At 65.7% G+C, this 57,416-nt stretch carries 48 protein-coding genes and 4 tRNA genes (2 of these 52 only partly in view); 28 read left to right on the forward strand and 24 right to left on the reverse strand.

Features of this window, described 5'->3' with window-relative positions:
• The 4 genes from rpsA to aroA form a co-directional block, all read right to left on the reverse strand.
• Positions 1-409, reverse strand: partial view of a 30S ribosomal protein S1 gene (gene rpsA / locus H5V43_RS05345; protein ID WP_044662092.1) — the start only. It extends 1,304 nt beyond the left edge of the window; the window shows 409 of its 1,713 coding nt (coding positions 1-409); the start codon lies at positions 407-409; its stop codon lies off the left edge, out of view.
• 172 nt (positions 410-581) lie between these two features.
• A complete protein-coding gene (gene cmk, locus H5V43_RS05350; RefSeq protein ID WP_025550487.1) occupies positions 582-1,217 on the reverse strand; it encodes a (d)CMP kinase in 636 nt (211 codons plus the stop codon).
• Positions 1,214-1,465, reverse strand: coding sequence for a CBU_0592 family membrane protein (locus tag H5V43_RS05355; RefSeq protein ID WP_007688823.1), 252 nt, complete (start codon positions 1,463-1,465; stop codon positions 1,214-1,216). The genes cmk and H5V43_RS05355 overlap by 4 nt, the downstream gene beginning before the upstream one ends.
• Positions 1,462-2,802: a 3-phosphoshikimate 1-carboxyvinyltransferase gene (gene aroA / locus H5V43_RS05360; RefSeq protein ID WP_025550490.1), complete on the reverse strand. Its 1,341-nt coding sequence runs from the start codon at positions 2,800-2,802 to the stop codon at positions 1,462-1,464. The genes H5V43_RS05355 and aroA overlap by 4 nt, the downstream gene beginning before the upstream one ends.
• A gap of 149 nt (positions 2,803-2,951) precedes the next feature.
• Here aroA and H5V43_RS05365 point away from each other — a divergent pair, with 149 nt between their 5' ends.
• The 3 genes from H5V43_RS05365 to H5V43_RS05375 all read left to right on the forward strand — a co-directional run bounded on the left by H5V43_RS05365 (position 2,952) and on the right by H5V43_RS05375 (position 3,721).
• The gene (locus H5V43_RS05365) at positions 2,952-3,287 is read left to right on the forward strand and encodes a TIGR02300 family protein (RefSeq protein ID WP_007688826.1); all 336 of its coding nucleotides are present in this window, start codon (positions 2,952-2,954) and stop codon (positions 3,285-3,287) included.
• An 87-nt stretch (positions 3,288-3,374) separates the two neighbouring features.
• A tRNA-Ala gene (locus H5V43_RS05370) sits at positions 3,375-3,450 on the forward strand.
• A 195-nt stretch (positions 3,451-3,645) separates the two neighbouring features.
• Positions 3,646-3,721, forward strand: a tRNA-Ala gene (locus H5V43_RS05375).
• Positions 3,722-4,593: 872 nt separating this feature from the next.
• On the opposite strand, the gene H5V43_RS05380 is transcribed toward H5V43_RS05375, so the two are convergent.
• A complete protein-coding gene (locus tag H5V43_RS05380; RefSeq protein WP_025550494.1) occupies positions 4,594-6,870 on the reverse strand; it encodes an ATP-dependent helicase in 2,277 nt (758 codons plus the stop codon).
• A gap of 106 nt (positions 6,871-6,976) precedes the next feature.
• Between H5V43_RS05380 and H5V43_RS05385 the strand changes: the two genes are divergently transcribed.
• Both H5V43_RS05385 and H5V43_RS05390 read left to right on the forward strand, forming a co-directional pair.
• Positions 6,977-7,372 (forward strand): GFA family protein, encoded by a 396-nt coding sequence (locus H5V43_RS05385; protein WP_025550496.1) that lies wholly within the window; start codon positions 6,977-6,979, stop codon positions 7,370-7,372.
• A gap of 136 nt (positions 7,373-7,508) precedes the next feature.
• On the forward strand, positions 7,509-7,982 hold the full coding sequence (locus H5V43_RS05390; RefSeq protein WP_061940062.1) for a hypothetical protein: 474 nt from the start codon (positions 7,509-7,511) through the stop codon (positions 7,980-7,982).
• Between the two features lie 206 nt (positions 7,983-8,188).
• On the opposite strand, the gene rsmD is transcribed toward H5V43_RS05390, so the two are convergent.
• A complete protein-coding gene (rsmD, locus tag H5V43_RS05395; protein WP_025550498.1) occupies positions 8,189-8,737 on the reverse strand; it encodes a 16S rRNA (guanine(966)-N(2))-methyltransferase RsmD in 549 nt (182 codons plus the stop codon).
• A 59-nt stretch (positions 8,738-8,796) separates the two neighbouring features.
• Entirely contained in the window at positions 8,797-9,708 is a 912-nt protein-coding gene (locus H5V43_RS05400) for a pseudouridine synthase (protein ID WP_025550500.1), read from the reverse strand.
• A gap of 161 nt (positions 9,709-9,869) precedes the next feature.
• On the opposite strand from H5V43_RS05400, the gene H5V43_RS05405 reads away from it, so the two are divergent.
• Both H5V43_RS05405 and H5V43_RS05410 read left to right on the forward strand, forming a co-directional pair.
• Positions 9,870-10,328: a response regulator gene (locus H5V43_RS05405; protein WP_025550502.1), complete on the forward strand. Its 459-nt coding sequence runs from the start codon at positions 9,870-9,872 to the stop codon at positions 10,326-10,328.
• Positions 10,329-10,421: 93 nt separating this feature from the next.
• The gene (locus H5V43_RS05410; protein WP_025550504.1) at positions 10,422-11,738 is read left to right on the forward strand and encodes an AmpG family muropeptide MFS transporter; all 1,317 of its coding nucleotides are present in this window, start codon (positions 10,422-10,424) and stop codon (positions 11,736-11,738) included.
• On the opposite strand, the gene H5V43_RS05415 is transcribed toward H5V43_RS05410, so the two are convergent.
• From H5V43_RS05415 to H5V43_RS05445, 7 genes are all read right to left on the reverse strand, one after another.
• Complete coding sequence (locus H5V43_RS05415; RefSeq protein WP_025550506.1) at positions 11,723-12,163, reverse strand: DUF6628 family protein; 441 nt, start codon at positions 12,161-12,163, stop codon at positions 11,723-11,725. The genes H5V43_RS05410 and H5V43_RS05415 overlap by 16 nt on opposite strands.
• A gap of 68 nt (positions 12,164-12,231) precedes the next feature.
• Complete coding sequence (locus H5V43_RS05420; protein ID WP_099185788.1) at positions 12,232-13,554, reverse strand: bifunctional folylpolyglutamate synthase/dihydrofolate synthase; 1,323 nt, start codon at positions 13,552-13,554, stop codon at positions 12,232-12,234.
• A gap of 23 nt (positions 13,555-13,577) precedes the next feature.
• A complete protein-coding gene (gene accD / locus H5V43_RS05425) occupies positions 13,578-14,429 on the reverse strand; it encodes an acetyl-CoA carboxylase, carboxyltransferase subunit beta (protein WP_025550508.1) in 852 nt (283 codons plus the stop codon).
• Positions 14,426-15,256 (reverse strand): tryptophan synthase subunit alpha, encoded by an 831-nt coding sequence (gene trpA, locus H5V43_RS05430; RefSeq protein WP_025550511.1) that lies wholly within the window; start codon positions 15,254-15,256, stop codon positions 14,426-14,428. The genes accD and trpA overlap by 4 nt, the downstream gene beginning before the upstream one ends.
• Before the next feature lie 129 nt (positions 15,257-15,385).
• Positions 15,386-16,627: a tryptophan synthase subunit beta gene (gene trpB / locus H5V43_RS05435; protein ID WP_025550512.1), complete on the reverse strand. Its 1,242-nt coding sequence runs from the start codon at positions 16,625-16,627 to the stop codon at positions 15,386-15,388.
• 90 nt (positions 16,628-16,717) lie between these two features.
• Complete coding sequence (locus H5V43_RS05440; protein WP_025550513.1) at positions 16,718-17,362, reverse strand: phosphoribosylanthranilate isomerase; 645 nt, start codon at positions 17,360-17,362, stop codon at positions 16,718-16,720.
• A gap of 41 nt (positions 17,363-17,403) precedes the next feature.
• A complete protein-coding gene (locus H5V43_RS05445) occupies positions 17,404-18,297 on the reverse strand; it encodes a lysophospholipid acyltransferase family protein (protein WP_025550515.1) in 894 nt (297 codons plus the stop codon).
• A 53-nt stretch (positions 18,298-18,350) separates the two neighbouring features.
• Between H5V43_RS05445 and H5V43_RS05450 the strand changes: the two genes are divergently transcribed.
• From H5V43_RS05450 to H5V43_RS05460, 3 genes are all read left to right on the forward strand, one after another.
• Positions 18,351-19,469: a glycosyltransferase gene (locus tag H5V43_RS05450; protein ID WP_025550517.1), complete on the forward strand. Its 1,119-nt coding sequence runs from the start codon at positions 18,351-18,353 to the stop codon at positions 19,467-19,469.
• A gap of 5 nt (positions 19,470-19,474) precedes the next feature.
• Complete coding sequence (locus H5V43_RS05455; protein ID WP_025550519.1) at positions 19,475-19,978, forward strand: TPM domain-containing protein; 504 nt, start codon at positions 19,475-19,477, stop codon at positions 19,976-19,978.
• Between the two features lie 302 nt (positions 19,979-20,280).
• Complete coding sequence (locus tag H5V43_RS05460) at positions 20,281-21,423, forward strand: acyltransferase family protein (RefSeq protein ID WP_025552076.1); 1,143 nt, start codon at positions 20,281-20,283, stop codon at positions 21,421-21,423.
• On the opposite strand, the gene H5V43_RS05465 is transcribed toward H5V43_RS05460, so the two are convergent.
• Complete coding sequence (locus H5V43_RS05465; RefSeq protein WP_025552078.1) at positions 21,424-21,771, reverse strand: DUF952 domain-containing protein; 348 nt, start codon at positions 21,769-21,771, stop codon at positions 21,424-21,426.
• A complete protein-coding gene (gyrA, locus tag H5V43_RS05470) occupies positions 21,768-24,503 on the reverse strand; it encodes a DNA gyrase subunit A (RefSeq protein ID WP_025552080.1) in 2,736 nt (911 codons plus the stop codon). The genes H5V43_RS05465 and gyrA overlap by 4 nt, the downstream gene beginning before the upstream one ends.
• Positions 24,504-24,777: 274 nt before the next feature.
• On the opposite strand from gyrA, the gene H5V43_RS05475 reads away from it, so the two are divergent.
• Both H5V43_RS05475 and H5V43_RS05480 read left to right on the forward strand, forming a co-directional pair.
• Positions 24,778-26,058: a hypothetical protein gene (locus H5V43_RS05475; RefSeq protein WP_025552082.1), complete on the forward strand. Its 1,281-nt coding sequence runs from the start codon at positions 24,778-24,780 to the stop codon at positions 26,056-26,058.
• Between the two features lie 106 nt (positions 26,059-26,164).
• Positions 26,165-27,433, forward strand: a complete 1,269-nt coding sequence (locus tag H5V43_RS05480) for a hypothetical protein (protein ID WP_025552084.1) — start codon at positions 26,165-26,167, stop codon at positions 27,431-27,433.
• A gap of 207 nt (positions 27,434-27,640) precedes the next feature.
• On the opposite strand, the gene H5V43_RS05485 is transcribed toward H5V43_RS05480, so the two are convergent.
• A complete protein-coding gene (locus H5V43_RS05485) occupies positions 27,641-28,114 on the reverse strand; it encodes an Lrp/AsnC family transcriptional regulator (RefSeq protein ID WP_025551551.1) in 474 nt (157 codons plus the stop codon).
• Between the two features lie 204 nt (positions 28,115-28,318).
• Here H5V43_RS05485 and H5V43_RS05490 point away from each other — a divergent pair, with 204 nt between their 5' ends.
• The 7 genes from H5V43_RS05490 (at position 28,319) to H5V43_RS05520 (ending at position 36,078) form a co-directional block, all read left to right on the forward strand.
• Positions 28,319-30,028: a sensor histidine kinase gene (locus tag H5V43_RS05490; protein WP_025551549.1), complete on the forward strand. Its 1,710-nt coding sequence runs from the start codon at positions 28,319-28,321 to the stop codon at positions 30,026-30,028.
• Positions 30,029-30,079: 51 nt separating this feature from the next.
• A complete protein-coding gene (locus tag H5V43_RS05495) occupies positions 30,080-31,117 on the forward strand; it encodes a polysaccharide deacetylase family protein (protein WP_025551547.1) in 1,038 nt (345 codons plus the stop codon).
• Positions 31,118-31,142: 25 nt separating this feature from the next.
• Positions 31,143-31,218: transfer RNA gene (locus H5V43_RS05500), tRNA-Ile, on the forward strand.
• Between the two features lie 435 nt (positions 31,219-31,653).
• Positions 31,654-32,934 (forward strand): CmpA/NrtA family ABC transporter substrate-binding protein, encoded by a 1,281-nt coding sequence (locus H5V43_RS05505; protein ID WP_193666789.1) that lies wholly within the window; start codon positions 31,654-31,656, stop codon positions 32,932-32,934.
• 14 nt (positions 32,935-32,948) lie between these two features.
• On the forward strand, positions 32,949-33,905 hold the full coding sequence (gene ntrB / locus H5V43_RS05510; protein ID WP_244968669.1) for a nitrate ABC transporter permease: 957 nt from the start codon (positions 32,949-32,951) through the stop codon (positions 33,903-33,905).
• A gap of 17 nt (positions 33,906-33,922) precedes the next feature.
• Complete coding sequence (locus tag H5V43_RS05515; RefSeq protein WP_025551545.1) at positions 33,923-34,726, forward strand: ABC transporter ATP-binding protein; 804 nt, start codon at positions 33,923-33,925, stop codon at positions 34,724-34,726.
• A gap of 68 nt (positions 34,727-34,794) precedes the next feature.
• Complete coding sequence (locus tag H5V43_RS05520; RefSeq protein ID WP_099185784.1) at positions 34,795-36,078, forward strand: alginate export family protein; 1,284 nt, start codon at positions 34,795-34,797, stop codon at positions 36,076-36,078.
• Positions 36,079-36,419: 341 nt separating this feature from the next.
• Here the strand turns inward: H5V43_RS05520 and H5V43_RS05525 are convergent.
• The 3 genes from H5V43_RS05525 to H5V43_RS05535 all read right to left on the reverse strand — a co-directional run bounded on the left by H5V43_RS05525 (position 36,420) and on the right by H5V43_RS05535 (position 38,372).
• Positions 36,420-36,496: transfer RNA gene (locus H5V43_RS05525), tRNA-Pro, on the reverse strand.
• A gap of 131 nt (positions 36,497-36,627) precedes the next feature.
• Positions 36,628-36,840 (reverse strand): hypothetical protein, encoded by a 213-nt coding sequence (locus H5V43_RS05530; RefSeq protein ID WP_007689093.1) that lies wholly within the window; start codon positions 36,838-36,840, stop codon positions 36,628-36,630.
• 155 nt (positions 36,841-36,995) lie between these two features.
• Positions 36,996-38,372 (reverse strand): M28 family peptidase, encoded by a 1,377-nt coding sequence (locus tag H5V43_RS05535; protein WP_099185783.1) that lies wholly within the window; start codon positions 38,370-38,372, stop codon positions 36,996-36,998.
• 102 nt (positions 38,373-38,474) lie between these two features.
• Between H5V43_RS05535 and ettA the strand changes: the two genes are divergently transcribed.
• The 8 genes from ettA (at position 38,475) to trxA (ending at position 51,763) form a co-directional block, all read left to right on the forward strand.
• Positions 38,475-40,160 (forward strand): energy-dependent translational throttle protein EttA, encoded by a 1,686-nt coding sequence (gene ettA / locus H5V43_RS05540; protein WP_025551543.1) that lies wholly within the window; start codon positions 38,475-38,477, stop codon positions 40,158-40,160.
• A gap of 374 nt (positions 40,161-40,534) precedes the next feature.
• Positions 40,535-42,880 (forward strand): sensor histidine kinase, encoded by a 2,346-nt coding sequence (locus H5V43_RS05545; protein WP_048578217.1) that lies wholly within the window; start codon positions 40,535-40,537, stop codon positions 42,878-42,880.
• Positions 42,873-43,331 carry a tRNA (adenosine(37)-N6)-threonylcarbamoyltransferase complex ATPase subunit type 1 TsaE gene (gene tsaE, locus H5V43_RS05550; protein ID WP_025548954.1) on the forward strand — a complete coding sequence of 153 codons (459 nt, stop codon included), beginning with the start codon at positions 42,873-42,875 and terminating at the stop codon, positions 43,329-43,331. Before H5V43_RS05545 ends, tsaE begins: the two co-directional genes overlap by 8 nt.
• Positions 43,328-44,314: an aminoglycoside phosphotransferase family protein gene (locus H5V43_RS05555; protein WP_025548953.1), complete on the forward strand. Its 987-nt coding sequence runs from the start codon at positions 43,328-43,330 to the stop codon at positions 44,312-44,314. The genes tsaE and H5V43_RS05555 overlap by 4 nt, the downstream gene beginning before the upstream one ends.
• Complete coding sequence (locus tag H5V43_RS05560) at positions 44,311-45,021, forward strand: nucleotidyltransferase family protein (RefSeq protein WP_025548951.1); 711 nt, start codon at positions 44,311-44,313, stop codon at positions 45,019-45,021. Before H5V43_RS05555 ends, H5V43_RS05560 begins: the two co-directional genes overlap by 4 nt.
• Entirely contained in the window at positions 45,014-47,989 is a 2,976-nt protein-coding gene (gene addB, locus H5V43_RS05565; RefSeq protein ID WP_099185782.1) for a double-strand break repair protein AddB, read from the forward strand. The genes H5V43_RS05560 and addB overlap by 8 nt, the downstream gene beginning before the upstream one ends.
• Entirely contained in the window at positions 47,970-51,413 is a 3,444-nt protein-coding gene (gene addA / locus H5V43_RS05570) for a double-strand break repair helicase AddA (protein WP_025548950.1), read from the forward strand. The genes addB and addA overlap by 20 nt, the downstream gene beginning before the upstream one ends.
• Before the next feature lie 29 nt (positions 51,414-51,442).
• A complete protein-coding gene (gene trxA / locus H5V43_RS05575; RefSeq protein ID WP_044662313.1) occupies positions 51,443-51,763 on the forward strand; it encodes a thioredoxin TrxA in 321 nt (106 codons plus the stop codon).
• Positions 51,764-51,808: 45 nt separating this feature from the next.
• On the opposite strand, the gene H5V43_RS05580 is transcribed toward trxA, so the two are convergent.
• Genes H5V43_RS05580 through H5V43_RS05595 form a run of 4 tightly spaced genes read right to left on the reverse strand, consistent with a single transcriptional unit; the run spans position 51,809 to position 56,020 of the window.
• Complete coding sequence (locus tag H5V43_RS05580) at positions 51,809-52,420, reverse strand: glutathione S-transferase family protein (protein ID WP_025548948.1); 612 nt, start codon at positions 52,418-52,420, stop codon at positions 51,809-51,811.
• A gap of 17 nt (positions 52,421-52,437) precedes the next feature.
• Positions 52,438-53,235, reverse strand: a complete 798-nt coding sequence (locus tag H5V43_RS05585; protein WP_025548947.1) for an inositol monophosphatase family protein — start codon at positions 53,233-53,235, stop codon at positions 52,438-52,440.
• 16 nt (positions 53,236-53,251) lie between these two features.
• Positions 53,252-54,478, reverse strand: coding sequence for a bifunctional glutamate N-acetyltransferase/amino-acid acetyltransferase ArgJ (argJ, locus tag H5V43_RS05590; protein WP_025548945.1), 1,227 nt, complete (start codon positions 54,476-54,478; stop codon positions 53,252-53,254).
• Positions 54,479-54,508: 30 nt separating this feature from the next.
• Positions 54,509-56,020, reverse strand: a complete 1,512-nt coding sequence (locus tag H5V43_RS05595) for an ArnT family glycosyltransferase (protein ID WP_025548944.1) — start codon at positions 56,018-56,020, stop codon at positions 54,509-54,511.
• 238 nt (positions 56,021-56,258) lie between these two features.
• Between H5V43_RS05595 and secA the strand changes: the two genes are divergently transcribed.
• Positions 56,259-57,416, forward strand: the start of a protein-coding gene (secA, locus tag H5V43_RS05600) for a preprotein translocase subunit SecA (RefSeq protein ID WP_193666790.1). 1,572 nt of this gene lie beyond the right edge of the window; 1,158 of the gene's 2,730 nt are visible here — the first part of the coding sequence; the start codon lies at positions 56,259-56,261; the stop codon falls past the right edge of the window.

Raw genomic sequence — 57,416 nt, forward strand, 5'->3', positions numbered from 1 at the left:
CAACGGCGCCGTCCAGGTCGACGGTGAAGCCGCCCTTGACGCGGCCGAAGATGACGCCTTCGACGCGGGCGTTCTCGGTGAACTCGGCTTCCAGCTTGTCCCAGGCGGCTTCGCGGCGGGCGCGGTCGCGCGACAGCATGGCTTCGCCATGGGCGTTTTCGACGCGGTCGACATAGACTTCGACTTCGTCACCGACCTTCAGGTCAGCCTTCTGGCCCGGCGCGGCGAATTCGCGCAGCGGCACGCGGCCTTCCGACTTCAGGCCGACGTCGATCAGCGCCATGTCGTTTTCGATGCCGGTAACGGTGCCCTTGACGACGCGGCCTTCAAAGCCGCCATCCTCGCCACCGAGAGAATCATTGAGAAGCGCGGCGAAATCGTCGCGCGAGGGGAATGCCGTAGAGGCCATAGGTAAGTCCTTCACTCGTCATTGCTGGCCTACCGGTTGTGTCCGGTGGTCTTTCAGGCCAAAGCGCCCGCAGGGCCGGATACCCATGCGAACATCCGTTCGGCCATGTCGAGTCGACGCCCTGTGGACAAGCGAAAAGGGCGCCTGGGAATCCCCGGCACCCGGCATCGCGTCAGGCCTGTTGCCGACGTTCCAACTGGGCGTCCACCAGTGCAATGGCCTGCTGGACGGCGGCGTCTATAGTCAAATTGCTGGTGTCGAGCAAGTCCGCTCCATCGGCCATGCGCAACGGGGCATGATCGCGGCTCATGTCGCGGGTGTCGCGGGCCTGGATGTCCGCGATCAGGCTGTCCATGTCGGGATGGCCGCCATGGTCGAGCGCGTCCTGATAGCGGCGCTGGGCGCGGACATGGACGCTGGCGGTGACGAAGATCTTGGCGTCGGCATCGGGGGCGATGACGGTGGCGATGTCGCGCCCGTCCAGGATCGCGCCGCCGGGTTGGGTCGCGAAGTCGCGCTGGCGCCTGACGAGGGCCTGCCGGACGCTTTGGTGGATCGATACGCGGGAGGCGAGCGAGCCCACGGCCTCGCTGCGCAGCGCGGGATCTTTCAGCATGGCGTCGTCGAAGTCGCAGGCGGCGAGCGCATCGGCTTCATGGTCCGGGTCGCCGCTGGCCTTGAGCACGGCAAGGCCCACGGCGCGATAGAGCAGGCCGGTATCGAGCACGGGCAGGCCGTAATGCCGGCCCAGCGCCCTGGCGATGGTGCCCTTGCCCGATGCGGCGGGGCCGTCGACAGCGATGATCATGATGCTTTGCCTTTCCGCAGCGCCTTGGCGAGGCCGATCAAGGCGATGAAGGCCCATATGACTTCCAGCGCCATCGACGCGACGTTGAAATGAACCGTCAGCGAGTAGATCAGCAGCACCGCGCCGACCAGGTTCAGCAGGTTGAAGAGGGTGAAGCTCAGCACCTTCGCCATGTTGCTATAGGCATAGGCAATGACCATCAGGCCGCTGCCGATCAGTCCAAGGATATTGGCAAGGTCGAACGTCATGCGAGTGCGCCGAGCGAATGCAGCAAAGCGGTGAAACCCGGGAAGCTGGTCGCGACGGGGCGCATGTCGTCGATGGTGACGCCATTGCTGGACACGAGGCCTGCGACCGCGAAGCTCATGGCGATGCGGTGGTCCAGCTTCGTCGCGACGGGGCCGCCGCCGGGGAGGGGCGCGCCACCGCTGCCCTCTATGACGATGCCGTCCTCCAGTTCCTCGACCTGCACGCCGATGGCGCGCAAGCCTGCCGCCATGGTGGCGATGCGGTCCGATTCCTTGACGCGCAATTCTTCCAGGCCGCGGAAGATGCTGCGCCCTTGCGCCAAGGCGGCGGCGATGAAGGCGACGGGATATTCGTCGATCATCGACGGGGCGCGGGCCGGATCGGGCTCGACGCCCCTCAGCGTCGAGGCCGCGATGACGAGATCGCCCACCGGCTCGCCGCCGACCTCGCGCGGGTTTTCGATGACGATGTCGCCGCCCATCTCGCGCAGCAGATCGACCAGCCCGGCGCGCGTCGCGTTGAGGCCGACATTGGCGATGGTCACGTTCGATCCCGGAACCAGCAGGGCTGCAACCATCGGGAAAGCGGCGGAGGAGGGGTCGCCGGGAACGATGATCGATTGCGGGTGGAGTTCGGCTTCGCCCCTGAGCGTGATGATGCGGGTGCCGTCGGCTTCGACCTCCACGTCGAGGTCCGCGCCGAAGCCCTTGAGCATGCGTTCGCTGTGGTCGCGGGTGGGGATCGGTTCGACCACGCGGGTGATGCCGGGAGTGTTGAGGCCGGCGAGCAGGATGGCCGACTTGACCTGCGCCGATGCCACGGGAAGGCGATAGTCCAGCGGCACGGCCGGGCAGGCGCCGCGCATGGTAAGAGGCAGGCGGCCTCCGGGACTGGTGGTGAAGCTGGCGCCCATCCGCGACAGCGGATCGGTGACGCGGGCCATGGGGCGCTTGCTGAGGGAGGCGTCGCCCACGAAGGTGGCGGTGATGGCGTGGCTTGCGACCAGCCCCATCAGCAGGCGGGTGGAGGTGCCGCTATTGCCCATGTCGAGCGCGCTTTCCGGCTGGAGTAGGCCGCCGACGCCCACCCCATGGATGTGCCAGATGCCGTCCGCATCCCTGCGGATGTCCGCGCCCATCGCCCGCATGGCGGCGGCGGTGGCGAGGACGTCCTCACCCTCCAGCAGCCCTTCGACCCGACTCTCGCCCACGGCCAGCGCGGAGAGCATCAGCGAGCGGTGCGAAATGCTCTTGTCGCCCGGCACGGCGATCGAGCCGGAAAGGGCCGGGGCGGCGGTGAAAGTCATGGACATGGGCTGGTCGGAAGAAGCGGTCACGGGTCAATCCGTCTGCAAAACTTGAAAAAATGCGCCCGGCTTTTGACAGCGCGGTTTCGCTATGGCAAGGCGCCGTCTCTTCGCGGGCGACCCTGTCGTGCCGCGTAATTTCTGTTTTGAGCACTCGCAAGAGAAGGACAAGGCCGGACATGGTCAAGGCTGAATGGGGCACGAAGCGTACCTGCCCGAAATGCGCCACGCGCTTCTACGACCTGGGCAAGGATGACCCGGTCACCTGCATCAACTGCGGCACGGCCTGGGAACCGGAACCGGTGCTGAAGTCGAAGCAGCCGCTGCCCTATGAGGAAGCGCCCAAGAAGGTCATCGAAACCGCCGATGGCGAGATCGAGACGGCGGACGACGATCTGGACCTGGATCTGGACGTGGATGATGACGGCGATTCGCCGGACAATGACGTCGATCTGGGCGGTGACGACGATCTGGGCGTCGACGCCGGCGGGGACGATGGCGACGACGACAATTAATTGAATTTTGTGCTTGCCAAGGAGATCGCCGCCACCTAATGGCAGCGGCCTCCGAGGCGCCGCCCCAACGGCGCCGACACTGGAAACGGGGCCTTAGCTCAGCTGGGAGAGCGCCTGCATGGCATGCAGGAGGTCAGCGGTTCGATCCCGCTAGGCTCCACCAGTTTTTCGGAAAAAGAAAATGTCCGGGGGACATTTTCCCGAAAAACTCCCGAGCGCAAGCGAGGAGTGTGGCGAGGTTGCAAGTGACCTCGATTAACACTCCAAAGCCACGCAAGGAGTGTTCTATATTTGGCCGATGGCTTAATGCCGGACATGGCCTGATCCATTGGGATGCGGTATGATGCCGCGCAACGATGGGGCCTTAGCTCAGCTGGGAGAGCGCCTGCATGGCATGCAGGAGGTCAGCGGTTCGATCCCGCTAGGCTCCACCAACTTTCCCCTATCATCTGAAGTAGCTCGCCATGGGCCAGCTTCTCGATCCAATAAGGATTGTAGGCGGCTGTTTTGCGGCTGATTTCTGCCGTTTTCCGCCGAAGTTCACAGTGTATGCGCGCGTGCGCCCGCGCGCGCATGCGTGGGACCCCGATGTATCGGACGTTTCAAAGACAGAGCCTGGTAGGCTGGCCGGGGCGGGATAGGACAGGTGGAAATGGTCGCCTGTTGGGAAATAGGATGCTTTTTGCGGATGTTGTTGCCGTTGGGCTACTATGGCTGATCCTCAGTTGCTCGGTTAAGTCCGAAAGCTGACCGGTGAAAGGAGCGTCTGGAATCGACCAGTTGTGGACGACAGGAGGGGAAGGCAGGGACACCGAATGTGGACGTAACGGCACCACTGTCAATCCAACGGCTGACCCTTTTCGTTGCGCTCGCAAGGATTATAGTCGCAAACTATTCGTACCGAATAATTGACCAAGACAAAGAACGCCAAGCACAGGTAAATTATAGTGATGACACCCTTGGTAAGGCTTGGCAGTCGCGTGATAATAATTCCAATTACGCCTACTGCAATGGCAAAGGGTAAGCCGATTATGCCTTGGTGATTGATTATAAAGACGAACGCGATCAGCCAAGGAGCGATGACGCAAAGCAAGAATGTGCGGACTATCACAAGCATGGCTGCCCATTATTATCAGAGCCTTGCCATCAGGTCACTGCGTCTGAAACTGCGAGCATTGACCTGAAAGCAGACCGTCCAAAAGCCACCCATCTTTATCATTCCCATACAAAACGGTACCTGCCACCGCTATTTCATCCGGTATCTACGATATTGGACGGCGGTCTTGAGGAAAGGCTCGATTGACGGCTAGGCAGGCTGGACGAAGCTGTCCATCACCCGCTTCCGACCCGCCGTTTCGAAATCGATCTCCAGCTTGTTGCCTTCGATCTCCGCCACCGTGCCGTAGCCGAATTTCTGGTGGAAGACGCGCAGGCCGACGCTCATGTCATCCCGCCCCTTGTTGCCGAGCGAGACCGCTGATGCGCGCGCCTCCACGATCCTTGCGGGTTCGCGGGTGAACTGTCCGCTCTGTTGGGCGCGCTGCCACCCGGGGCCGCGACCGGTGCCGCGCTGGACATTGGCGAAGGGATCGGCCCGCTCCGACCAGTTGGCGCGCCAGAGCGAGGCGCCGCCGGACATGCTGCTTTCCTCCTCCACATGTTCGGGAGGCAATTCCCCGACGAAGCGCGAAGGGATGGAGCTGGTCCACTGGCCATAGATGCGGCGGTTGGCGGCGTGCAGGATGACGCAGGACTTCCTCGCCCGCGTGATCGCGACATAGGCGAGGCGGCGTTCCTCCTCCAGGCTGTTGAGGCCGCCTTCGTCGAGCGCGCGCTGGGAGGGGAAGATGCCTTCTTCCCACCCCGCGAGGAAGACCGTGTCGAACTCCAGCCCCTTGGCGGCGTGGATGGTCATGATCGTGACCTTGCGCTCGTCCTGTTGCGCCTCATTGTCCATGACGAGGCTTACATGCTCCAGGAATGCGCCCAGCGTCTCATATTCCTCCATGGCGCGGGTCAGTTCGTTGAGGTTCTCCAGCCTTCCCGCGCTTTCGGCGGTGCGTTCGGCCTGGAGCATGGCGGTGTAGCCGCTTTCGTCCAATATCTGTCGGGCCAGTTCGGCATGGGGAAGTTGCACCGCGCGGTCCCGCCAGCGGGCGAGATCGCCGATGAAGGCGCCGAGGCTGCGGCGGGCCTGCGGCGTCATCTCGTCCGTGTCGAGGATTCGCGCGGCGGCGAGGGCAAGCGGAACGCCCTCCGCCCGGGCAAGCCGATGCAGCTTTTCCACGGCCTTGTCGCCCAGGCCGCGCTTGGGGACGTTGACGATCCGTTCGAACGCCAGGTCATCGGCGGGCTGATTGACCAGGCGAAGATAGGCGAGAGCGTCCCGAATCTCGGCGCGTTCATAGAAGCGGAAGCCGCCCACGATGCGATAAGGCAGGCCGATCTGGATGAAGCGGTCTTCGAACTCGCGCGTCTGGTGCTGGGCCCGGACGAGGATGGCGACCCCCTCCAGCGATTGGCCGCTGCGTTCGATCGATTCGATCTCGTCGCCCACGCGCCGCGCTTCCTCCGGCCCGTCCCAGACGCCGATGATGCGGACCTTCTCGCCCACGTCGATGTCGGTCCAGAGCGTCTTGCCCAGGCGATTGCCATTTTCCGCGATCACTCCTGACGCAGCGCCCAATATATGGGGTGTCGAGCGATAATTCTGTTCCAGCCGGACGATCTTCGCGCCGGGAAAATCCTTTTCGAACCGCAGGATATTGGCGACTTCCGCCCCCCGCCATGAATAGATAGACTGGTCGTCGTCTCCCACGCAGCAGATGTTCTTGCGCTGCTGGGCGAGCAGGCGCAGCCACAGATACTGGCTGCTGTTGGTGTCCTGATATTCGTCCACCATGATATAGCGGAAGCGCTGCTGATAGCTTTCCAGCACGTCCCGATGGCGTTTCAGGATCGTCAGAACATGCAGCAGCAAGTCCCCGAAATCGCAGGCATTCACGTCCCGAAGACGCGCCTGATAAGCGGCGTAGAGCTTCTGCCCCTTTCCGTTGGCATAGCCCTCGCTCTCGCCGGCGCCGATTTCCTCCGGCGTCAGCCCCTTGTTCTTCCACTGGTCGATGAGGCCGGCGAGCTGGCGTGCGGGCCAGCGCTTCTCGTCGATTCCCTCCGCCTGGATGAGCTGCTTCATCAGGCGAAGCTGATCGTCCGTGTCGAGGATGGTGAAATTGGATTGCAGCCCCACCAGTTCGGCGTGGCGGCGCAGCATCTTCGCGGCGATGGCGTGGAAGGTGCCCAGCCAGGGCATGCCTTCGACGGCGGGGCCGATCATCCGGCCGACGCGCTCCCGCATTTCGCGCGCCGCCTTGTTGGTGAAGGTGACTGCGAGGATTTCCGAAGGATAGGCCCGACGGGTGGCGATCAGATGGGCGAGGCGAGCGGTGAGCGCCGCCGTCTTGCCCGTGCCGGCGCCTGCAAGCACCAGCACCGGCCCCTCGGTCGTGAGCACGGCCTCCCGCTGGGGTTCGTTCAGCCCCTGGAGATAGGCGGGATCGTCGGGGGAGGGGGCGGGCAGAGTCATGCGCTATCAACTAGGGTGCCGGGCGGGAAGCGGCAAGGGCGGGCGGCCCTTGCACCGTTGCTCCTTCTATGAGAACAAAAGGCGAATCATGCAAGGAGTAAAGGCCATGTTCTCGGGGCGGTGCCAATGCGGGGCGATCCATTACGAAGCGCAGGGCGAGCCGGCCTATAGCGCGCTGTGCCATTGTTCGGATTGCCGGAAAAGCGCGGGCGCGCCGATGGTGGGCTGGGCCCTGTTCCCTGAAGAACAGGTGACGGTGACGGGTCGGCCGGTGGCATACCGGTCCTCCGACAATGTGACGCGGGAATTTTGCGGAACCTGCGGTACGGGCCTTTTCTACCGCAATGCCGCCGTGTTCCCCGGCATGATCGACATCCAGACCGGAACGCTGGACGACCAGTCGAACCTGCCGCCAGCCATCCACGTCCAATTTGCCGAGGCCGCGCCATGGATGGAGGGCGCGCATCAACTGCCCAAGTTCCAGCGCTACCCCGAGGCCTGAGGCCGACAGGCAGGATCGTCTGGCGGCGCATCCGCAACGGCTCGTCGCCCGGGCCGGAACGCAGGCATCGCGCATCCGGTTCTTTGTTCAGCCCAAACGGCAGAACGGGGCGAGAACAAAGGAAAGGATGATCCCGATGAAATCGATCCTGTTGGCAGGTGCGGCCATATTGGCCTTCGGCACCGGCGTTACCGGCATTGCGATCGCGCAGGACATGCCGGCTTCGGCGCAGCCGCCCGTCGCCGATACGCCGCCTCCGCCCGAGCAGGGCGCGACTCCTGCGACGCCGGCGACCCCCGCCGAACCGGGAGCGACGCCAGCCAGCCCGGCCACTCCGGCGACGCCCGCGACGCCGCCCCCAGCCGCCGATCCCAATGCTGGGCAGCCGACCGGAGCCGTGCCGCCGGACACGGGCATGCAACCGGCTCCTGCCGGCGTTCCGCGTGATCCGTCCGCTCCCGTCGGAACCTCAGCCAATCCCGCGACCGTGGGTGGCAATATGACGCCGCCGCCGACCGAGCAGAAGGATTATCCGCTGTGCAGCAGGACCGTGCAGGATAGCTGCATCAACCGGAGCGAAGCGCCCAAATCCATGCGCAAGCGGCGTTGATGCTTGCAAGACCGGGCATGGCGGCGATCATGGCTGCCAGCCCGGTCCAGCTACGCCGCCGGTCAGGCTGTGCCGATCGAGCACCGTCAGCAAGGTCGCCGGGGCTGCTCCCGATATGCCGGGTCGCAGGCTGGGTGCAATGCGCAGCCGCGGCGATGGTCCATGGTCATGTCCGTCGCGCCATCACTTCACCCAATCCGCCTGGACTATTCGGCGCGCTCCGTTGCGCGCAGCAGCGTCAGTCGAGCCTTTCCCACGTCACGGGTCGTCTCCACGGTAAAGCCCTTTACCGCCACATCCTCGCGCCGGTCGGTTTCGATGCTGATCCAGCTTGCGGGCCCGGTCCAGCCCAGGCGGCTCAGCTTGTCCAGCGCCACCATGCCAGCGCCGCTCTGATAGGGCGGATCCATGAAGATGAGGTCCAGGGGCTCGCTTGCCGGACCCAGCGACAGGACGCTGCTCTGGCGGATGTCGGGGCGGATGCCCAGCCTGTCGCCATTGGCTCGGATCGCGTCCAGCGCCGCGCGGTCCTGTTCCACGAAGATGCAGCTTGCCGCGCCGCGCGAGAGCGCTTCGAACCCCAGAGCGCCCGAGCCCGCGAAGAAATCGCCAACGCTCAGCCCCTCGAAGGAGCCGATCCGGCTCAGCAGCATGGAAAACAGGGTTTCCCGGGTGCGGTCCGCCGTAGGGCGTGTTGCGTCGCTCTTGGGGGCGGTAAGGGGGCGACCCCGCCATTGGCCTGCAATTATTCTCATGGGCTGGCTCGTTCCAGAAAAGAAGGGCCCCTCGACAGGCTCAGGGCGAACGGAGGGGGTCAGGGTTTCCCAAGGCTCTTGCGGAAGACGACCAGATCGTGCTGCCGCACTTCCTCGACCGCGCCGGATGCCAGCTCGCCCAGATGGAAGGGGCCGTAGCTGGTGCGGATCAACCGGTTCACCTGAAGCCCCAGATGTTCGAGCACGCGGCGGACTTCGCGGTTCTTGCCTTCGGTCAGCGTCATTTCGATCCACTGGTTGCGGCCGGTGCGGCGTTCCAGATTGGCCTCGATCCGGCCATAGCGTATGCCGTCTATCTCCAGCCCGTCGAACAGGTCCTCCAGCTGGTTCTGACTGACTTCACCGAAGGCGCGGGCGCGGTAGGTGCGCGGGACGCCGGTGGAGGGCAGCTCCATCTGCCGCTTGAACTCCCCATCGGTGGTGAGCAGCAGCAGGCCTTCGGTCGTCATGTCGAGCCGTCCGATCGGCATGACGCGCGGCAGGTCGGCGGGCAGCTTGTCATAAATGGTCGGACGGCCGCGGGGGTCGCGTTCGGTCGTCAGGAAACCCGCCGGCTTGTGGAAGAGGAACAGGCGCGCAGGTGCCGGTGCGGCGACCGGATTCCCGTCGACCGCGACGCCGTGCAGCGAAGTGAGGAGGGTGGCGGGGGTCGACACCGCTTCGCCGTCGAGCGTGATCCGCCCCTCCTCGATCATCCGCTCGATCTCCCGCCGGGAGGCGACGCCTGCGCGGGCGAGCAATTTGGCGATGCGCTGCGGTTCGTTCTTGCCGCTGGCGGCGGCGGCAGCGCGGGCAGGATGGGGATTGGCGGGATTGGCGGGCGCCGTCCTGGTCTTCTTGACGGGCGGGCGGGCCGGGCGTGATGCCGGCGCCGGTTTGGCGCCCGTCGGACGCCTGGGACCACCGGAGCCCGGCCGACGGGGCGGCCCAGATTTTTTCGGCGGTTTCACGGAAGAGTTCCTTTTCAAAACAGGGTGGCCTTCCCATATCCGGAAGGCCGGGAAATTGACGAATGGTGCTGTCCTTGCGCCCATGCGCCGGGACGATGGGAAACCCCTTCGGGGCCTTGCACGTTGGTCGGGTGAATGGCGCAAATGGGGCGGATCGGCAAATGTTTTTCGGGCTGGTAAAAGGGGAAGCCGAAGCGCGGGGGCGGCGCAAGGCCATACGCAGCGTGCTGGTGGTCGAGGACGAACCGCTGGTCGCCTTCGACAATGAGCATGTGCTGGAAATGGCCGGCTATCGCGTGGCCGCGACCGTCGACGAATATGCCCATGCAGTCACCATCATGCAGGAGGAAAGCGTCGATCTGGTGATCGCGGACGTGACCCTGCATGGGGAGAAGACCGGCATCGATCTTGCGCGCTTTGCGGCGGGCAGAGGCGTGGCGGTGTTGTTCGTGACGGGGGCCTGCCCTGTCGACGCGCGGGAAATGGCCCTGGGATGCCTGGCCAAGCCCTATGCGCCGCGCGATCTGCTGGCGGCGATCGATGTCGTGGATGCCCTGCTTCGGGGAAAGGCATTGCCCCGTTTTCCCGACGGTCTTCACCTGTTCGAGGACGCCGCCTGATCCGGGCCCGATATAAGATTGCCGGACGGCTTGCCTCCACCGCATTTGCCCATATGGTGGCCCGGATAATCATTCCCGGGGGCGCACCAATTTATGACCGACATCGCGAAGGGCTCGGCCAACTGGCTGGATGCGGTGAAGCCCTATGTGCAGAAGGCGCCTTTGGGGGCATTTTTTCTCGGCATATCGTCGGGCTTTCCCTATGCGATGATCGGTGCGACGCTGACCACCCGGCTGGCGCAGGACGGCATCGACAAGAAGGCCGTGACAGCCTTCACCCTTGCCTTCCTGGTCTATAATCTCAAATGGCTGTGGGCCTGGGTCGTCGACGGCGTTCGGTTGCCGGTCATCGGCCGGCTGGGGCAGCGGGTGAGCTGGCTGCTGGTCGCGGGGGTGTTCGTGATGGCGGCGGTCGCCAATCTGGCGCTGGTCGATCCCACCACCGGCCTTTTGCAGACGGCCTATGCGGCGATCCTGGTCGGCGTCGCCGGCGCCACTTTCGACATCGTGATCGACGCCTACCGGATCGAGACATTGCGGCCCGAGCAATTGGGCGTCGGGTCGGGCATGTCGCAATATGGCTGGCGCATCGGATCGGTCGCGGCGGGTGCGCTGGCGCTGGTGCTGGCGGCCCGGATCGGCTGGCATGGCGCCTATCTGGCCTGCGCCGTATTCGCGCTTCCCGCGATGCTGACCGGGCTGGTGCTGGGCGAGCCGGAGCGGCACCGCGAACCCACCGCGCGGCGGGGTCTGGGCGAAGTCTGGGAGTCGATCGCGGGGCCGCTGGTGGAATTCTTCCGCCGGCGGGGCGCCTGGCTGGTGCTGCTGTTCATCCTGCTGCACAAGATCGGGGATACGCTGGCCAACCTCACCTTCCGCCTGCTGTTCGACGACATGGGCTACACCAATGACGAAATCGCCATCTACGACGTCGGGATCGGCTTCTGGGCCTATCTGATCGGAATTTTCGTCGGCGGCGTGCTGTATGCGCGCATGGGAATGAAGCGCTCGGTGCTGGTCAGCCTCTTGCTGATGGGCGTCTCCAACTTCAGCTTCGCGCTGCTGGCGGCGCTGGGCAAGAGCAACTGGGGCATGGCCGGCGCGATCGGCTTCGAAAATTTCGCGAGCGGCATCGGCGGGGTGACGGTGGTCGCCTATTTCTCCGCGCTCTGCGACCTGCGCTTCACCGCCGCGCAATATGCGCTGATTTCGGCGGCGGCGAGCATCGTCGGACGGTTCCTGACGGGGACGACGGCGGGCGCGATGATCGAACGGTTCGGCTATGTCGATTTCTACCTGCTGACCACGGCGCTGGCGGTGCCGGGCATCGTCCTGTTCTGGCTGATGATGCGCGCAGGGTTGATCGACGCCAGTGTCGGGAGCGCGGCAGCCCCTCAGCCCGCGGCGTAAAGGTCAAGTGGCCGACCGAGGTCGCGATGCGCCTGGGCGACCGCTTGCAAGCAGGTGAGCGCACCCAAGGCATGGTCATTGCCCAGTAGCGCGGCGACATCGTCATAAGCCGAGCGGGGGCTGCGCAGCGCGCTGCCGATCGCCTGAATCATCAGCGCCTCGTCGCTCGTCATGCGCGAACAACAGCAGGGTGCGATCAATATCCTGCGGCTGGATGTCCGCGCCAGTTCCAGCATCATCGCCCGCATCAGCACGAGCGGGCGGCGATAGCCGCGGCCGAAGGCGCCCAGCATCGCATTGGCGGCATGGGCATCGTTGACCCCCGCCGTCGCCATGCGGCGCATCACATAGAGGAACAGCCGGTTGCCGTAGCCGCCGGGAAGCGGACGGGGCTGATCGAGGGAGGGGGACTCTCCATGGGCCATGCGTTCGTACCTTCTGCCTTGTCGTCGGAAGGCAAGAGTACGCTATTGCGAGTCAATCGCAAGTAAATTCAGTCGGGATATTGACCGTTCAGTCGCAAAATTTCTCCGGCCAAATAGAGCGAGCCGGAAATCAGCAGCTTGGGTTCACGGCCCGGCTGAGCGGCGACGGCGGCAATGGCGTCTTCGGGTCCCGCATGCGCGGTGCAGGCAATGCCCCACCGATCGGCAACGGCGGCGAAGCGTTCCGGCGGATGATGATCGTGACCTGGCACCGGCAGGGCGTGGATATGCGCGATCCGGCCGGCAAAGGGATGGAGATAGGCGTCCAGTTCCTTGTTCGACAGCATGCCGATCATCAGTTCGAGCTTATGCCCCTCAAGCCGCTCGCTGCTGAAAAAGGCGCTGATCGCCTCGCCCGCACCGGCATTGTGGCCGCCGTCCAGCCAGGCCTCGGTCCCTTTGGGAAGAGGCGCGAGCAAGGGACCATGGTCCAGCCTTTGCAGGCGGGCCGGCCAATGTGCCCAGAGCGGAGCGGCCTTCAACGCGGCTTCGCTGACGGGCACGACATTCTGGTGCCGCAGCATGGCGAAGGCGAGGGCGGCATTATGGATCTGGTGTGCGCCGGGCAGGCGCGGCAAGGGCGTGTCGAGCCGCCCCTGATCGTCGCGATAATGGAGGCGATCCCGGTAGGCCGCCGCGTCCCAGCTCTCGCCCATGGCGAACCAGTGGGTCCGGTTGCGGGCGGCGGCCTCCAGCATCACGGGGAAAAGCGCGTCGGCATAGCGCTGCGTCACCAGCGGCGCCCCGGGCTTGGCGATGCCGGCCTTTTCGGCGGCGATTTCCCTGATCGTGGTGCCGAGGAAGCTTTGATGGTCGAGGCCAAGCTGCGCGATACCGCAGATCACGGGTTTTTCGATGATGTTGGTGGCGTCAAGGCGGCCGCCAAGGCCCACTTCCACGATGCAGGCGTCGGCTGGATGTTCGGAAAAGGCAAGGAAAGCGGCGGCTGTGGTGACTTCGAAGAAGCTGGCGCCGATCCCTTCCGCAACGTCGAGGACGCGCGAGAGGTAATGAGCCAGCGCCTCGTCGGAGATCAGCTTGCCGCTGATGCGGATGCGCTCGTTGAAGCGGACCAGATGGGGAGAGGTGAAGACATGAACCGTCTTCCCGTCCGCCTCCAGCGCGGCGCGCAGGAAGGCGCAGGTCGAGCCCTTGCCATTGGTGCCCGCAACGTGGAAGACGGGCGGCAGGGCGCGATGGGGGTTGCCGATGCGGTCAAGCAGGCGGGCGATGCGGTCCAAACCCAATATGTCGGCGCCCGGCGACAGCGTTGCGAGGCGGTCGAGCTGGGCCTGGACGGCGGGATCGTCGGAGACGGCGTGGTCGGCCATCGGCGCTGGTCTCCCCGATGACCTCAGGCCGCGGCGCGAGGGGCGAGGTAGCCGATCACCCGGGCCAGCGTGTCGCGCAGCTCGCTGCGATGGATGACCATGTCCAGCATGCCGTGCTCCAGCAGATATTCCGCGCGTTGGAAGCCGTCGGGCAGCTTTTCGCGGATCGTGCTTTCGATGACGCGCTGGCCCGCAAATCCGATGAGCGCATTGGGCTCCGCGATCTGGATGTCGCCCAGCATGGCGTAGCTGGCCGTGACGCCGCCGGTCGTCGGATCGGTCAGCACCACGATATAGGGCAGGCCCGCCGCGTGAAGCTTCTGGATGGCCACGGTGGAGCGCGGCATCTGCATGAGGGAAAGTATGCCCTCCTGCATGCGCGCGCCGCCCGCTGCGGTGAAGATCACATAGGGGCATTTGTGGGCAATGGCTTCGTTGACGCCCTGGATGAAGGCGGCGCCGACGCCCATGCCCATGGAACCGCCCATATAGGCGAAATTCTGCACGCCCATGACAAGCGGCACGTCATCGATGGCGCCCCGCGCGTTGATCAGCGCGTCCTGGTCGCCCGTCGCGGCGCGTGCGGCCCTGATGCGGTCCGGATAGCGCTTGGAATCACGGAATTTCAGCGGGTCTTCCTGCACCTGCGGGGTCGGCAGCAGGATGAAACCGGCATCGAGTATCTGTTCGAACCGCTCCGCAGGTCCGATGCGGCCATGATGGTCGCAGCGCGGGCAGACGGAAAGATTGTCCTCCCACTCCTTGATGAAGATCATCTCGGCGCAGGAGGGGCATTTGTGCCACAGCGTTTCGGCGGTGGTTTCCTTCTTCGCCATGAAGGGCAGGGCGTTGCGGACGCGGTTGATCCAGCTCATGCGGCGGTCTCCCGGAAATGAGGGCTGTTGGCGTTCAGCGCGCCGCGAAGGGCAGCGACGAACTCCTTGACGAAGGGGGCGGCGGCGTCGCCGTGCGAGCCGATGATGTCGACGATGGCGGACCCCACCACCACGCCGTCGGCCACGCGGCCAATGGCGGCAGCCTGTTCGGCGGAACGCACGCCGAATCCCACCGCGATGGGAAGGTCGGTGGCGGTCTTCAGCCGGGCTACCGCCTGTTCGACGGCAGCCTGGGCGGCCTGCTGCTTGCCGGTGATGCCTGCGACGGCGACATGATAGAGGAAGCCGCTGGCGCCGTTCAGCACGGCTGGCAGGCGGGCCGCGTCGGTCGTCGGCGTGGCGAGGCGGATCAGGTGGATGCCGGCCGCGCGCAGGGCGGGACCGATTTCGGCGTCTTCCTCCGGCGGCACGTCGACGCAGACCACGCCGTCGACGCCTGCGGCGCTGCAGTGGTCGGCGAACCATTGGGGGCCGCGCACGAGCATCGGATTGGCATAGCCCATCAGGACCAGCGGGGTTTCAGGGTGCCTGGCGCGGAAGGCGCTGGCGAGGGCGAAAATATCCTTCGTCTTCGTTCCGGAGCCGAGGCTGCGCAGGTTCGCCAGTTCGATGGCGGGGCCGTCGGCCATCGGATCGGTGAAGGGCATGCCGAGTTCGATGATGTCGGCGCCGCCCTCTACCAGTGCATCGAGGATCGCGGGGGTGTCGGCCACGCTGGGGTCGCCCGCCGTCACGAAGGTGACGAGCGCGGCGCGGCCCTGCGATTTGCAGGCGGCAAAGCGGGCGGAGAGGCGGTCAACGGTCATATCGAATTCCCAAACCCGACACGCAACGCGCTCCCGCGAAGGTGGCAGCCCGGTCCACGGGTCGCGTGAACAGGTGACGGTTGAACGGGGTTGCTGCCTTCGCAGGAGCAAGACATATGGCGGGCGAGGTCATATCTCCACCCCCAGGGCGCTCGCCACGGTGAAGATGTCCTTGTCGCCGCGGCCGGACAGGTTGACGACGATGATCCGGTCGGCGTCGAGCGTAGGCGCGACCTTTTCCGCGCTGGCGATCGCATGGGCGGATTCGAGCGCGGGGATGATGCCTTCCAGCGCGGAGAGCTTCTGGAAGCTGGCGAGCGCTTCGTCGTCTGTGATGGGCATATATTCGACACGGCCGATTTCATGCAGCCAGCTATGTTCAGGCCCGATGCCGGGATAGTCGAGACCGGCGGAGATGCTGTGCGCTTCGGTGATCTGCCCGTCTTCGTCCTGGAGCAGATAGGTGCGGTTGCCGTGCAATATGCCCGACTTGCCGCCGGCCAGGCTCGCCGCATGCTTGCCGGCCAGGCCTTCGCCCGCCGCTTCGACGCCGATCATCCTGACCTCCGCATCGTCGAGGAAGGGATGGAACAGGCCGATGGCGTTGGAACCGCCGCCGACCGGCGCGATCAGCATGTCGGGCAGGCGGCCTTCCAGTTCCAGTATCTGTTCGCGCGCTTCCCGGCCGATGACGGACTGGAAGTCGCGCACCAGCTCCGGATAGGGGTGCGGCCCGGCCGCCGTGCCGATGATGTAGAAAGTGTCGTGCACGTTCGACACCCAATGGCGCAGCGCATCGTTCATCGCGTCCTTCAGCGTCTGCGATCCCGAAACCACGGGGATCACCTCCGCGCCCAGCAGCTTCATGCGGAAGACGTTGGGCTTCTGCCGCTCCACATCCTTCGCGCCCATGAAGATCTTGCATTCCATGCCGAACAGGGCGGCGACGGTCGCCGTGGCGACACCGTGCTGGCCCGCGCCGGTTTCGGCAATGACCTTCTTCTTGCCCATGCGCCGGGCGAGCAGCGCCTGGCCGATGCAATTGTTGATCTTGTGCGCGCCGGTGTGGTTCAGTTCCTCGCGCTTCAGATAGATTTTCGCGCCCTTGCCCGGTGCGGCTTCGGCGCGCAGCGCTTCGGTCAGGCGCCCGGCATAGTAAAGCGGGTTCGGGCGGCCGACATAGCTGCGCAGCAATTCGGTGAATTCGGCGTCGAACGCCGGGTCCTGCCTGGCGTCCCTGTAGACCTTCTCCAGCTCCAGAATGAGCGGCATGAGGGTTTCGGCCACATAACGGCCGCCAAAGGAACCGAAATGGCCGGAGGCGTCGGGCTGTGAACGCAGGCTGTTGGGCAGGATAATGCTGTCGGTCATCGCTTCTATCTCTTCAGTCATGGGGTTGGATCACCTGGGCAAGTGATCAACGCCATCGAAGGCCGATGCGTTCTAAAAGGATGCTCTGCGTCAACATGCCGACGCCGCATTGCAGAAGGCCATGATCTTGTCCACACTCTTGATGCCGGGCGCGCTTTCGACGCCGGACGAAACATCGACCAGCGGCGCGCCTGTGATGCGGACTGCTTCGGCCACATTGTCGATACCGAGCCCGCCGGAAAGACCCCAGGGCAACGGCAGGGAAGCGCCGCGCAGCAGCGTCCAGTCGAAGCGCAGGCCCATTCCGCCGGGGAGAGCCGCGCCCTCGGGCGTCTTGGCGTCGAACAGGATGAAATCGGCAGCGCCCGCATAGGCGCCCGCGGCGTCGATGTCGGCGCGGGTCTTCACTGGAATGGCTTTCCAGACGGGAATGCCGAAGCGCTGACGAATGGCCGCCACGCGTTCGGGATTTTCCTTCCCATGTAGCTGAAGGGCGGTGAGGGCGCCCGTGGCGCTGAGATCGGCCAGTGTCTCGTCGGTTGGATCGACCAGCACGGCGACGCGCCCGACATGGGACGGGACGGGCGCTGCCAGGGCGCGCAATCGGTCCGCTTCTACATGACGGGGGCTTTTGGGGAAATGTACGAATCCCAGATGGGTGGCGCCCGCGCGCATGGCGGCGCCGACCGTGTCAGGCGTCGAAAGGCCGCAGATCTTGATGGCGAGTCGGGACATGGGGGCGCTTTAGCGGGTGCGGCAGGGCGTGAGAACCGCTTTCATCCCGCCACCTGTTCGCTCCGGGAAGCCACAAGGGCGGGGGAAGCAGCCGCCAGGTCCATATCGTGCAACGCCAGCCATTGGTCCGCATGGTCGATGCATGCCTTGCCCAGATAGGCGTCGATGGCGTCGAGCAGTTCCGCTTCCTCCATGGCCTTGGGGTCGAGCGGCGGGTGCCAGTCGAGATGGAAGTGTGCGCCCTTCGTCCGGGCGAGGGTGAAGGGCAGGAAGCGGGCATTGCTGCGCCGGGCGAGACGCAGGGCGATGGAAAGATTGCCCGACGGTTCGAGGTCGCGGCCGAAACGGGGAAACCAGACCTGCCGGTCGCGCCTTTCGTCCACGAGGATATAGAGCATCGGGCGCTCCTTTTCAGAAAGGTGCCGCAGGATGGCGCGGGCCGCGCCGCTGCTGCCTGTGATCGCTTCCCCCATATAGCTTTCCCGCGCCCGCTTCAGCATCGCGGCCTGCGCCGCATTGTCCGGCGGATCGTAGACGCCCAGGCCGGGGCGGTCGGTCGACGCCTTGAGATGAGCGGCGAGCAGGTCCCAATTGCCGATATGGGTCGTCAGGAAAATCATCGGCCGTGGCGAAGCCAGCGCTTCTCGATAGGCTGCCTCGTCAGCAATGGTCACGTGCCGGTCGTTCACCAGCCGGTCGACATTGGCGAGTTCGGCCATGGTGCGGCCCAGATTGAACCAGCGGCGGGTGAGCATCCTCTCCTGGGTTGCCTGGTCCAGTTCGGGGCGCAGGACGGCAAGGTTCCTGCGGGCTCGTTCATCCCGCAATTTCATGGACCTGCGCGCGACATTGGCCGACAGCCAGCCTCCCAGCCAGGAGGCGAGGGATGCCGGAAGGATACGGAGGAGGGTGAAGAGAAAGGGGTTGGAGAGCATCGCGCCTGCCGTCATACAGCAGCGGTCGGGGCGGTAAAGGGCTTGGATTTGCGATGAGTTGGGCCTTGGGGCTTTGGGTGATCCTGCAGGGGCTGAGCGTGATCGGCGTGCTCAACTATTGGCGGCATCTGCCGACGGACCGGCAGGAGGAGGCGCCGGAGGGCGTCGCCATGCTGCTGTCGGTGCGGGACGATTGGGATGGGAGCCCCGGTCTCATCGCGCGGCTTAAGGCGCAGACGGCCCGGTTCCGGCTGGTGGTCGCCACCTCCGGCGCATGCGCGGCGGCGGAGGCGATGGCTGCGCGCGAGGGGGATTGGGTGCAGCTCGTTCGTGCCGGCATCGCCGGGGACGAGGGGCAGAAGGTTCACAAGCTGCGCGCGGCCCTGCGCTCCCTGCGGGAGGCCGATCGCTATCTGGTTTTCGTGGATGCGGACATCATGCCGCCGCCGCGGCTGGTGGGCCGGCTGCTCTTTCCCCTGGTGCGGGGAAAGGCCGACATCGTGACGGGATACCGGCTGTTGTTGCCGGAAGCGGGCGTGGCGGCTGCGCTGGTGGGCGCGGTTGAAATGCAACTGGCGACGCTGCCCAGAGCCGCGAGCGCGACCATGCCCTGGGGCGGGGCCATGGCGCTGACGCGGGAGACGGCGGAGCGGCTGGAACTGGATGCCGCGCTGGCGGGGCGGCTGTCCGACGACATGGCGATCGGGCTGGCCGGATGGCGGGCGAAGCTGCGGTTGCGGCCGGTGCGCGATCTGCTGGTCGCCAGTCCGCTGGCGCGGCAAGGGGCGCTGGCTTTCGCCGTGCGGCAGTATCGCCATGTCCTGACCAACAGTCCGGGCATGTGGCGGATCGCCTGCGCCGTGGCGGGCGTGCAGGCGCTGGGCTGGGTCTGGGCGGTGGGATGGGGCGGCTGGAGCGCCGTGGCGGTGGGCTATGCAGCGGCTCTCGGCCGGGCGCTGGCGCGGCGGCGGATCGTCGCGGGCGTGCTGGAACCCGGCCAGGCGCGGACGGCGCGGCGGTCGCTCCGGTGGGACGTGCTGGCGCCATTTGCCGTGTGCTGGGCGCATTGGGGAATTCAGTTGGCGGCCGCCTGCTCCAGCCGGATAAGATGGGGCGGCTATGATTATTGGATGAGGAATGGAAAGGTCGCGCGGATGGAGAAGGTGGGATGAGGGCCATGCCGGTCCGCCTTCTGCTGCTCTGCGCCGCTGCGCTGGCGATCCCCGGCCTTAAAGCGCAAACGGCGTCTCAGGGAACGGCTTGGCCGGTCAAACCGGCCGTGGCGCTGGCCGGGCGGGTGACCGATGCAGCCGGTATTTTCAGTGACGGGCAGGAGGAAGCGCTGTCCCGGAAGCTCGAAAAACTGGAGCGATCGACCAGGCACCAGATGGTTGTCGCCACCGTGGCGTCCCTTGACGGGGCGGAGATCGGATCGTTCACAACCGATCTGGCGAACCAGTGGGGCATCGGGCGCAAGGGCCATGACGATGGCGTGGTCCTGCTGGTCGCCCCGAACGAGCAACTGGTCCGCATAGCCGTGGGCTTCGGGCTGGAAAGCGTGTTGACGGACGCCTATTGCCAGGGCGTCATCGACAAAAAGATGATCCCCCATTTCCGGAAGGGCGATCTTTACGGCGGCGTGAACGCCGGTGTCGACGCACTAATCGAGCGGCTGGATTGAGCCGTCCATTCAGCCAGGGACAGCCGCTCTGTTCCCGTATTTCTCCGCTCTTTCCCGGCCAGCGGCTATTCCGTCGCTTGCGAATTGTCCTAGAGCCAATCGACATTCAGCCCTGACGGCCTGCAAATGACGCTTTTCCGTGCTTCCGGTGCTCACCTACTTTGAGTAGGCTGCGCTCCGGGTCACGGAAAACCACCATTTTCGGCTCGTCATCTTCTGAATGTCGATTGGCTCTAGGCGATCGCCCTTAATGGCTTTCGACGCCGGAAACGCCTATCCAACAAAGAAAAATCGGGCGCACGATGAGCGAGCGAAAGGCGTCATCGATGCAATGCGCGACACAACGTTGGGAGTGGCTGGACTGTGCCAAGGGAATTGGCATCGTCACTGTCGTGGTGGGCCATGCGGTCACGGGGCGGCTGCATGACTGGATCTACCTGTTCCACATGCCGCTGTTCTTCATCCTGTCGGGCATAGCCTATCATTCCGAACCATCCGCGCAGTTGATCTACAAGCGCGTCTTTTCCCTGCTGCTGCCTTATGGCTGCTTCCTCACATTGCTGACGGGCATGCAGGACGCCGGCATGATGCTGGATGGGAAAAGCTGGTCCGCGATCTTCCATTCCGACCTGCTGCTGGCCCGGCGCATGCTGTTCGGCGGGCGGCAGCTTACCGGCTGGTTCGGAACGGCCTGGTTCATCACCGTCCTTTTCGGGGCGCAGGTCGCCTTCAATGCCATGGCCCGGCGCATGGGGGAGGGGTGCGGGGTGCGGTTGATCCCGCTGCTCCTGCTGATGCTGGTCATCGCCTATCCGCTGGGCGGTTATTCGCTGGCATGGAATATGGCGGTGCTGCCCATGGCGATATTCTTCCTCGGCATCGGCAGCCTTTGGGCATCGACCTTCCTGCTGGGAGGCGAGCCGGTGTTCGAGGGCCCGGTGCACCTGCTGATCGCCATCGTGACGCTGTTGCTGACGCCCTTCATCCTGCCGATGGACATGAAGTTCGGCCATTATGGCTCGGCCCTGACCAGCGTCGCAGGGGCGATCGGATGGTCGCACATGATCGTGTGGCTGAGCCGGTGGCTGGCATCGGGGCCGCTGACGCCGCTTGGCATCGGCCGCAAATTCGCCCTGCTGGGACGGGCGTCCCTCGTGATCCTCTTCATGCACAGGATGGTGCTGATCGAGACGCAGCCATGGTGGCCCGCCTCCGTGCGCATCGTGGCGGCGCTGGCGGTCCCGGTCCTGTTCCATCTGCTGCTCGAAAGAAGCTCGCCAATCATTCGGCTGGGCCTGCTGGGACTGCGCAGGCCGGTCCCGCCACCGGCATGGGTGCGCAGGATCGACGGACTATTGCATCATCCTGCCATGGCTGTCAGGGCGCAGGGGGTCATGACGGCGCCGCCGCCTGCCGCGCGGGCGCGCCGCGCCAGAGGCCGGTGATCAGAAACCCGCCGGAAAGAGATGCCTGCCCTGCTCGTCCAGCCGCAGGACCACCTTGCCTGCAACGGCGCTGAGCGGCAGGTCGCCATAGAGGTGCGGGAAGAGGGCGCCGCCGCGCGACTCTTCCCATTTCAGCGCGTCCCCGAAAGGCGCCAGGTCGACCATCAGCATCACCAGATGGTCCTGCCCCGCAAAATGCCTGGCGGCGGTTTCGGCGGCCTGTTCGCGGGTCGACATGTGGATATAGCCATCCGCAAGATCGACCGGCGCGCCCTTGAACACGCCGTCCGCCTTCAACTGGTCATACTGATCCCCGGTCAGGATCTTGTAGGCGAAGAGGTCTGTCACTCTTCGGCCAGGTCCGGATCGGCTTCGGGGCTGACGTCCGGGCTGACTTCCAGGCCGGCGGGGGTGCTCACCTCCGTCTCCTCGTCGCTTTCCTCGATCTTCGCCGCGCTGACGACATGCTCGTCGTCGGACACGTTGAAGAGGCGCACGCCCGCCGAGCTGCGGCCGATGACGCGGAGGGATTCAAGGCCCATGCGGATCAGCTTGGCCTGGTCGGTGACGAGCATCAGATGGTCGCCGTGCCGCGCCGGGAAGCTGGCGACGACAGGACCGTTGCGGCCGATATTGTCGATATTGGTGATGCCCTGCCCACCGCGTCCGGTGCGGCGATAGTCATAGGCCGAGGACAGCTTGCCATAGCCGTTCGCGCAGACGGTGAGGATGAACTGTTCCTTGGCCGCCAGTTCGGCAAAGCGTTCCGCGCTCATCTGCGGCGAGCCTTCCTTCTCCGCCTTCCAGGGGGCGAAGCGGAGATAGTCGTCGCGTTCTTCCTGATCCTTGATGCCGGCGCGATGAAGGATGGAGAGCGAGATGACCTCATCGTCCTTCTTCAGCGTCATGCCGCGCACGCCGGTGGAGGTGCGGCTCTGGAATTCGCGCACGTCCGTCGCCTGGAAACGGATCGCCTTGCCCTGGCGGGTGGCGAGCAGCACGTCATCCTCTTCGGTGAGCAGCGCCACGCCGATCAGGCGGTCGCTGCTTTCATCGTCGAAGCGCATCGCGATCTTGCCATTCGACGGGATGTTGGCGAAGGCGTCCATGCTGTTGCGGCGCACCGTACCGTTCGCGGTGGCGAACATGACGTGCAGATCCTTCCAGCTCTCCTCATCCTCGGGCAGCGGCAGCACGGTCTGGATCGTCTCGCCGGGGCCGAGCGGCAGCAGGTTCACCATCGGCCGCCCGCGCGTCGCCGGGCCGCCTTCGGGCAGGCGCCAGACCTTGAGGCGATAGACCTTGCCCGCCGTCGAGAAGAACAGGACCGGCGTATGGGTGGAGGTCACGAACAATTCGGTGATCGCGTCCTCATCCTTCGTCGCCATGCCGGAGCGGCCCTTGCCGCCGCGCGCCTGGGCGCGGAAACTCTCCAGCGGGGTGCGCTTGATATAGCCCTGTACGGTGACGGTGACGACCATCTCCTCCCGCTCGATCAGGTCTTCGTCGTCTATGCCGTCGGCAGCGGCGGTGATCTCCGACAGGCGCGGGGTGGCGAAGTCGCGCTCGATCGCCTCGAACTCCTCGCGCATCACGGCGTAGAGCTTCACGCGGTCGCCGAGGATGGCGAGATATTCGGCAATGGCGGCGGCGAGTTCCGCCAGTTCATTGCCGATCTCATCCCGGCCGAGCGCGGTCAGGCGATGCAGGCGCAGGTCGAGGATCGCGCGGACCTGCGTGTCCGACAGGCGGTAGCTGTCGCCGCTGACTTCCGTTTCGATCGCTTCCACCAGACGCAGATAGGGCGCGATTTCCGCCACTGGCCAGTCGCGGGCGAGCAGGGTTTCGCGGGCTTCGGCGGGGCTGGCCGAGCCCCGGATGATGCGGACGACTTCGTCGAGGTTCGTGACCGCGATGACGAGGCCCAGCAAGATATGCGCCCGGTCGCGGGCCTTGTTGAGCTCATATTTGGTGCGGCGGGTGATGACCTCTTCGCGGAAGCGGACGAACGCCTCTATGATGTCGCGGATGTTGAGCAGTTCCGGGCGGCCGCCGCGAATGGCGAGCATGTTGGCCGGGAAGCTCGACTGGGCGGGGGTGTTGCGCCAGAGCTGGTTCAGCACGACTTCGGGCGTGGCGTCGCGCTTCAGGTCCATGACGATCCGCACGCCTTCGCGGCTCGATTCGTCGCGAATGTCGCTGATCCCCTCGATCCGCTTGTCCTTGGCCGCTTCGGCGATCTTTTCGACCAGGCCGTTCTTGCCGACCTGATAGGGAATGGCGGTGAGGACGATGGAACGGCGGTCGCCGCGCCCTTCCTCGATTTCGTGCCGGGCGCGCATCATGATCGAGCCGCGGCCGGTATGATAGGCGCTGCGGGCGCCGGACTGGCCGAGGATGAGCGGCGCGGTCGGGAAGTCGGGGCCGGGGACGATCTGGATCAGTTCGTCCACGGTGATGCCGGTGTTGTCGATATAGGCCAGGCAGGCGCGGATCACTTCGCCAAGGTTATGCGGCGGGATGTTGGTCGCCATGCCGACCGCGATGCCGCCCGCGCCGTTGACCAACAGGTTGGGGAAGCGCGCGGGCAGGACCTGCGGCTCACTTTCCGAAGCGTCGTAGTTCGGCTGGAAATCCACGGTGTCCTTGTCGAGATCGTCCAGCAGGGCGTTCGTCACCTTGGCGAGCCGCGCTTCGGTATAGCGCATGGCCGCCGGCGGGTCCGGGTCCATGGAGCCGAAATTGCCCTGCCCGTCGATCAGCGGCACGCGCATCGACCAGTCCTGGGTCATGCGCGCCAATGCGTCGTAGATCGCCGTGTCGCCATGGGGGTGATATTTACCGATCACGTCGCCGACGATGCGGGCCGACTTGCGATAGGGCTTGTTGTAGGTGAAGCCCGATTCATGGGCGGAAAAGAGAATGCGGCGATGCACCGGCTTCAGGCCGTCGCGCACGTCCGGCAGGGCGCGGGCGACGATCACCGACATGGCATAGTCGAGATAGCTCGCCTTCATCTCCTCCACGATGGAGATGGGGCTGATGTCCGAAGGGTCGGCGAGGGCAGTCTCGTCGGTCAATGCGATTCTCTTTTTGGATGGATATGGTTCGTTGCTGCTGCACTAGCGGAGCGAAACAATATTGTCACCCCTCGCGCGCACGCGCGCACGCGACGGGAATGAGCGGTATGGACCATGAGCCGCGCGATCGGCGCGCCAGATTGTTTCGCGCGATCCGTTCCTTGGGGCTGACAGGCGGTTAACTGGTGCATATAGGTCGTTCAAACGTTATTCACGCGCCGACCCCTAATCGGCGTAAACAAAGGCCGCCTGTCCCCCGGGCGCAGAGGAGAAGATGAACATGCGTTTTGTTACCCCCGTGGCGCTCGCGCTGACTCTCGCGCTGGCTGGCGGCGCCGTTTCGGTTCCGGCATTCGCGGCCAAGAAGGAAGAGAAGAAGGGCGGCGCGCCCAAGCTGAACGTCTCGCCCGATGTGGTGAAGGCGCTGCAGACCGCGCAGCAAGCCGCCGAGAAGCAGGATTTCGCAGCGGCAAAGGCCGCGCTGGCCGACGCCGACAGCAAGGCCAAGTCGAACGACGACAAATATCAGATCGGCGCCATCAAGCTGAACACCTCCATCGCCGGCAAGGATGCGGCGATGCAGAGCGAGGCGCTGACCCAGATGCTGGACAGCGGCCTCACCCCGCCGGAACAGGCCGGCCAGTTCAACGCCGTCGCCGCCGACCAGGCGCTGCAGGCGAAGAATTACGATCTTGCCATCACCCGCGCCCAGGCCGCGGCGCAGGCCGGTTACAAGCCCGAAGCGGTGAACGTGACGCTGGCGCAGGCCTATTTCGGCAAGGCCGGCACCGCCAACGCTTCGGTCGAGCCGCAGCGTGGCCTGAACCAGCAGGGTCTGGCCGCGCTCAAGGCCGCGGCGGACGCCACCAGGGCCTCGGGCGGCCAGGTGCCGGCGCAATGGTACCAGATCGGCGTCAGCCGCGCCGCGACGGCGAAGCTGCCTGAAGTCACCGAATGGGCCAAGATGGCCTATCAGGCTGCGCCCAGCGGCGAAAATCTGCGCACGCTGATCCGTCTGTTCCAGCAGGCCAATCCCAATATCTCAAACCGCGAGAATCTGGACGTGCTGCGCCTGATGGCGACCTCCGGCGGCCTGGTCGTGGCGCAGGATTATCTGGAATATGCCGAAATGGCGTCGAAGACCGGCATCTATGGCGAAGTGAAGTCCGCGATCGACGCGGGCCGCGGCAAGGGCGTGCTGAACGCCAGCCAGGGCGGTGACCTGTACCAGCCTGCCGTGTCGAAGATCGCGGGCGACAAGGGCTCGCTGGGCACGGCCGAGGCCGATGCGCGCAAGGCGGCCAATGGCAAGATCGCTGCGGCCACGGCCGACGCCTATCTGGGCTATGGCGACTATGCCAAGGCGGCGGCGATGTTCGAACTCGCCAAGCAGAAGGGCGGCGTCGACGCGGACGAGATCAACACCCGCATGGGCATCGCCAAGGCTCTGGGCGGCGACAATGCTTCGGCCAAGGCGGCTTTCCAGTCGGTGCAGGCCGGTTCGCGCAAGCAGATCGCCGATCTGTGGCTGGCCTATCTGGCCACCAAGGCCTGATCTTTGCCTGATGGAGGCGCGCTGCCCGGTCCGGGCGGTGCGCCTTTTTCATCTTCGAACATGATGACGGTCTGGCCGGAGCCAGGCGACAAGGGGGATGGCTGACATGGCCATGATGAGACATTCGAATCTGACCTGCGGGCTGCTGGCCGGCGCCGCCCTGATGGCGGCCGCGCCCGCCGTTGCGAAGAAGCCGGCCGTCGGCCCCGCGATCCAGATGTCGGACAGTTTCCGCGCCGCGACGCAGGCGGCGGACAGCGCGATCAAGGCCGGGGATGTCTCGACCGCGCAGGCCCAGATTTCGGGCCTGATGCCGGTCAGCGATTTCGAGGCCTATGTGGCGGCGGGCCTGCGGTTCCAGCTCGCGGTGCTGAAGGTCGACCGGCAGGCGCAGCGGGTGGCATTGAACGACATGTTCAAGACCTCCTCGGTGCCCAAGGGCGATATGCCGCGCCTGCGCTATATCGCGGGCTATCTGTCCTACATCGTCGGTAATTACGACGATGCGACGGCGCAGCTCGATTACGCCCGGACGCTCGGTTACGATCCGATCGACGCCACCATGCTGCGCGCGGACATCGCCATCCGGCGCAACAAGCCCAAGGATGCGCGAGGCTTCGTGCAGGAGGCGCTGGCGCGGCAGCGGACAGCCGGGCAGCCGATACCGGCCGCCTGGTACGACCGGGCGATCTCCATGGCCTATCAGGCAGGGGACTGGACGGAGTTGGGGGCGTTGTATCGGGAGCGCCTTGCCCATTATGATTCGGCAGGGGAATGGCGGTCCGCTCTCGCCAATTACCTGACGGCGCCCGGCATGGATGCGCAGGTGCAGCTCGACCTCTATCGCCTGCAGGCGGCCAATGGCGCCATGGCGAGCGAGCGCGACTACCAGGCCTATGCGCAACTGGCCGACAAGACGGGCTATAGCGCGGAGACCAAGGCGATCATCGAGGCCGGTCGCTCGGCCGGCAAGCTGACGCCGACACAGGCGGCGACGGCGCAATTGCTGAAGAGCGCCACGCCCAAGGCTGCGAAGGAAATCGCGGGCCTGCCCGCTGCGGCGAAGAAGGCGTCGGCGGCAAAGGACGGGTCGGCAGCTATGGCCGTGGGCGACACCTATTTCTCGCTCGGCCAGTTCCCGCAGGCGGTCGAGCAATATCGCCTTGCCCTGAGCAAGGGAGGCGTCGATGCCGGCAAGGCCAATGCACGGCTTGGCGTGGCGCTGGCGCGGTCGGGCGATCTGGCCGGGGCGAAGGCCGCACTGGGACAGGTGACGACGGGCAACTGGGCGAATGTCGCTGGCTTCTGGTCTGTCTGGGTGGATCAGCAGAGCAGGAAGACGGCCTCCATGCCGACGGTGGCGCCTGCGAGCTGAGGGAGAAGCCGGGCTGCTTGTGGCCGGAATTGGCCAATCCAAGACATTCCCCTCCCGTAAACGGGAGGGGTTGGGGGTGGGCGCGAGCGTAGCGAGCTTCTGACTTAGCCGTTGCAAAACAGCGCAGATGCCGCGCTAGCCCACCCCCTAGCCCCCTCCCGCCTGCGGGAGGGGGAATGGCAGGAAACCAACCCTGACCGTCACCCTTCAAACGGGAAGCGGCACGCCCGGCAGGTTCTTGGATGTCCTTATGGTGAGCGAGGTCTTCACGCTGACCACATTGGGGGCGGGCGTCAGTTTCGACGTCAGGAATTGCTGGAAGCTTTGCAGGTCCTTCGCCACCACCTTCAGGATGAAGTCGATTTCGCCGTTCAGCATATAGCATTCGCGCACCTCGGGCAGGGTGGCGATGTGATCTTCAAATGCCTTCAGGTCGGCTTCGGCCTGACTCTTCAGGCTGACCATCGCGAAGACCGTGATGGTGTAACCCAGCATCGATGGGTTGACCACGGCATGGTAGGAACTGATGGCCCCGCTTTCCTCCAGTGCGCGGACGCGGCGCAGGCACGGGGGAGCCGTCAGGCCCACCTTGCGGGCCAGCTCCACATTGGTCATCCTGCCGTCGCCCTGCAATTCGCCAAGGATCTGGAGGTCGATGTCGTCAATATTGGGGCCGGCCATTATTCCGCTTATTTCCTTGCCAGTTAATAAGGCGTTACCATAATAATATTTCAGGACAATGCAATTGTCCCACTATGTGACGTTCGCATAAGAACCCGTCCGCGGCCCTTCCCCTTTGCGGCGCGAAGCATTATTCCTGTGTAACGATCTCTCCGGCGGAAGGTTTTTCAGCGCTGCGCCGGGGCTGGAATTTGGGGAATTCGGGTGCGCTTCAACGATCTCATGCAGACGGTTCTCGCCGCGGAAGGACGCAGCGGCATCGGGGCCGTCACGCTTTGGCGGCAATGCGTGGATCTGCTGGCGCAAAACGACCGGCACGACCGATCGATCATGTCCGATGCGGAACGGGCGGCGCTGCTGGAACGGTTGACCGGACTGCTGCCGAAACTGTCGGAAACGCAGCGGATCGCGACGGTCGTGGAATTGGGCGGACGGTTGCGGTCGCCCACGCTGGTCGAATTCTTCGCCAATGATCGCCCGGCGATTGTCGCCGCAGCCATGTCCCGTGCGCGCCTTTCCGACGCGGCCTGGGTGGAGATGTTGCCGCGCCTGACGCCGACGGCGCGTGGCGTGCTGCGGTCGCGGCGCGACCTTGGCCCGGCGACGCTGCAGGGGCTGGAGGCGTTCGGTGCGACCGACCTGGTGCTGACCAGCGATGTCGCGGTCGAGCAGGAAGACATGCTGCTGACCGAGGCGATGATCGTTCCTACCGATCCGAAAATCGACCGGCCGCAGGCCGAGCCGGTCGAGGAGGCGGAGGAGGATCGCAGCCAGATCCGCAATCTGGTTGACCGGATCGCACGCTTCACCAGCGCCCGGCGCGCAGGCGACGCGGACGAAGCGCCGCAGCGCCCCGCCATCACCGGACCCCGCGCCTTCGCCTTCGAAACGGATGCGTCCGGAACGATCGTCTGGATCGACCAGGGACCGCGGGCGGCGCTGATCGGCCTTGCGCTCAACGAGACGGCGCTGGAAGGCGGCAGCGGCCCGGATGGCCATGTCGCGGGCGCCTTCATGCGGCGCAGCGGTTTTCAGAACGGCCGCTATACGATCGTCGGCGGCACGATGGCCGGCGAGTGGCGGCTGTCGGCCACACCCTTTTTCGATCCGCGCTCCGGCCGCTTCCAGGGCTATCGCGGGCAGGCCCGGCGGCCCTATCTCCACGAAGTCGCCGCCGAACCCCGCGCCGAGCCTGTGTCCATCGCCGGCCTGTCCGCCGATTCGATCCGGCAACTGGTGCATGAACTCCGCACGCCGCTGAATGCGATATTGGGTTTTGCCGAGATCATCGAACAGGAACTGTTCGGTCCGGCAGGTTCCGAATATCGCGACATGGCGGGCAAGATCGCCGTGGATGCGCGGCATCTGCTGACGGCCTTCGACGATCTGGACCTTGCAGCGCGCGTGTCGCGGGGCGAGGGCGGGAACGAGGCGCCGCGCGCCGTCGACCCCGCGCTGCTGGTGACGCAGGTTTCGGCGCGCTTCCGCGAGCAGGGGGACAGCGCGCAGATCGACATCGCCATGGCGCGGGGCCTGCCGATGGTGCGGATCGACCCGGTGCAGGGCGAGCGCATGATCCAGCATCTGCTGCGTACGCTCATATCCGTTGCACCGGTCGGGGAAGCGCTGACCGGCGCCTGCTGGTATCAGCCGGACGGGGCGGAAGGCCGCGTGGTGCTGGCCATCGACCGGCCGTCGACGCTGGCGGGGATGGAAGAGGACCGGCTGCTCGATCCGGGCTATATGCCGGACGGCAATTGGGCGGACGGCCCGCTGCTGGGCCTTGGCTTTTCCCTGCGCCTGATCCGCAGTCTGGCGACGGGGTGCGGCGGGGCGCTGGACGTCGAACCGGGCCGTTTCCTGCTCGCCGTGCCGGCCATGGCGGAGACGGAGGATGCCGTCGGCAGCGCCTGACCTGCGCCGAGGGAAACCCTATCGCAACCAAATCCGGGTAGCGGTGGCGGGATGACGACGCTTTTCCATGACGGCAACCTGCTCCGCGCGCCGGCGGCGGAGGACAGGGTCACGCTCGATCCGGACTTCGGCACGCGCTTCATGCTGTTCGTGGATACGGAGGAGGAGTTCGACTGGAACGCCCCCTTCCGCCGGACGGGGCATGGCGTGACGGCGCTCGACGGAATGGCGCGCGGCCAGGCCTATTTCTCGGCCGCCGGGGTGAAACCCGTCTATGTGACCGACTATCCCGTGGTCGACAGCGACGCAGCGGCGGAGCTGATGGGACGCTGGCTGGCCGATGGCGCGGCCGACATCGGCGCGCATCTGCATCCCTGGGTCAATCCGCCGCATGTCGAGGAGGTGACGGCCGCCAACAGCTATGTCGGCTTTCTGCCGGAGGCGGTGGAGCGGGCGAAGCTGGAAGCGCTATGCCAGCGGATTGCGGAACGTTTCGGCGCTCGCCCCATCGCTTACCGGGCCGGCCGCTACGGTGTCGGGCCCAACAGCGCCCCCCTGCTGGAGGAGGCGGGCTTCCGGCTGGACAGTTCGGTCCGCAGCCGTTTCGATTATGGCGGGCAATATGGTCCGGACTTCCGGGGCTTGCCGCAATATCCCTATTGGGCGGGACCCAGGCGGCGCCTGGTGGAGCTGCCGCTGTCCACGGCCTTTGCCGGTCTGCTGCGCGGCGGTGGCGAGCGTCTGTACCGCGCGGCGCAACTCATGGGACCGATGGCTGGCGCATTGGCGCGCACCGGGATGTTGAGCCGCATACCGCTGACGCCCGAAGGGATCGACGCGCGGGAGGCGATCGCCGCAATCGACGCCCTGTTGGGGGAGGGCGTGCCGGTGCTGAATTTCAGTTTCCACTCCCCGACGCTGGAGCCGGGGCATACGCCCTATGTTCGCGACGAGGCGGACAGGACCGCCTTCTATGGCTGGTGGGACGCAGTGCTTGATCATCTGGACAGGCGAAATGTTCGCCCCGCGACCCTGGATGCGTTCCTTAACGCAGTCCAGCCGCGAGGACAGGCTTGCCAAGCGGCCTGATGCTGCCTATCCGGGCAACAAGGTGGGGCCTGTAGCTCAATGGTTAGAGCTGGCCGCTCATAACGGCTAGGTTGCGGGTTCGAGTCCTGCCGGGCCCACCAATTTCTTCACACCGTCGATCTGCTTGGCCGGACATATCTTGCGCGAACGTGCAGGGTTCATGACGCCTGCCGCCCGATCCGGCAAAGCGCTTGGCGGTTATAGTTTGTGCAATGCAAAAATTTCGCTTGCGACTCGGATGAATCGGTGACAGCTTCCCTCCCGTCGAAGCAGGGGCGCTTCGGCACATAGGTTGGGCCTGCCGATGACGGTCAGGTTCAGCTTCGGTTGATGAAAAGACCGACATGGCAATGACGCCGCCTGGACAAGGTCCGACGACCTTCGTTCCGGCGGCTTTTTTATTGGGTTTTCGCTGGCGGCATGGATGCTGCCGGGCGGCTTTCGGCATCGATTTTCGTGCGCTGGATCGCTTCCGGCGATGGCTGGTTGCGCGCTGCTTCCGGCAGTCACGGGCAACAAGGAAAGGACATCAGGGAATGGCAGAGGGGGATAATCAGCATGGCGTCAGCCGGCGCGGGCTGCTGAAGAGGAGCGGCACGGCGGCGCTGCTCGCTGCGGTGCAGCAGGCATTTCCATCGGGGGCGTTCGCGGCCGGGGCAGGACCGGAAGTCACGCGCGCCAAGCTGGGCTTCATCGCGCTGACCGATGCGGCGCCGCTGATCATCGCCAGGGAACTCGGCTTCTTCGCCAAATATGGCATGCCCGACGTGCAGGTGGCGAAGCAGGCGAGCTGGGGCGCGACCCGCGACAATCTGGTGCTGGGAAGCGCGGGCGGCGGCATCGACGGGGCGCATATCCTGACGCCCATGCCCTATCTGCTGACGCTGGGCGCGATCGGCAAGGCGACGCCGATGAGCATCCTCGCCCGCCTCAATGTCAACGGCCAGGCGATCTCCGTATCCAAGGAATATCTGGGGGCGAGGGCGGACCTCAACGCCGGAAAGATGAAAGGCGTGATCGCCCAGCGCAAGGCGGCCGGCAAGAAGATCTCCATGGCGATGACTTTCCCCGGCGGCACGCATGACATGTGGCTGCGATATTGGCTGGCGGCCGGCGGGATCGATCCGGACAAGGATGTCGAACTGATCACCGTGCCGCCGCCGCAGATGGTGGCGAACATGAAGGCCGACACGATGGACGCCTTCTGCGTGGGCGAGCCGTGGAACGACCAGCTCGTCGCGCAGCAACTGGGCTACACCGCCGTTTCGACCGGCCAGATGTGGATGAACCACCCCGAAAAGAGCTTCGCCATGCGGTCCGACTGGGTGGCGAAATATCCCAGGGCGGCGCTGGCGATCACGGCGGCGATCATCGAGGCGCAGCGATGGGCGGACAATCCCGGCAATATCGCGCGACTGGCCGGGACGATTGCGGGGCGCGATTATCTGAAGTGCCCGATCACCGACATTGCCGACCGCCTGCAGGGCAATTTCACCATGGGCGACGGACGTAAATTCCCCAACGCGGCCTTCAGGATGAAGTTTTTCGCGGGTTACGCCTCCTTCCCCTACAAGAGCCACGATCTCTGGTTCCTCACGGAGAACCAGCGCTGGGGCAAGCTGCCCATGACGTTGGATAGCAAGGGCGTGATCGCGAAGGTCAACCGGTCCGACATCTGGCGCAAGGCCGCCGCGATGCTGGGCGGCAAGGGCCCGGCCAGCGACAGCCGCGGCGTCGAGAAATTCTTCGACGGCAAGACCTTCGATCCCGCCAACCCCAAGGCCTATCTCGCCAGCCTGGCGATCAAGCGCGTCTGATGAAGGAGATCAGCATGGCATCGCCATCGCCCGGCAGGATGAGTGGGCCGTCGGCTTCGACCGGCGGGTCCAGCACCGAATTGGGTGTCATCCTGCCCTATCCCGAGGAAGCTATCGCCCGCCGCAGTTTCGAGCCGGTGGCAGCGCCCGAACATCCGCTGATCCGCGTAGCGCGATCCGTGGCGGCCAGCGTGCTGCCGACCATGGTGATGATCGCGGGGCTGCTGGCCTTCTGGCAGTTGCTCTGCGGATCGCCGAGCGCGACTTTCCCCAGTCCGCTCGCCGTCTGGCAGGAAAGCCATGACGTCATCATGCATCCGTTCAAGGGCGTGGAGATCGGCCTCACCCATTTCAGCATCCAGGACGGCGGCGACGTCGGCATTGCCGGCCATGTGCTGACCAGCCTCAGCCGCGTGCTGATCGGCTACAGCATCGCGGCGGTGATCGGCGTGGCGCTGGGCATCCTGATCGGGCAAAGCGTCTTCGCCTTCCGCGCGCTCGACCCGCTGTTCCAGGTGCTGCGCACCGTGCCGCCGCTGGCATGGCTGCCGATCAGCCTCGCCATCTTCCAGCAGGCGCAGCCCTCCGCCATCTTCCTGATCTTCATCACCGCGATCTGGCCGATCATATTGAACACGGCGGCAGGGGTGCAGACCATTCCGGCCGCCTATCGCAACGTCGCCAAGGTGCTGGCGCTCAATCCGATCGAATATTTCGTGCGCATCATGCTGCCCGCCACCGTGCCGCACATGTTCACCGGTCTTCGCATCGGCGTCGGCATGAGCTGGCTGGCCATCGTCGCGGCCGAGATGGTGCAGGGCGGCACCGGCGTCGGCTTCTTCATCTGGGACAGCTACAACAGTTCGCTGCTGACCGACACCATCGTCGCGCTGATCTGGATCGGCATGGTGGGCTTCGCGCTGGACCGCATCGTCGCCTTTGCGGGCCGCATCATCGGCCGCGCAGGCTGACAGGGGAAGGCATTTTCATGAAACAGCGCAGCTATCTCGCGCTTGAGGGCGTCACCGTCGAATTTCCGACCAGGGCAGGGCGCTTCTGCGCGCTCGACGGGATCGATCTGGAGGTTGAAAAGGGCCAGTTCGTGGCGCTGATCGGCCATTCAGGCTGCGGCAAGTCGACGCTGCTCAATGCGGTCGCCGGGCTGGTCGAGCCGACGCGGGGCGCGATTTTCCTCGACGGCGAACTGGTCGACGCGCCGGGGCCGGACCGGGCGGTCGTCTTTCAGGACCATAGCCTGCTGCCCTGGCTGACGGTCGAGGAGAATGTGCGTCTGGCCGTCGACCAGACGGCGGGCGGCAGGAACAGGGCCGAACGCAGGGACTGGGTCATGCACAATCTGGAACTGGTCCAGATGGCCCATGCCGCGGGCAAGCGGCCCGGCGAACTGTCTGGCGGCATGAAGCAGCGCGTCGGCATCGCCCGCGCCATCGCCATGAACCCACGCGTCCTGCTGATGGACGAACCTTTCGGCGCGCTCGACGCGCTGACACGGGCGGCGCTTCAGGACGTGGTCATGGATTTGCAGGCGCGGCTGAACAACACCGTGCTGATGATCACCCATGATGTCGACGAGGCGGTGCTGCTGGCTGATCGGGTCGTCATGATGACCAACGGCCCGGCGGCGCGGATCGGGGAGGACCTTGCCGTGGCGCTGGCCCGTCCCCGGAACCGGCTGGAGGCTATCGACACGGCCCAATATGCCGAAGCGCGTTCCGCCGTCATCCACTTCCTGCACGAGCGCTACCGCAATCCGGCGACGCTTGCCGCCTGAAATCCGGTTTGGAGAGGATGCCCTGAACAGGCCCGGAAAGGCCATCGGGAGCAAATGAAGGGGGATTTATGAAGAAGGTTTCTTTCCTGTTTTCGGCGTCGGCCCCAATAATGGGACTGTCCGCGATCGCGGCGCCGGCGCTGGCGCAGGATGTCGTTTTCAAGCCGATCGTGGAGGCCCGCTTGCGGTACGAAACGGTCGATCAGGCGGGCCCGGCGCCGCTCAGCAGCAGCCGCGATGCCCATTCCGTGACGATGCGGCTGCGCGCGGGCGGGGAGGTTTCGAAGGGTCCCTGGGCCTTCCTGGCCGAAGCCGAAGGCACGCTGGCGATCGATGAGGACTATAATAGCGGCGTCAACGGAAAGACGCTCTATCCCATCGTAGCCGATCCGGAGACAGTCGAGGCCAACCGGGTGCAGATCCAGTACCGCACAAAGCCGCTGGTCGTGACCGTGGGCCGTCAGCGGATCAACCTGGACGATCAGCGTTTCGTCGGCTCCGTCGCCTGGCGGCAGAATGAGCAGACCTTCGATGCCGTGCGCATCGAATATATGGGGATCAAGAACCTGAAGGTCGACCTCAGCTACGCGATGGCGGCGCGGACGATCTGGGGCATGGACGGCGGCAAGTTCGGTTCGGCCAACCGGCCGACGGACATCAAGGGCGACGATGTCTTCGCCAACATCTCCTACAAGACCAAGCTCGGGACTTTGACCGGCTTCGCCTATCTGGTGGACGAGGATGAGGCGGTGGCCCCGCTGAGGCGCAACAGCAGCCAGACCTATGGCCTGCGCTTCACCGGTGCGCAGCCGCTGGCGAAGAAGGTGAAGCTCAGCTACCTCGCCAGCTATGCGCGGCAGAGCGACCATGCGACCAATCCCGTCGATTATTCGGCGGATTTCGTCACGGCGGAACTGGGGCTGGACATTGCCGCCTTCAAGCTGACGGCGGGCTATGAATTGCTGGGGTCGGATGCGGGCGCGACCGGCATTGCGGGCGGTTTCGCCTTCCAGACGCCCTTTGCCACGCTGCACAAGTTCAACGGTTGGGCCGACAAGTTCCTGACCACGCCCGGCACCGGCATTCAGGATTATTATGCCGGCGTCGCCTATAGCGTGCTGAATGTAGGCAAGGCCGGACCGCTGGTCGCTTCCTTCATCTACCACCGGTTCAGCAGCGACCGGCTGTCGATCCATTATGGCGACGAATATGATGCGCAGGTGACGCTGAAGCTGAACAGGCATCTGAGCGCGCTCGTCAAATATGCGGATTATGATCGCAAGGGGATCGCCAGCTACACCGGCGATGCCGACACCAGGAAGTTCTGGGCGCAGATCGACTACGCGCTCTGACATTTGCCTGCGGCTCCAGGGCCGCCGTTGCGGGCCATCGCTGCCGGATCAAAGGACCGGCGGCGGTGGCCTTCACCTGTTGCCAACGCCTGTCGCCACGGCCCGTTGCCGGGCTGCCCCCGGCCGCTTTGGCAAGGGCGCGGCATCGGCGGAACCTCCTGGCTTCCCTGCTCGTTGAGCCTGCGAAAGTAATAGCAGGCGATGGAGGATCGACAGGATGGGCAAGGGCATTTTGCTGTGGTTGCTGGGCGTGCCCATTCCCATCATCATTATCCTGTGGCTGCTGTTTCGCTGAACAGGCCGTCGCTCGGCCTGCCGGAAGAGCCCGGTATCCAGGGTAATGGTCGGGGAGACAGGATTCGAACCTGCGACATCCTGCTCCCAAAGCAGGCGCGCTACCAGACTGCGCTACTCCCCGGCGCTCGCGGGCCTTAGCGGCGAAGCAGGCCGCACGTCAATCGCGCTTTTGGCCCCAATCCCGCCCGCATAGAAAAAGGGCGGATCGTACCAAGACGATCCGCCCTTTCGAAAATCTCGCTGGAGCGAAGATTATTCGGCGTTCGCGGCGTTGCCGGCGACGTTCGCAGCGTTGGCGGCGTTGTCGGCAGCGTTCGCGGCGTTGTCGGCAGCGTTGGTGGCGTTTTCGACAACGTTCTCAACAACAGCGTTCGAAGCGTTCGCGGTCTCGTTGGCCGGCTTCTCACCGCAAGCGGCGAGGGCCATCAGGCCGGCCGAAGCGAAAACAACAGCGATCTTCTTCATTGTGTACGGCTCCCATAGCATTTTGCCGCGTCGTCACACCAAAATCGTGACTTACGCGAGCGACCCGCATTAACGTGTGCGCTGCACAAATCAATGCTTTTCTGCGTCGGTGAAGCGACAGAATCACGCGACAGGGTGTTGTCTACAATAAAAGTTCAGTTAACGCCTAGCGATTCCGGCGCATTTGCGATTTCGAAAAGTGCAACTGCCCAGGCGGCGACATTCTGGCGAAGCTGCGCGGAATCGATCTTGTCCAGCGTATCGTCCGGCGTGTGGTGGATGTCGAAATACCGGGTGCCGTCCTGCTGGAGATCGATCACCGGAACGCCGGCCTTCACCAGCGGTTCGATGTCGGAACCTCCGCCCGCGGGCAATCGGCTGGCCCCGATGCCGAGCGGCGCCAGCCCGGCCACGACCCGGCGGGCAAGCGCATCATGGCCCTGCGGCAGCTTGAAATCCACCCGCCAGACGCGATCTGCCCCGAAGTCCGATTCCATCGCCATGGCATGTGCTTCCTTGCCATGGGCGTCGTAATAGGCGCGGCCGCCATTGCCGCCCACTTCCTCCGCACCGGCCATCAGCACGCGGATGGTGCGGCGGAGCGGCCCGGCCTTGGCCGCCTGAAGCGCCGCAGCGGCCACGATGCCGCAGCCTGCGCCGTCGTCTATCGCCCCCGTGCCCTGGTCCCAGCTATCGAGATGGCATGCGGCGACGACCACGCCCGCCTTGGGATCGCTGCCGGGGATTTCGGCCAGGACATTGCCCGAGGGCTGGTCCTTCAGCATCTTCGAACTGAGCGTGAGGTGAAGCCGCACCGGCTGCCCGCGGGAGACAATCCGGGCAAGCTGTTCGGCATCGGGCACGCTGAGCGCGGCGGCGGGAATGGGTTTCACGCCATCCGCCCACATCTGGACGCCTGTATGGGGCTGGCGATGATTGTCGGTGCCGATCGAGCGGATCAGAATGGCTATGGCGCCCTTTTTAGAGGCGATGCTGGGACCCTGGCGGCGGGTCGCGCCGAAATAGCCATAGGAACTGCCGTCCTGCGTCGCGTGCATGGCATGGCTGACAAAGGCGATCCTGCCCTTCAGGCTCCCTTCGGGCGCGGCCTCCAGATCGGCCAGCGTGGGGAAATAGACGACCTCTCCCTCGATCCCCTTGTCTGGGGTGGCGGCGCTGTTGCCGAGGGCGGCGAGAACCAGGGTCTGCGGGAAGGGTGCGATCACGCGGGCCTCGTCATGGCCGCGCAGCCATACGGGCATGGTGTAGGGTTCGGCCCGGACGTTGGAGAAGCCAAGGCCCTTGAGCTTCGCCACGGCCCAATCGCGGGCCCGCGCTTCCTGCGGGGTGCCGGCGGGGCGGGGTCCGACCTCGGTGGTCAGGCCTTCGGTGAAGTCCATCGCGACCTCGTCCGTCAGGGCCGACGCGCGAATCGCCTCCAGCCCGGCCGGCGCCGCAGCAAGAGGAAGGACAGGGGTGGATATGCTGCCGAGGAAAAGGGCGGCAAGCGTGCCCGATCGGATTTTCTGCATGGATCAGGGCTTAGCGGGACATCCCCCATTTGCCAACGCGTTCCGCCTCCGCTAACCCGGCGCCAATTTCCAACGATTGTCCTTTCGGAGCTGCTTCAAGCCATGTCCGCCTCCTCCCAATACGCCTTCGTCATGAAGAGCATGACCAAGAGCTTTCCCGGCGCCGCCAAGCCGGTGCTCAACCAGATCAACCTGCAATTCTATCGCGGCGCGAAGATCGGCATCGTCGGCCCCAACGGCGCGGGCAAGTCGACCCTGATGAAGATCATGGCCGGCATCGACACGGATTTCAGCGGAGAGGCGTGGCCGGGCGAGAATATCTCGGTCGGCTACCTGCCGCAGGAACCGCAACTGGACCCGAACAAGACGGTATTGGAAAACGTCAAGGACGGCGCGCGGGAGATCGCGGACAAGCTGGACCGCTTCAACGAGATCAGCATGATCATGGCCGATCCGCCGGAGGACGTCGATTTCGACGCGCTGATGGAGGAAATGGGCACGTTGCAGGAGCAGATCGACGCCGTGGACGGCTGGACGCTCGACAACCAGCTTGAGATCGCGATGGAAGCGCTGCGCTGCCCGCCTTCGGACTGGCCGGTCGACAGCCTGTCGGGCGGTGAGAAGCGCCGCATCGCGCTCACCCGCCTGCTGATCCAGAAGCCGGACATCCTGCTGCTCGACGAACCGACCAACCATCTGGATGCCGAGAGCGTCGAATGGCTGGAAAACCACCTGAAGGAATATGCGGGCGCGGTGCTGATGATCACCCACGACCGCTATTTCCTCGACAATGTGGTGGGCTGGATTCTCGAACTCGATCGCGGGAAATATTTCCCCTACGAGGGCAACTACTCCACCTATCTGGAGAAGAAGTCCAAGCGTCTGGAGCAGGAAGACCGCGAGGCGACCGGCCGGCAAAAGGCGATCAACGACGAGCTGGAATGGATCAGGGCCGGCACGAAGGGCCGCCAGACCAAGTCCAAGGCGCGCATCAAGAAGTTCGAGGAACTGGTCGCCAGCCAGGAGAACCGTACCCCCGGCAAGGCGCAGATCGTCATCCAGGTGCCCGAGCGTCTGGGCGGCAAGGTGATCGAGGCGAAGAATATCTCGAAGGCCTATGGCGACAAGCTGCTGTTCGAGAATCTCTCCTTCATGCTGCCGCCGGGCGGCATCGTCGGCGTGATCGGGCCGAACGGCGCGGGCAAGTCCACCCTTTTCAAGATCATCACCGGGCAGGAGCAGCCTGATTCGGGTGAGATCGACATCGGTTCGACGGTCCGCCTCGGCTATGTCGACCAGAGCCGCGACCATCTCGACCCGTCGAAGAATGTGTGGGAAGAGGTTTCCGACGGCCTCGATTATGTGAAGGTCAACGGCCACGACATGTCGACGCGCGCCTATGTGGGCGCCTTCAACTTCAAGGGGCAGGACCAGCAGAAGAATGTCGGCAAGCTGTCCGGCGGTGAGCGCAACCGCGTGCACATCGCCAAGATGCTGAAGAAGGGCGGCAACGTGCTGCTGCTTGACGAACCGACCAACGACCTTGATGTCGAAACGCTGGCCGCGCTGGAAGAGGCGATCGAGAATTTCGCGGGCTGCGCGGTGGTCATCAGCCACGACCGCTTCTTCCTCGACCGTCTGGCGACTCATATCCTGGCGTTCGAGGGCGACAGCCATGTCGAATGGTTCGAGGGCAATTTCGAAATGTATGAGGAGGACAAGCGGCGTCGTCTGGGCGATGCGGCGGATCGTCCGACGCGGCTTGCCTACAAGAAGCTGACGCGCTGAGTCCGGCGATGCAGCGCGAATATGGCCAAGGGATTGCAATCATTGCAACGATGGGCATGTTTTTCGCACTTGCAAAATGACGTGCTGCACTGCACATAGGAGGGGCCTTTCAGGCATCCTCTCCTAAAACTTTCAGGCCGGTCCTTCGGGATCGGCCTTTTTTTTGGTGTAAAGCGCCTCGATAGAGCCTGCTCACCCATGTGGGCGATCTTCCGGCACCGCCGCGATCCCTTCCGCGATGTTCCCCGACAATGATTTCACCGCAAAGCATGATTCTTTCCATCTCGGTGCTTCACCCTGCATCTGACTTGGGTTAGTCCCCTCAGAACCAAGGACGGGGGCAGACATTCGGCGATGAGGGCGAAGCAGGTTTAATGGCGTTGACCCCTCTTGCTGCCGTGATACTGGGCGTCGTCCTGGCCCTCTGGCTCGGTGCGGCGGTCTGGGCGCTGTCGAGCGGCCAGCGCCGGCGCCGCGAAGGCATGCAGGCGCAGGGAAAGCTCGACCGGCTGTCGGTCCTGCTCGCCTCCGCGCCCGCGGCGCCCATCGTCATTCATCCCGACGGGCGGCTGGAGGCGGCAGACCGCCTCGCCAAATGGCTGGGCAAGGATCGGGTGCCGACTTTCGTGTCCGAACTGACCGCGCCCGACGGCGGCCTGGAACCCGATGATGCCGCCGCGCTGGCTCGGGAGATCGAGGCGGCCCAGCGCGCGGGGCGCAGCTTCGCGCTGCCGGTGCGGGGCGTCGATTCGTCTCGCCTGCTGCTGGTTCGCGGCGCGCCCGCCGGGCCGGTGCTGGCCGAAAGCGGCGGCGTTGTCCTCTGGATATTCGACGCGACCGACAGCCAGTCGGAAATCCAGACCCTGAAGGGCAGGGTGGAACAGCTTCGGGAAGCGCTGGAAGCGCTGGCAGGCCTGGTGGAAGCGGCGCCCTTTCCCATGTGGCACCGCACGGCGGACATGCGGCTCAGCCTGGTCAACACGGCCTATGTCCGTGCTGTGGACGGAGAGAACGCTCGAGAGGTCATCGCCAACGGCACCGAACTGGTCGAGACGGTCGGCGGATTGACGCCGCAGGCGGCCGCCGCGCAGACCCTTGCCGACGGCGCGCCGGTGGAGCGCATGGTTCCCGCGACCATCGACGGCGAAAGGCGGACCATGCGCGTGGTCGATGTTCCCCTCGGCGGGGCAGGCGTCGCCGGTTTCGCCATGGACCAGAATGAGCTGGAACAGGCGCGCGTCGAACATCGGCGGCTGGAGGCGGCGCAACGCGACCTGCTGGATCGCCTGTCCGCGGGCGTGGCGCGTTTCGGGTCGGACCGGGCGCTGCGCTTCTGGAACCAGCCCTTCATGAGCCTGTTCGGGCTGGATCAGGAGCGGCTGGCCGACAATCCGCCGTTCGAGCGGGTTCTGGACCAGATGCGTGAAGCACGAAGATTGCCCGAGAACAGGGATTTTCCGGCATGGCGCGCGGAAAGGCGCGACTGGTTCCTCTCGCCCGACCCGCGGGAGGAAAATTGGCTGCTGGCGGACGGCACCCATTTGCGCGTCTATGCGCAGCCGCTGCCCGATGGCGGGCTGCTGCTGATCTTCGAGGACCGGACGGAGCAGGTCCAGTTGTCGAGCGCCCGCGACACCCTGCTCCGCGTCCGTACCGCGACCTTCGACAATCTGTTCGAATCGATCGGCGTCTTTTCCTCGGACGGACGCCTGCACCTTTGGAACAGCCGTTTCCGGTCGATCTGGGACGTGCCGGAGGATTTGCTGGCCAGGCATCCCCGGATCGACGAACTGATGCGCGCCGTCCAGTCGCGCCTCGCCAAGCCGCAGCAGGCGAACCTCGTCCGCGAACTGGTGCGCGCCGCCACGGTGGAGCGCAAGCAGCGCGTCGGCCATGTCGGCTTTGCGGACGGACGCATCTTCGAATTCGCCGCGATCCCGCTGCCCGACGGCAATGCGCTGTTCACCATGCTCGACGTCACGGACAGCCGCCGCGTGGAACAGGTGCTGCGCGACCGCAACGACGCGCTGGAGCAGGCCGACAAGGTGAAGACCGCGTTCGTCACCAATATGAGCTACGAACTGCGCACGCCGCTCACCACCATCGCCGGTTTCGCGGAGATGATGAGCGCGGGCTATGCGGGCGAACTGAGCACTTCCGCCCGGGAATATGTCGACGGCATCCTGCAAAGCACCAACCGCCTTTCCATGCTGATCGACAATGTGCTGGACCTGACGCAGGGCGAGGCGGGGATGCTGCCCATCGAAAAGGCAGATGTCGATCTGGCGGCGGAAGCGCGGGACGCCGTGGCGCGGATCAAGGCGGACGCGACGGGCAAGGGGATCGACCTTGCCATGTCGCTCCAATCGAGCCTTGGCACGGTGCAGGGCGACAAGCGGCGGATCGGTCAGGCGCTGGATCATCTGCTGGAAAATGCCGTGCGCTATTGCAACCGGGGCGGCCGGGTGCTGCTGCACGGCGATGGAACGAGCGACTCCGCACGCCTCGTCGTATCGGACAATGGCCCGGGCATCAGCGCCAGGCGACAGGCGACGATCTTCGACGCGTCTTCCCGGACCGAGCAGGCGCGCAACGGCAGCAAGGCAGGCATCGGCCTGCCACTCGCCAGACAATTGGCGCAGGCGCATGGCGGGACGCTGGAACTGGTGTCGGAGCCGGGGCAGGGGACCATGGTCGTGATCGAGCTGCCCCGTGGCTGAGGATGAGATCGTGCTGGCCGGGGAGGCCGACATGCTGGCATTCGGGCATCGGCTGGCCGCGCTGGCCCGCATCGGCGACGTCATTGCGCTGGAAGGCGGGCTGGGCGTGGGCAAGACGACGCTTGCCCGTGGGATATTGGAAGGACTGGGGCTTGAGGAGGAAGCGCCAAGCCCCAGCTTCGCCATCGTCCAGCCCTATGACATTCCCGATGTGAAGCTGCCCGTCGCCCATGTCGATCTCTACCGGCTCGACGGGCCTGAAGAGGCTGGGGAACTGGCGCTCGACGACTATCTGACGGACAGCCTGCTGATCGTCGAATGGCCCGACCGGATGGGCGAGGGCGCATGGCCCGATGCCCTGCGCTTCCACATCGCGATGGAACCCGACGGCGCTCGGCGCTTGACAGCGGACGTGCCGGACGCTTGGACGGAGCGATGGTCACAGATATGATCCCGCCCGCCGCCGCTCCCGCCTTTCTCGCGCAGGCGGGGTGGGGGCAGGCCGCCATCGTGCCGCTCGCCGGCGATGCATCCTTCCGGCGTTATTTCCGGGTGATCGACGGGCCTCGCCGCGCCGTGCTGATGGACGCTCCCCCGCCGCATGAGGACCCGAGGCCCTTTATCGCCATTGCCGAGCATCTGACGGAGAATGGCTTTGCCGCGCCCCGGATATTGGCGCGCGACCTGGACGAAGGGCTGGTCCTGATCGAGGATTTCGGCGATCTGCGCGTCAAGGAGCATGTCGAGGAGCAGCCCGAAGCCGAACGGGATGTCTATCGCCGCGCCGTGGACCTGCTCGCCGCCCTGCATCGGCTGCCGGCCGGCAATGTGCCGCCCTATGACCGTGCAGTCTATCAGCGGGAGGCCGGTCTGCTCACCGAATGGTATTGTCCCGCCATCGGCCTGCCGGTGGATGAGGCGGGCTATGTCGCGGCATGGGACGCCGTGCTGCCGATGGTCGAACGGTCGTCCAGCCCGGTCGTCACGGTGCTGCGCGATTATCATGCGGAAAATATCATGCTGATCGACCGGGCGGCGTCGCATGGCCTGGGCCTGCTCGACTTCCAGGATGCGCTGGCGGGGCATCCGGCCTATGACCTCGTCTCGCTGCTGCAGGATGCGCGCCGGGACGTGCCGCCCGCGCTGGAGGCGGCGATGCTCGACCATTATCGCGCCATCGCCCATCCCCCGGCTGACTTCGACGCCGCCTATGCCGTGCTGGGCGCGCAGCGCAACGCGAAGATCATCGGCATCTTCACCCGCCTGTGGAAGCGCGACGGAAAGCCGCGTTACCTCGCCTATCTGCCCCGCATGTGGGACTTGCTGGAACGCGACCTCGCCCACCCGGCGCTGGCGCCCGTGGCGGCATGGTTCGCGGCCAATATCCCTGCCGGGAAGCGGCACCACGCGCTAGAGGATTACGCCCCGGCATGATCGACACCGCGATGCTGATGGCGGCTGGACTGGGCAAGCGCATGCGGCCGTTGACGGCCACCCGCCCCAAGCCGCTGGTCAAGGTGGCCGGCAAGCCGCTGATGGACCATGCGCTGGACCGGCTGGCGGCTGGCGGCATCCGGAAGGTGGTCGTCAATGTCCACTATCTGGCGGATACGGTCGAGGCGCATCTGGCCGCGCATAATGAAGGCATGCAGATCGCGATTTCGGACGAACGCAGGAAGCTGCTGGAAACGGGCGGCGGGCTGATCCACGCCAGGGAGCAGTTGGGCGACGCGCCCTTCTTCTGCGCCAATAGCGACAATCTGTGGATCGATGGCCCGCAGGAAACGCTGGGCATGATGCGCAGGATCTGGAACCCGGACCGGATGGACGCGCTGCTGCTGCTGGTGCCGCTCGCACGCGCCCATTGCCATCGGGGGCCGGGCGATTTTCACATGGACGCGAACGGACGGCTGACACGGCGCAAGACCGCCCATGTCGCGCCGTTCGTCTTCACCGGCGTCCAGATCATGTCGCCCGCGCTGCTGGTCGATCCGCCGTCGGATGTCTTTTCCACCAATGTCTTCTGGAACCGGGCGATAGAAACGGGTCGTCTCTACGGCGTCTCGCATCAGGGGCTTTGGTTCGATGTCGGCACGCCGCAGGCCATTCCGGTCGTGGAGTCGATGTTGGCCCATGGGTGAACGCACCCGCCCGGCGCTGTTCAACATACCCGCGCACCGCGCCTTTTCCGACGCGCTGGTGACGGGCATCCTCGCCCGGCATGGCGATGATCCGATGCGGCTGGCGCAGGGCATGATCCTGCTGCCCAACAACCGCGCCATCCGATCGGTCAGCGATGCCTTCGTCCGAAAATCGGGCGGCGGCCTGCTGTTGCCGCGCCTCGTCGCGCTGGGCGATCCCGATCTGGGCGAGCAGGTGGGCGGCGCGCTCGATCCGTTGGGGGAGGATGACCCCATAGCGCCCGCCATCGCGCCGATGCGCCGCCAGATGATCCTGGCGCGCATGGTGCAACAGGGATCGGCGCACCCCGTCGATGCGGGCCAGGCGTTGAAGCTGGCCCAGGCGCTGGGCGCGATCCTCGACCAGATGCAGGTGGAGCGCGTTCCCATGCGCGCGCTGGCGGAACTCAGCCTGTCGGACGATCTGTCGCAGCATTGGCAGACCTCGCTAAGGCTGTTCGGCCTGTTGCTGGCGCAATGGCCGCAGGAGTTGGCGCGGCTGGGGTGCATCGACCTCGCGGACCGCCGCAATCGCCTGCTGGACCGCATGGCGGTGCGTTGGACCAAGGCGCCGCCGGAGGGCTTCGTCATCGCGGCGGGCATGTCCACCACGGCGCCGGCAGTCGCCATGCTGCTCCGGCGGATCGCGATGCTGCCGCAGGGGGCGGTGGTCTTTGCCGGTCTGGATCAGGAGATGGACGGCGATGCCTGGGACGCCATCGGCCCCTTCGATGCCGACCCTCTGACCGGCCGCGCGCCTGCGGGGCATGAGACCCATCCCCAATATGCCCTGAAACGCCTGCTCGACCGGATGAGCGTCACGCGCGACGATGTGGCGCTCTGGCGCTGGGGCAGCGAGCATGACGCCCGCGCCGTCAGGGGGCGCAACATCTCCAACGCCATGCTGCCGCCGCGCCTGACGAGCCGCTGGCGCGATCTCAGGACCGCAGACCGTTCGCTCGCCGGGGTGGAGGCGCTGGAAGTCGCGACGCCGGGCGAAGAGGCGCAGGCGATCGCCATCGCCCTGCGCGAAGCGGTCGAGACGCCGGGCCGCACCGCCGCGCTGGTGACGCCTGACCGGCAATTGGCGACCCGCGTGTCCGCGCATCTGCGCCGCTGGGGCATGGAGGCGGACGATTCGGCGGGGCAGCCGCTGTCGCGCCTGCCGCCCGGAACGCTGCTGATCGCCATGGCCGAGGCGCTGGCGGAGCGCTTTGCCCCCGTCGCGCTGCTGACCCTGCTCAAGCATCCGCTCGTCATGCGGGGGGAAGGGCGGCTTGCCTGGCTGGAGGGCGTGCGCGGGCTAGACCTGTTGCTGCGCGGACCAAGGCCGCGGGCGGGCATCCATGGGATCGACCTGTTGCTGGCCGAACGGGAGGGCGAAGACCGGCAAAGCGCCTTGCGCGCCCGCACGCGGCAGTGGTGGGACGAAGCCCGCGCGCTGCTGGAACCGCTGGAGCAGGCCTTCATGGCCGCGCCGGACCTTGCCGGGCAGTTGGCGGCCATCCGGGAACATGCCGGCCGTCTCTCCCATGATGCGGTCTGGGCCGGGCATCAGGGTCATGCCGCCGCCGACCTTTTCGCGGAGATGGAGGAGGCGGCGAGCGAAGGGCCGCGTCAGGCCGACATACGCGCGCTGCCTGCCCTGTTCGACCATCTTCTGGGCGGCCTTTCGGTTCGCCCGCCGCAGGGCGGCCACCCCCGGATCAGCATCCTCGGCCTGATCGAAGCGCGGCTGGTGCAGACCGACCTCATGATATTGGGCGGCCTCAACGAGGGCACATGGCCGGGGCTGCCCGCCCCCGATCCATGGCTTGCCCCGCGCATCCGCCGGGAAATCGGGCTGCCCGGGCTGGAAAGCCGCATCGGCCTTGCCGCCCATGATTTCGCCAGCGCCCTTGGCGCGCCGCAGGTGCTGATCACGCGCGCCCGGCGCGGCGCGGGCGGTCCGGCGGTCGCCTCCCGCTTCTGGCTGCGGCTGAAGGCTATGGCGGGGCCGCAATGGAAGAGCGCCGACCGCTATGCCGCTCTGGCGCAGGCGATCGACCATGCGGAGGAGCACAGGCCCGCCCGACGGCCCGCGCCGGCGCCGCCTTCGTCAGTGCGTCCGAAGGTCATTCCGGTCACTGACGTCGACCGGCTGAAGGCCGATCCCTACGCCTTCTACGCCAAGCGCATCCTGCGACTGGCGCGGCTCGACCCGGTGGACGCCGATGCCGGACCCGCCTGGCGCGGCACGGCCGTGCATGAGATCCTCCAGCGATGGGCGGAGGAGGGCGACGGCGATCTGGCCGATCTGGAAGCGCGTGCGCGGGCGATGTTCGACCGGCCGGACGTCCATCCCTTGCTCAAGGCGCTCTGGCAACCGCGCCTCATCGAAGCGATACGATGGATAGCGGCGGAGGTGGCGAGCGATCTTGCCGCCGGGCGGAAGATCCTTTCGGTGGAAACGGAGGGCCGGGCGGAGATTGCCGGGGTGACGCTGACCGGAAAGGCCGACCGCATCGACCTGCTGCCGGACGGGAGGCTGGGCATAGTCGACTACAAGACCGGCAAGCCGCCCAGCGCGCGGCAGGTGAAGGCGGGCTATGCGCTGCAACTCGGCCTGCTGGGCCTGATCGCGGAGCATGGCGGCTTCCCCGGCACCGATTCCGCACCCGTGGCGGGCAGTTTCGAATATTGGTCGCTCGCGAAGAAGGGCGACGCATTCGGCTATCGCGAAAGCCCCGTCGACCCGCTGGGCAAGCGGGATAAGATCGTCACCGCCGACTTCACCTCCCAGGTTCATGCGCAGTTCGAGGAAATCGCCGCCGCCTGGCTCAACGGATCGGCGCCCTTCGATGCGCAGGTGAACCCGGAAGTCGCCAATTATGGCGATTATGACCAGCTCATGCGGCTGGAGGAATGGTATGGCCGGGACGATGGCTAGAAAGCACAACGCCCTACAACCGCTGGCGGGCGCGCAGGCGCAGGCCGCCGCGCCCGATGCGCATGTGTGGCTGTCCGCATCGGCGGGCACGGGCAAGACCCATGTGCTGACCGCCCGCGTCTTCCGCCTGCTGCTTCAGGGGGTGCGGCCGGAAAATATCCTCTGCCTCACCTTCACCAAGGCGGGCGCGGCGGAAATGGCGGATCGCGTGCACGATCGACTCGCCGCCTGGGTGCTGATGGACGAGGCCGACCTTTTCCACGATCTGGATGCGCTGGGCGAGGAGTCCGGACCGGAAGCCCGCGACCGCGCCCGCCGCCTTTTTGCCGAGGTGCTGGAATCAACCGGCGGCGGGCTGCGCATCCAGACGATCCACGGCTTCTGCCAGCAGTTGCTGACGGCCTTCCCTTTGGAGGCCGGCCTGCCCCCCGGTTTCCGTCCGCTCGACCAGCGCGAGCAGGCGACGCTGGCGCGGCAGACGCTGGCCGACATGGTGGTGGTCGCGCAGGAGCAGGGGGACGAGGCCCTGATGGAGGCGTTGCAGGCGCTGAGCCTGCGCCTGGGGGAGGGCGGGGCCGAGAATTTCCTGCTGCGCTGCGCGGCCCGGCTGGACGCGCTGGACGCCTTGCCGGAGGACATCGCGCCCTGGCTGCTGCGGGAACTGGACCTGCCAGAAGGCGACATCGACGCGCATATTGCCGAACGATGCGCGGACGAGCTGTTCGATATGCGCACGCTCATCTGGATCGCGCAGGCCAATGCGGACTGGGGCACTGGACGGGCGCTGGAACGCTGCGACAGGATCGCGCGCTGGCGGGCTCTCGATCCAGCGGGGCGGGCCGCTGCGCTGGCCGACCTCCACGCGGTCTGGGCAAAGGCGGACGGCGAGCCGATCTCGACCGCCCGGGGCTGGGCGCCTTCGGTGGACGGCTATGGCGATGCGATTGCGCGGATGCACGAATGCTGTTCCGGGCTGCTGGGCCTTCGGACCCGCGCAGCCTATGCCGCCCTGCTCGCCAGGGCTTTGCATGCCGGCCGCGTCTATGCGCGGGCCTATGCGGAAGCCAAGCGCCTTGCAGGAGCCGTGGATTTCGACGACCTGATCGCCAATACGGCGCAACTTCTGTCCCAGCCGGGCATTGCCGACTGGATTCGCTACAAGCTCGACCAGCAAATCGACCATATATTGGTGGACGAGGCGCAGGATACCAATGTCAGCCAATGGCAGATCGTCGGCGCGCTGGCGGCGGAGTTCTTCGCGGGCGAGGGCGCCAAGGGCGACAGGGTGCGCACCATCTTCACGGTGGGCGACTTCAAGCAGGCGATCTTCGGATTTCAGGGGACGAGCCCCGAAGCCTTCCGCGCCGCGCAGATCGTCTTCCAACGCCATGCGGAGGACGCAAGCCATATATTCCACGACCTCTCGCTTCAGCACAGCTTCCGCTCGACGCCGGCCGTGCTGGATGTGGTCGACCGCACCATAGCGACCCTGCGCGCCGAACGCTTCGGCCTGGAGCCGGGCGAAGTCCGGCACATCAGCGCCAACCGCTTTCCGGGCGAAGTGCTGCTCTGGAAACCCGTCATCGCCGGCCTGTCCGACGATGCGGAGGGGGAGGAGGATTGGGCCGCCGATCAGGAGCGGGTGCTGGCCCAGACCATGGCGCGCCAGATCAGGCAGTGGATCGATGACGGGCTGATGCTGGAGAGCCGGGGCCGCCCCGTGACGGCGGGCGACATCATGATCCTGGTCCGCCGCCGGTCCGAACTGGCGCGGCTGATCGTCGCGCGCCTCTATGAGGAGAAGGTGGCGGTGGCGGGCATCGACCGCCTGCGCCTGAACGCGCCGCTCGCCGTGCGCGACCTGCTCGCGGCACTGCGTTTCGCCGTGCAGCCGGAGGATGACCTGAACCTGGCCGCGCTGCTGGTGTCGCCGCTGATCGGCTGGACGCAGGATGAACTGATGACCCGCCTCATCGGCCGCCGGGTGGGGTTGTGGCAGCATCTGACAGCGACGTTGGACGATGCACTGCTGCACCCCTTGCGGCAGTTGCTGGCGCAGGCGGACTTCACCACCCCCTATCGTTATCTGGAGGCGATATTGTCCGGCCCGGTGGATGGCCGCCGCCGCCTGATCGAGCGTCTGGGGTCGGAAGCGGCCGATCCGATAGAGGAATTGCTGAATGCCGCGCTCGCCTTCGAGAATGACGATCATCCCTCGCTCCAGCGCTTCATCGACTGGTTCGACAGGGGCGAGGTGGAGATCGTGCGCGATGCCGCCGCGCAGGGCGACTCGCTCCGCCTGCTGACGGTGCATGGGGCGAAGGGACTGCAGGCGCCCATCGTCATCCTGGCCGACGCATGCCTCGATCCGGACGCAGGCAATCGCGCCGATTCGCTGGAGTGGAACGGCTTGCCGATCATCGCGCCGCGCAAGGGGGAGAGGCAGGGGGCGATCGGCCAGGTGGCCGAGGAGGCCAGCGCCGTCGAGCGCGCCGAACATTGGCGCCTGCTCTATGTCGCCCTCACCCGGGCGGAGGAAAGGCTGGTCGTCGCCGGCTCGCTCGGTCCCCGCGCCAGGGGCGAGGTCAAGCCCGAAAGCTGGTATGCCGCCGTTGAAGCGGCGCTCATTTCGCTGGACGCGGAATGGGAGGCCGATCCGCTCTGGGGCGCGCGGCGGAGCTGGCGTGGAAGCGAAATCCTGCCCGCCAGACCCCTGGAGACGGCTGTTGCGCAAAACCGGACGGCGCATGACGAACCGGATTGGCTCCGCCGCCGCGCCCCTGTCGAGGCGCGCCCTCCGCGTCCTCTGGCGCCCTCCGCTGCGGTGGAGGACGATGTGCCCTATCCGCCGCCGACCCCCGCGATGCGGGACGCGGCCGAACGCGGCCGCTGGCTGCACCGGCTGTTCGAGAGGCTGGCCGATGTGCCGTCGGATGCCCGCCGCTCCCGCGCCGACAACTGGCTGGCGCAACAGGGCCTTGGCGATCCGGCGCGGCGGCATGACGTCATGGAACAGGCATTGCGGGTGATCGAAGACCCGCGATTTGCCCCGCTGTTCGGTCCCGATGCTCTGGCCGAAGCGCCCATCGCCGCCGTGGTGGGCGAGGCGGTGATCGCCGGCACGGTCGACCGGCTGCGCATCGGTGACGATGTGGTGCAACTGGTCGATTTCAAGACCGGCCGCATATCGCCGCTGGTGGTGGAGGAGGTGCCATTGGCCCATGTGCGGCAGATGGCCGCCTATGCCGCCGCGCTCCAGGTGATCTTTCCGGGCCGCAGGATAGAGGCCGGCCTGCTCTACACATCCGCGCCGAGGCTGATCACCCTGCCGCCGGAACTGTTGGAGCGGCACAAGCCCGGCTTTCCGCCCGCGCAGGAGAATTTGCCGCTTCCGACCGTTGAGGCGGATGCGTCGCCATCCTAAATATCCGGCAACCGAAGGAGATACCCAAAATGGCTACCAAGGCAGTCACCGACCTCAGCTTCCAGCAGGACGTCATCAACGCGGACAAGCCCGTGCTCGTCGATTTCTGGGCGGAATGGTGCGGTCCGTGCAAGATGATCGGCCCCGCGCTGGAAGAGATTTCGGACGAACTGGCTGACAAGGTCACCATCGCGAAGATCAATATCGACGAAAATCCCGATGCGCCCGGCCGCTATGGCGTGCGCGGCATTCCGACGATGATCCTCTTCAAAAATGGTGAAGCCGCCGCCACCAAGGTCGGCGCCGCGCCCAAGAGCGCGCTCAAGGGCTGGATCGAAAGCGTTCTTTGATAGCCTGCCCGCAAGGTGCCCCTGCAAAGGCAGGGGCATTTTGCCTCAAGTCAGCGGGATCATGACCGTCCCGGCATAGGCGGGTCTTTCGCGCAGCCTGTCATACCAGTCCCGCACATGGGGCACGTCCGGCCGTTCCATGTCCAGCGTGAAGAAGCTGTGCGCATAGACGCCCATCGGCACGTCCGCGATGCCGAAGCTTTCGCCCGACAGCCAGCGCTGCCCAGCCAGGGCGCGGTCGAGGATCAGCATCGCCTCTCCCGATTGCCGCGCCGACTCAGCCACCGCCTCCATGTCGCGATCTTCCACTTTCCTGCGGACGAGGTTCAGAAAGGCGCCCCGCTGCGCATCGGCAAAGCTGAACTGCCAGTCCATCCATTTGTCGCCCTGGGCCCGTATCGCTGGATCGGTGGGCCACATGCCTTCCGGGGCATGGCGTGCCGCCAGATAGCGCAGGATCGCATTGGATTCCCACAGCACCATGTCGCCGTCCTGGATCGTCGGGACCAGCCGGTTGGGGTTCATCGCGACATAGGCGTCGCTCATCCCGAACTGACCGCCGACATCGTGCCGGACATAGGGCAGGCCGATTTCACCGGCGAACCAGGCGACCTTCTTCACATTATGCGAGTTCGGGCGTCCCCAGATCGTCAGCATGTCCATCCTTCCCTTCTTCAGCGGAACAACCGGTCCGCCGCCAGATCCCAGAGGCGCGGGGATGAAGCCCCCAGCAGCCCGCGCCGCAAATCGCCCACGACATAAGGCGATCCGTCCAGCCGCTGGCACAGGCCGCCCGCTTCGTTCACGAACAGCGTTCCCGCCGCATGATCCCAGGGCAGGGTGCGGGCAAAGACCGACAGGTCATTCTGTCCCAGCACCAGGCGCGGATATTGCTCGGCGGCGCAGCGGGGAATATCCACCAGCCGGAAAATGGCCTCCGACCGGCGTCTGACGTCGGCGCGCTCCTCCTCCGTCATGAAATAGACGGCAAGCGCCGCGATCGGCAGCGGTTCGCCGCTCTCCCGCGCATAGACCTGCTCCCCGTCGATATGGCTGCCGGCGCCCAATATGGCGTGGCACAGGCGTCCGGTCAGTGGGTCCAATATCCACCCGGCCAGGATCGTTCCTGCGTCCGCCAGCGCGACCATGATGCCGAAGGGCGGCCTTCCGGCGGCGAAATTCCCGGTCCCGTCGATCGGGTCGATGATCCAGTTCAGCCCTTCGCCGGCACGGTCCAATATGGCGGGGTCGGCGGCGCAGGCTTCCTCCCCGATGATGCCGGCTTCCGGCAGGATCGCCGCCAATCCTTCCGCCAGCCGGATTTCGCTTTCCCTGTCCGCGATGGTGACGAAATCGTCGGCCGCCTTCTCGCTGATCTCATGGCTGGCGAGGTTGCGGTAGCGCGGCATGACCACGTCCCGCCCCACCTCGCGCATCAGCGCCACGACCGGTTCATGCAATTCCGTCGGCATCAGGGCCGTCCTTTTCTCAACTGCGATAATCCGCGTTGATCGAAATATAGCCATGGGTCAGGTCGCAGGTCCAAACCGTCGCCCGGCCGTCGCCCAGCCCCAGATCGACGCCGATCGCTATGTCCTGCCCCTTGAGATGCGCGGCCACCGGCGCCTCGTCATAGCCCTCGACCGCCAGACCGCCCGACGCCACCTGGGTCGCGCCGAAACGGATGGAAAGCCTGTCGCGATCCGCAGGCTCTCCCGCCTTGCCGATCGCCATGACCACGCGGCCCCAATTGGCGTCCTCACCCGCAATGGCGGTCTTCACCAGCGGCGAGTTGGCGATGGAAAGGGCGATGCGATGCGCGCTGGCGTCGCTTTCCGCGCCCTCGACGGCGATCTCGACGAATTTCGTCGCGCCTTCCCCGTCGCGCACCACCAGATGCGCAAGCTGGCGGCAGAGATCGTCCAAGGCGGCCGCGAAGGCGTCCGCCCCGGCATCCTCCATGGAGGCGAGCGGCGCATTGCCCGCCTTGCCGGTGGCGAAGGCCAGCACCGTATCGCTGGTGGAGGTGTCGCTGTCGACGGTGATGCAGGAAAAGCTCGTCCGGTTGGCGGCGGACAGCATCTGCTGCAACAGCTTGGGCTCGATGGCCGCGTCGGTGAAGATATAGCCCAGCATCGTCGCCATGTCGGGCGCGATCATGCCGGACCCCTTGATGATCCCGACAAGCTCGACCCGCGCGCCGCCGATCATGGCGGAGGCGCGGGCGCCCTTGGCATAGGTGTCGGTCGTGCCGATGGTGGTCGCCGCATCCTCCCAGCCGCAGGGCGCGGCGGCAAAGGCGGCTTCCAGCCCCGCCTCTGCCTTGTCCACCGGCAGCGGAACGCCGATCACCCCGGTGGAGGAGATGAAGACGTCCGACGGCTGGCAGTCCAGATGGTTCGCGACCTTGGCGGCAATCGCCTCCACCGCCGCGCGGCCCCGGTGCCCGGTGAAGGCATTGGCATTGCCGGCATTCACCACCAGAGCCCGTGCGGAACCGAGCGGAATGGCGTCCCGGCACCATTCGACTTCCGGGGAAGGGCATTTGCTCTGCGTCGTGACGCCCGCGACCGCCGTGCCTTCGCTCAGCTCGACATAGGTGAGGTCGCAGCGATCCCAATTCTTGTATCGCGCCCGCGCTACGCGAGCCGTGACGCCTGCCACGGGCGGAAGGTCGGGGAAAGCGGCGGGGGCGAGGGGGGAGCGTTCAGTCATGCCCGTCGCTTAGCGCAATATGCCCGCCCGTCAACGGCGAGATGGGCGGACATAGAGCTTTCCGACGCCGTCCGGCATGGCCAGCATCCGGTAGGCGCGCCGCTTCGCATAGGCGATCAGGCTGTCGTCGGGCCGCAGCGGCAGTTTGCGAGTCCCCATTTCATATCCGACCAGGATCGCCTCGGGCGGATCGCGGTCCAGATCGGCCAGGGTCGCCGGTATCATGGCATGGATGCGCCGGGCTTCCGCGCCCTCCATCGTCCATCCCGTCCGGTACACGAAGGGGCCCGGCGCGAACCGCCGGTCGATGTTGAGCCCGCTGTCGACCAGTTGCTGGGGCGAAAGGGTGACGATCTCGTCGTCGCCGGTCAGCCTGCGCACCTGCGCGCCGGCCCAGCGCGCATGGTCGCTCGCCGCCAATATCGGCGATCCATGACCCGCCATGGCGATGACATGGCGGGTCGCCGGCAGCAGCCCCGGCACGGCGGACAGGCAGAGCGATGCGATCAGGACCGGACGGGCGCGACGGGGCCAGGCCCGTGCGTCGTCCAGCATGAAGCCGAGCGCCAGGCCCAGCGGCGGCAGCAACGGCATCACATATTGAAGCTGGGACGGCGTCGGCAGCGCGGCCCCGATCAGTCCGCCGCCGATCATCCAACAGGCAAGGCGCCTTTCGGGCGGACCGGCCCGGCCGCGACTTGCCCATCCATGGGCGATGATGGCTGCCAGGCTGAGCAGCGCCGGCCCCCGCCAAAGATATTTGGCGAGATCCCCGAACTTCTCGCCCCATGACAGTTCGTCGCCCGCGCCATTGGCTGCATACCAGGCAAAGGGGCCGCTTGCCGCAAAGGTGACGACTCCATAGAAAAAGGCGGCCGGCGCAAGGGCGCTGGCGACGAGCATGGGCGCAAGCCCCGCCAGCGCGCCAAGGGCCAGCCAGACGGCATGGCGCGGGCGGGCCAGCAATGCAAAGCCGCCGACCGCCGCCCCCAATGGGATGAAATTGAGCTTGGCGGCGACGGCCAGCCCGAAGAACAGCCCCGCTCCAAACCAATGGCGTCGCCCACCGGCTTGCAGTGCAATCACCGAAAGAAGCATCGCCAATGTGGCCAGCATGGTGGGCAGCATGTCGTTGCGGGTCACGCTCGCGGTGAACTGAAAGGCGGCGGTCGCGGCGATGAAGGCAGTCGCAAGGGCCGCGCTGGCGCGCGATATGCCCGCGCGCCGTTGCGCGAAATGGAGCAGCAGCAGCGTGATCAGGGCGCAGGCCGCCGTGGCGAGCCGCATGGCGACCAGCATCCTGCCCGGGAAACCGAGGGCCAGGGGCGCGAACAGCCAGGCATGAAGCGGCGGTTGCAGGTACAGGAAGTCGCGATAGATCAGCAGGTGCGAGCTGAACCATGCGCCTGCTATATATTGGCTCTCATCATGATCGAACGGCGTCGCAAGCGCCGCGATCCCGAACCACAGCAAAGCCGCGGCCGTCGCCGCCACAGGCAAGGTCGCGCCGCGCGGTTCCACGCGGGCAGGGCTGGAGATCATCGTCAAATCGCTCTCATTCCTCAGGCTTCGGCACCGGCGCCGTCACTGGACGCCGCGATCCGCCCATATCCTGCTTCCGCCCATGTCCGGCACGGAAAAATCCGCTTGATCGCTCATTATTACGCCCTCGCGACATACCCGCTCTGATTGACTAACGCCCGTGCGCGCCCTAAATCGCCGCGCATGTCCGCGTGCATCGCCCCAAAGGCGTGCGCGTCCCCTTTTGTCAGGAACTTGCATGTTCGGCGCACTCGCCAAGTCTATTTTCGGCTCCTCCAACGACCGCTACGTGAAGTCGCTGGGCAAGACCGTCGAACAGATCGCCTCTTTCGAACCCACCATCTCGGCCATGACGGACGAGGAACTGACGGCGCAGACCCTGCGGTTCCGGGAACGGCTGGCGCAGGGCGAGACGCTGGACGACCTGCTGCCCGAAGCTTTCGCCACGGTGCGCGAGGCCGCCAGGCGGACGCTGGGCCAGCGCCATTATGACGTGCAGATGGTGGGCGGCATCGTGCTTCATCGCGGCGAGATCGCGGAAATGCGCACCGGCGAGGGCAAGACGCTGGTCGCGACGCTCGCCACCTATCTGAACGCGCTGGAGGGCAAGGGCGTCCACGTCGTCACGGTGAACGACTATCTGGCCAGCCGCGACTGCGAATGGATGGGGCAGGTCTATCGCTTCCTGGGCCTTACCACCGGCGTCATCGTGCCGAACCTGTCGGAAGACCAGCGGCGCGAGGCCTATAACGCCGACATCACCTATGCGACGAACAACGAACTCGGCTTCGACTATCTGCGCGACAATATGAAATATGACCGCGCATCGATGGTGCAGCGGCCGTTCAACTTCGCCATCGTCGACGAGGTGGACTCGATCCTGATCGACGAAGCCCGCACGCCGCTGATCATCTCCGGCCCCACCGACGACAAGTCGGAACTCTATGTCGCCGTCGACGCCATCGTGAAGCGGCTGGACGACAGCGACTATGAGAAGGACGAGAAGCAGCGCACCGTCACCCTGACGGAGGACGGCACCGAGAAGATCGAGCGCATGCTGGAGGAGGCCGGGCTGCTGCAAGGCGCCAACCTCTATGATTTCGAGAACACCGCCGTCGTCCATCACGTCAACCAGGCGCTGCGCGCGAACGTCATGTTCCGCCGCGACATCGATTACATCGTCAAGGACGGCAAGGTCATCATCATCGATGAATTCACCGGCCGCATGATGGACGGCCGCCGCTGGTCGGACGGCCTGCACCAGGCGGTGGAAGCCAAGGAAGGCGTGAATATCGAGCCGGAGAACCAGACGCTCGCCTCCATCACCTTCCAGAATTATTTCCGCATGTACCCCAAGCTTGGCGGCATGACGGGCACGGCCGCGACCGAAGCGACC

The sequence above is a fragment of the Sphingobium fuliginis genome, from assembly GCF_015074805.1.
Classification (GTDB): Bacteria; Pseudomonadota; Alphaproteobacteria; order Sphingomonadales; family Sphingomonadaceae; genus Sphingobium; species Sphingobium fuliginis.

Excerpts from the sequence above, each read along its gene's own strand:
- H5V43_RS05410 (WP_025550504.1), top strand. The coding sequence starts at position 10,422 with ATGACCGACATCGCGAAGGGCTCGGCCAACTGGCTGGATGCGGTGAAG.
- H5V43_RS05420 (WP_099185788.1), bottom strand. The coding sequence starts at position 13,554 with ATGGCCGACCACGCCGTCTCCGACGATCCCGCCGTCCAGGCCCAGCTC.
- H5V43_RS05515 (WP_025551545.1), top strand. The coding sequence starts at position 33,923 with ATGAAACAGCGCAGCTATCTCGCGCTTGAGGGCGTCACCGTCGAATTT.
- ettA (WP_025551543.1), top strand. The coding sequence starts at position 38,475 with ATGTCCGCCTCCTCCCAATACGCCTTCGTCATGAAGAGCATGACCAAG.
- H5V43_RS05505 (WP_193666789.1), top strand. The coding sequence starts at position 31,654 with ATGGCAGAGGGGGATAATCAGCATGGCGTCAGCCGGCGCGGGCTGCTG.
- rsmD (WP_025550498.1), bottom strand. The coding sequence starts at position 8,737 with ATGAGAATAATTGCAGGCCAATGGCGGGGTCGCCCCCTTACCGCCCCC.
- trpB (WP_025550512.1), bottom strand. The coding sequence starts at position 16,627 with ATGACCGACAGCATTATCCTGCCCAACAGCCTGCGTTCACAGCCCGAC.
- H5V43_RS05365 (WP_007688826.1), top strand. The coding sequence starts at position 2,952 with ATGGTCAAGGCTGAATGGGGCACGAAGCGTACCTGCCCGAAATGCGCC.
- H5V43_RS05485 (WP_025551551.1), bottom strand. The coding sequence starts at position 28,114 with ATGGCCGGCCCCAATATTGACGACATCGACCTCCAGATCCTTGGCGAA.
- H5V43_RS05455 (WP_025550519.1), top strand. The coding sequence starts at position 19,475 with ATGCCGGTCCGCCTTCTGCTGCTCTGCGCCGCTGCGCTGGCGATCCCC.
- trpA (WP_025550511.1), bottom strand. The coding sequence starts at position 15,256 with ATGACCGTTGACCGCCTCTCCGCCCGCTTTGCCGCCTGCAAATCGCAG.
- H5V43_RS05445 (WP_025550515.1), bottom strand. The coding sequence starts at position 18,297 with ATGCTCTCCAACCCCTTTCTCTTCACCCTCCTCCGTATCCTTCCGGCA.
- H5V43_RS05440 (WP_025550513.1), bottom strand. The coding sequence starts at position 17,362 with ATGTCCCGACTCGCCATCAAGATCTGCGGCCTTTCGACGCCTGACACG.
- H5V43_RS05520 (WP_099185784.1), top strand. The coding sequence starts at position 34,795 with ATGAAGAAGGTTTCTTTCCTGTTTTCGGCGTCGGCCCCAATAATGGGA.
- H5V43_RS05535 (WP_099185783.1), bottom strand. The coding sequence starts at position 38,372 with ATGCAGAAAATCCGATCGGGCACGCTTGCCGCCCTTTTCCTCGGCAGC.
- H5V43_RS05405 (WP_025550502.1), top strand. The coding sequence starts at position 9,870 with ATGTTTTTCGGGCTGGTAAAAGGGGAAGCCGAAGCGCGGGGGCGGCGC.
- H5V43_RS05460 (WP_025552076.1), top strand. The coding sequence starts at position 20,281 with ATGAGCGAGCGAAAGGCGTCATCGATGCAATGCGCGACACAACGTTGG.
- trxA (WP_044662313.1), top strand. The coding sequence starts at position 51,443 with ATGGCTACCAAGGCAGTCACCGACCTCAGCTTCCAGCAGGACGTCATC.
- addB (WP_099185782.1), top strand. The coding sequence starts at position 45,014 with ATGGGTGAACGCACCCGCCCGGCGCTGTTCAACATACCCGCGCACCGC.
- H5V43_RS05380 (WP_025550494.1), bottom strand. The coding sequence starts at position 6,870 with ATGACTCTGCCCGCCCCCTCCCCCGACGATCCCGCCTATCTCCAGGGG.
- H5V43_RS05595 (WP_025548944.1), bottom strand. The coding sequence starts at position 56,020 with ATGATCTCCAGCCCTGCCCGCGTGGAACCGCGCGGCGCGACCTTGCCT.
- accD (WP_025550508.1), bottom strand. The coding sequence starts at position 14,429 with ATGAGCTGGATCAACCGCGTCCGCAACGCCCTGCCCTTCATGGCGAAG.
- argJ (WP_025548945.1), bottom strand. The coding sequence starts at position 54,478 with ATGACTGAACGCTCCCCCCTCGCCCCCGCCGCTTTCCCCGACCTTCCG.
- cmk (WP_025550487.1), bottom strand. The coding sequence starts at position 1,217 with ATGATCATCGCTGTCGACGGCCCCGCCGCATCGGGCAAGGGCACCATC.
- H5V43_RS05385 (WP_025550496.1), top strand. The coding sequence starts at position 6,977 with ATGTTCTCGGGGCGGTGCCAATGCGGGGCGATCCATTACGAAGCGCAG.
- H5V43_RS05545 (WP_048578217.1), top strand. The coding sequence starts at position 40,535 with ATGGCGTTGACCCCTCTTGCTGCCGTGATACTGGGCGTCGTCCTGGCC.
- H5V43_RS05475 (WP_025552082.1), top strand. The coding sequence starts at position 24,778 with ATGAACATGCGTTTTGTTACCCCCGTGGCGCTCGCGCTGACTCTCGCG.
- H5V43_RS05450 (WP_025550517.1), top strand. The coding sequence starts at position 18,351 with ATGAGTTGGGCCTTGGGGCTTTGGGTGATCCTGCAGGGGCTGAGCGTG.
- H5V43_RS05390 (WP_061940062.1), top strand. The coding sequence starts at position 7,509 with ATGAAATCGATCCTGTTGGCAGGTGCGGCCATATTGGCCTTCGGCACC.
- H5V43_RS05555 (WP_025548953.1), top strand. The coding sequence starts at position 43,328 with ATGATCCCGCCCGCCGCCGCTCCCGCCTTTCTCGCGCAGGCGGGGTGG.
- ntrB (WP_244968669.1), top strand. The coding sequence starts at position 32,949 with ATGGCATCGCCATCGCCCGGCAGGATGAGTGGGCCGTCGGCTTCGACC.
- H5V43_RS05355 (WP_007688823.1), bottom strand. The coding sequence starts at position 1,465 with ATGACGTTCGACCTTGCCAATATCCTTGGACTGATCGGCAGCGGCCTG.
- H5V43_RS05585 (WP_025548947.1), bottom strand. The coding sequence starts at position 53,235 with ATGCCGACGGAATTGCATGAACCGGTCGTGGCGCTGATGCGCGAGGTG.
- H5V43_RS05480 (WP_025552084.1), top strand. The coding sequence starts at position 26,165 with ATGGCCATGATGAGACATTCGAATCTGACCTGCGGGCTGCTGGCCGGC.
- H5V43_RS05415 (WP_025550506.1), bottom strand. The coding sequence starts at position 12,163 with ATGGCCCATGGAGAGTCCCCCTCCCTCGATCAGCCCCGTCCGCTTCCC.
- H5V43_RS05530 (WP_007689093.1), bottom strand. The coding sequence starts at position 36,840 with ATGAAGAAGATCGCTGTTGTTTTCGCTTCGGCCGGCCTGATGGCCCTC.
- H5V43_RS05560 (WP_025548951.1), top strand. The coding sequence starts at position 44,311 with ATGATCGACACCGCGATGCTGATGGCGGCTGGACTGGGCAAGCGCATG.
- addA (WP_025548950.1), top strand. The coding sequence starts at position 47,970 with ATGGCCGGGACGATGGCTAGAAAGCACAACGCCCTACAACCGCTGGCG.
- H5V43_RS05580 (WP_025548948.1), bottom strand. The coding sequence starts at position 52,420 with ATGCTGACGATCTGGGGACGCCCGAACTCGCATAATGTGAAGAAGGTC.
- H5V43_RS05495 (WP_025551547.1), top strand. The coding sequence starts at position 30,080 with ATGACGACGCTTTTCCATGACGGCAACCTGCTCCGCGCGCCGGCGGCG.